Raw genomic sequence first — 57671 nt, 5'->3', positions numbered from 1 at the left:
GTTCTAAGCCGAATTACCGCGCTGCACCATCACGCTCTTATGATCCACCACGGCACTCTTATCCGCAGCGTCCGATGCCACCTAGACCACATTACCCGCAACGACCGACCCATTGGGGTTATCCGCCGGCTCAAAGTCAAAGTGGTCTCAATATCCAGTATCAGGCACCGACCACGATTTATCAAAATTCCAATAGCTATAGCTGGGTGAATGGCGATCCGAATGTGGCTCGAATTGAAAGTTCAAGATATAGCGTTATCAGTGACTGGCAGCGTCTGGGCTTACCTGCACCACCGCGTGGCAGTTACTGGATTTATGAAAATGGACGTTATGTGCTGGTGCCGAATCGTTAAGTTAAAAATCCCCCTTTATTCAAGGGGGATTTTTTATATCAAGCCAACTCATCATCTTCCGGACGAGGCGTTTTGCCTTGTGGCACTGGTTTCTCGCTGTGTTTGTCACGAATCACCGATGGGTAGGTCCATGACGCATAGCGCACCACTAATATCGCAAAGGCCATAATCAGGATCGAACCGGTAATAATCACCAGATCCATACTGGCTTTATGCGTGTGCTGAATGTCCGCAATGAGCAAGCGGGTCAGTGCGGTAATGGCAATATAAATCAGGAAGCGTACCGGCATATGATTGGTTTTAAAATAGATCCCAACCATGGCACCGAGTTCCAGATAGATGAACAGTAAAAGAATATCGTCAATGGTGGCGAACTGTTTAACGGTTAGAATGTCGACGACGGTATGACCGGCAGACCAGATCACCATACAGCCAATTACAAACAGGGCAATATAATGAAAACTTTCTACAGCAAGATTACCAAAACGGTCGAGGAGGGCTTCAAGTTTTTCAACTTTGGGATGGGGTTTCGGCATAAGATCTTCCTGATTTTTATGTGATATAAACAATACTTAGAGAATAACCTGCAAAAATTATGCACAGAATGATTGGATGAAAAATAAAGATTAAATTATTTGAACTTTTGCGCTTTTTTTAGACTAAATTGCTATATTGTATGGGTGGTACATTGAATAAATAGGAGAAAAAAGTGTTAGATAAAATTCAAACAAAAATTGACCAATTAGAAGCCGGAAAAAAATTAATCCTCGGCGTAGGCATTAAGGCTGAAGATATGCAAAAGGTGGTGGAACTCTGCGAGTCTTTAGAGTCAGAGGGGAATATCAAAATTGTGAATAAACATCTGAATCCGAAAAGCAATAATCAACCGGATTCTTTAATGATTCAGAAAGTTTAAGTTTCGAATTGTAATAAAAACGCCTGCATCAAGCAGGCGTTTTTGATTATGGCTGTTTCAGCTTAAGCTTGAGTCGTGAAGTAATCTTCAGAGAAGTTCATGATCAGGTCAGAACCTGATTTTACTTTGGTGATGCGTAGAGCCAGCTCAGGCAGAATGCGTTGCACAAAATAATTCGCCAAAGCCAGTTTGTTTTGATAGAACTCGCCTTCTTTATTTTTCGCAGCATTGGCAATACGTGCGAACATATACGAGAAGCTGAGCAGACCGACAGCGTGCAGATAGTCGACCGCGGTCGAGTTCGGGAAATCATGACTTTCTCTTGCTGCTTCCAGAATAAACTGAGTCACCGATTCGACTTCAGTCGCTGCATCCAAAGTGGCGTCTTTAATGAAGTTTAGGTCTGCATCCAGACTGTTGGCAAAGTCGCGGATTTCAGAGATATATTCAGAGATATATTCACCGCCACATTTAATGGTTTTACGACCGATTAAATCTTGTGACTGTACGCCGTTGGTGCCTTCATAGATCTGAGAAATACGCAGGTCACGGATACATTGTTCCACGCCCCATTCACGGATATAGCCATGACCACCAAACACCATTTGCGCATCTAATGTTGCCTGGAAGGCAGTATCGGTTAAATAGGCTTTTGCGATTGGCGTGAGTAGTGCCACGCGGTCATTGGCTTTTTTCACCGCTTCAGGATCAGTAGAGAATTTGGTAATGTCCAGTTGCTGACCGACATAAACTGCAAAGGCACGAGACGCTTCATTGTTGGCACGTACATTCAGCAGCATACGGCGTACATCACCATGCACCAGAATACTGTCCGCCGGTTTGTTTGGTGATTGAACGCCAGCCGCACTGCGACCCTGTAAACGGTCTGTGGCATATTGTGCAGCATTTTGATAAGCAAATTCAGAAGCACCTAAGCCCTGAATCCCCATGGACAGGCGTTCATAGTTCATCATTACGAACATCGCAGCCAGACCTTCGTTTTCTTTACCCACCAGATAGCCTTTGGCGCCGTCAAAATTCATGACACAGGTCGCAGAAGCTTTAATGCCCATTTTGTGTTCGATAGAACCTGGCCCTACAGGATTGCGTTCGCCAACAGAACCATCTTCATTGACCAGGAATTTCGGTACGATAAACAGGGAAATACCACGTGAACCCGCAGGTGCATCTGGGGTTTTGGCCAGAACCAGATGAATGATGTTTTCCGCCAGATCATGATCACCACCAGTGATGAAAATCTTGGTGCCGGTGATGCTATAGCTACCATCTTCATTGTGTTCAGCTTTGGTTTTGATAATCCCCAGATCTGTACCGGCATGTGGCTCGGTTAAGCACATGGTGCCTGACCATTCACCCGAATAAATTTTAGGTAAATAGGTTTCTTTTTGCGCTTGTGAAGCATAGCTGTTTAAGGCCATACCTGCACCGACAGACAGCAGCGGATACAGCATGAAAGACGGGTTGGTGGCAAACAGCATTTCATCAGAAAGTACCGTTAGCATTTTCGGCATTTCCTGGCCGCCCCATTCGGTATCTGCGCCCAACCCGATCCAGCCGCCTTCGGCATATTGTTTAAAGGCTTCTTTAAAGCCAGCAGGGGTAGTCACATTGCCATTTTCATATTTTGCGCCTTCTTCATCACCGCTACGGTTGAGTGGCAGGGTCACGTTTTGCGCAAATTTCGCCATTTCTTCCAGAATAGCTTCTGCTGTTGCAGCATCGAGGTGCGCTAAATTTTCATTGGCTTGCCAGAATTGTTCTGCATTAAAGACATCGTTGAGGATGAATTTCATATCGGCAAGTGGCGCGTTATAAATTGGCATGGTGTGTCACCTGTTTATTGTTTGATTAAATAAGTTTTAATCAGTCTAAAACACTCAAAATCTGAATGTTAGACGACTAAAGGTTAATTCTGTAACTCGTTATAAAGAAAAAGGACTGTCTGTTCATTGACCGTCCTTTTTCTGTGATGCGATTAGTCTGATTCTAACTTAGAATGCGAAATGTTCTGCATCCAGGTTCATCAATGGCTCTACACCTGTTGCGATCACGTCAACATGTGAACGAACGCGTGGCAGGATTTTCTTGAAGTAGAAGCGTGCAGTGGTCACTTTGGCATTGTAGAAGTCAACTTCAGTGGTGCCAGCAGCCAGTTGCTCTTGAGCAACCAGTGCCATACGTGCCCATAGGTAAGCCAGGGTGACATAACCAGAGAAGTACAGGTAATCGACCGCAGCTGCACCGACTTCTTCAGGGTTTTGCATCGCACGCATACCAATTTGCATGGTCAGGTCGCCCCATTCCTTGTTCAAGGCAGCCAATGGCTCAACGAATTCTTTCATTGCAGCATTGTCTTTGTGCGCTTCAGCAAATTTGTGGATCATCTTGGTGAAGTCTTTCAACATCGCACCTTGAGTACCCAACACTTTACGACCTAACAAGTCCAGCGCCTGAATTTCAGTGGTACCTTCGTACAAACAGGCAATACGTGTATCACGTACGATTTGCTCCATGCCATGCTCAGAAATGAAGCCATGACCACCGAAGACCTGCACACCGTGTTTCGCAGCTTCAGAACCGGTTTCAGTCAGGAATGCTTTTGCGATTGGGGTAAGTAGAGACAGGATATTGTCTGCAAATTTACGATCGGCTTCTTCTACAGCATGTTCAACCACGTCCGCATATTGCGCCAACAGGTAAACCAGTGCACGACCTGCTTCTGCATATGCTTTTTGGGTTAGCAGCATGTTACGTACAGCTGGATGCACAATGATTGGATCTGCTTCTTTTTCCGGGTTTTTAGGGCCAGACAGTGAACGCATCGCCAGACGGTCTTTGGCGTAGGCAAGTGCACCCTGGAAAGAACCTTCAGACGCTGCCAGACCTTGTACTGCCGTACCGATACGTGCGGTGTTCATGAAGGTGAACATGCAGTTCAGACCACGGTTTTCAGGGCCAATCAGGAAGCCTTTCGCGTTATCGAAGTTGATCACACAGGTTGCGTTACCGTGGATCCCCATTTTATGTTCGATTGAACCACAACGTACGCCATTGCGATCGGCAATAGAGCCATCGGCATTCAGGTTGAACTTCGGTACGATGAATAATGAAATACCTTTGGTGCCTTTCGGTGCGCCCGGTAAACGTGCCAGTACGATATGGATGATGTTTTCAGCCATGTCGTGTTCACCCGCAGAGATGAAGATTTTCTCGCCAGAAATGGCGTAGCTACCATCTGCTTGTGGCTCGGCTTTGGTACGGATAATACCCAGGTCAGAACCTGCATGCGATTCGGTCAGGCACATGGTACCCGTCCACTCACCTGAAACCAGTTTAGGCAGGTAAGCATCTTTTTGTTCAGCTGAACCGTGGTGTTCTAAAGTACGAACTGCACCGTGAGACAGGCCAGGGTACATGCCCCATGCCCAGTTCGCAGTACCGACCATTTCAGAAATGGTAATCCCTAAAGAATTTGGTAAACCTTGACCGCCATACTGTTCTTCAGCAGAAAGTGAAGGGAAGCCAAGCTCGATGTATTTTTGATACGCTTCTTTAAAGCCTGTTGGTGTAGTCACCACGCCGTCATTCCAGGTACAACCTTCACGGTCGCCCGCCTGGTTAATCGGAGAGAGTTCATTTTCACAGAAATCAGCCGCAGCTTCTAAGTACTGATCTACCAGTTCACGGCTTACGTTTTCTTGGAATGCAGGGAGATTTGCATAGTGTTGTTCAGCATTTAATAATTCATGCAACACAAATTGCATATCACGTAAAGGCGCTTTGTATTGTGGCATATCGGTTTCCTCAATACTGGTTTAACCAGCGTTATAATCTTAGATGAACTAAAAACGTATCTTCACTGACACGGTTTGGAATGATTCTAATCCTGCAACATCTTCCCCTGCGGTACAAGCTTTTCAGGGGGATTTCTTGGTGACTGTAAAGTCAAAGATTAATATGCATGACGTATTAAACATATTGAGTATAAAGGCTTTAGTCATATTTTGTATGATACGAATAGTCAACTATCCAGGGTAAATAGCACGCAATAAAAAAGCACCCGAAGGTGCTTGTCGTGAATCATTGATTCCTATGCATTAATAGGCAGATGTTTTGGGCTGGAAACGAACATGACATTGACCATTCACTGTTTGTTCACCTGCTTTGATCTGTGCAGCAGTACCATCTTTCTTGCCTTGACAGGCTTGCAGCATCGCTTGTTGTTGTGCCTGACGCTGAGCCAGACGTTGATCAAACTGTTTGGTCAATTCTGCACGTTTTGCATCAGTTAATGCTTCACCGCGCATCATGCCGCCACGGACATCGGCACGCATTGGACGATGTTCACCTTTCATGCCGCGGTGTTCACCGCGCTGGCCTTGCATGTTTTTACGATCGGCTTTAAAAACGATAGTGCAATTGCCATCAATGGTTTTATCACCGGCCTTGATTTGAACCGCTGAACCTACGGCTTTATTGTCACAGGCCTGTTGCAGCTGTTTGGCAAATTGCAGACGTTCCGCACGCTTTTCCTTAAACTGCTCGCGCTGTTCAGGCGAAAGATGATGCTGTTTTTTACCCTCATGATGATGTTTCATCATTTGGCGATGCTCATTGTTCGGTACATTACTGGTAGATTGACAGGCAGTCAAAGCACCCATAGAAAGAACACTGGCACTGATTAAGGCTATTTTTGTCATGGCTTGCATTGTATTTATTCCCGTCAAGAACCTGATTTTATGTCAGGTAAAGATTAAACAATAAAGATGAAGAAACAATGAAGAGTTTTTTGATGCCATGTTCGCTACAATAATGAATATAGAAGAAAAATTGAGATTTCTATTTTGAACATTCGCCGCATTCCCATTGCATTACGTCTATTTTTGACCGTGCTGTTGACCACGCTGGTCATTACCACGGTGAGCCTGGGTGTATTGCATCTGAATATGCAGCGTAATTTCGCCCGCTATGTCGCCGATGTCGAAATGCAGAAGCTGGATTATGTGATTGAAAATCTGGCCGATGTCTATGCAGTCTATCAGGACTGGGGCAATGCGATTCAGGCACAGATTCTCCAGATGGAAGGTGAAGCCGCGCCGGATGATTATGACCGTTTATCACGCTGGTGGCTGCGCCGTCAGTATGATATTGCCTTGCAGCAGCGTTATTTTCAGGAACAGACCCTGGCTCAGGTCGCACCAAGTATGGTGGATCCAGAGCTGCCACAACGTCAGGTCAATGAAGAAGAATTACGGGTGCTGGCGTCTAATTTGCCGTCCCAGTTTCAGCCTTTTGAAGGCTTGAAATTCCCGCTCAGTTCCAATCAGAATCTGTTTAGAACCGATCGCAAAAATGGTGAGCAGCCAGCACAGCAACTGACTGGCAAGAAACAGTTTATCCAGATGCCGGATCGTCTTGGCCTCAGTTCACGTCTCTCACTGTATGATGCCAAGCGTCGTTTTGTAGTGGGTGAGGCTTCGGATGAGCAAATTTCTTATCGCCCGATTATGGTGAATAACCAGATTGTCGGTTATTTGGGCTTAAAACCGGTTCTGGATCAGGATGATGCGCTCAGTATTAATTTCTTCAGTAACCAAAAGCGTTATTTATTTCTGGTTTATGCACTCAGTATTTTAGCGAGTCTGATTGCTTCCCTGTTATTGGCGACTTATTTCAAAAAGCCGATTCAACGTCTGCTCAATGGTACGCGTGCCTTGACTCAGGGAAATTATCAATATCAGGTCAAAGTCAACCGCAATGATGAATTGGGTGATTTGTCCAATGAATTAAATGCCTTGGCTGTGATTCTGGATCAGCATGAAACCTCACGCCGTCAATGGGTGGCAGATACCTCACATGAATTGAAAACGCCACTGGCGGTATTGCAGGCACAGATTGAAGCGATGCAGGATGGGATTCGTAAACCCACCCCTGAACATTTTGCTTCCATGCTGGCGCAGGTCACCAGCCTGAAAAAACTGACACAGGATCTGGCCGCATTGGCACAGGCCGATGCGCAGCAATTGCAATTTTACTTCTCGACGGTGAATCCGTGGGAGGTGGTACAGCAGGAACTGATCAACTTCCAGCCAAACTTTGAACAGGCTAAATTGACGGTCACCGCAAATGGCGAAGATACTGAGTTAAATCTGGATCTGGATCGTTTTAAACAGATTGTGGCCAACTTGCTGAGTAATAGTATTCGCTATACTGAAGCGGGCGGGCAGGTGCATATTCATAGCATGCAGGATGAGAAAGAATGGAGCTTATATGTCGATGACAGCCCATTTGGTTTGAGCGATGAGCAACTGGCGCGGATTGGCGAGCGTTTCTACCGTGTCGATGATTCGCGTACCCGGGCGACTGGCGGAACTGGGCTTGGTTTGGCATTATCATGTAAAATTACGCAGGCGCTGGGTGGCAGCTTAAGCTTTGCGCATTCACCACTCGGTGGTTTACGCTGCAAACTGAGTTTTCCTAAACAAATGAAACCCTAAAGGAAATATATTGATGAAACATGTCATGCTGGTTGAAGATGAAATCGAACTTGCACAATTGGTGCGAGACTATCTGGAAGCTGCTGGTTTTGAGGTCAGTATGTTTCATGATGGGCAGGAAGCATATAACAGTTTTACCCAGCGTAAACCGAGTCTGATGATTTTGGACTTGATGGTGCCGCGTATGGACGGTCTGACCATTTGCCGTAAAGTGCGTGAACAGTCAGATTTGCCGATTATTATGGTGACCGCGCGTACCGAAGAAATTGACCGTGTGTTGGGACTGAATATGGGCGCAGATGATTATCTGTGTAAACCATTTAGTCCAAAAGAGTTGGTTGCACGGGTACAGGCAGTCTTACGTCGTCTGGACCGTAAATCAGAACCGGAAAGTAATGATCTGTTCCGTATGGACAAATCCCAGCAGCGGATCTGGTATCAACAAAAGGCCTTGAACCTGACCCCGACTGAATTCCGTTTGCTGGAATTATTCCTGGAACATGTCGGACAGGTTTATTCACGTGCGCAATTGCTTGATCATATCAATCCGGACAGTTTTGATGTGGCAGACCGGGTCATTGACAGTCATATCAAAAACCTGCGCCGCAAGATTTCCGATGCTGCGGAAACTGGCAACCGTCATGAGTGGATTCAGGCGGTGTATGGGGTTGGTTACCGTTTTGAATATCCTGAAGATTGATTAAGTATTGCAATGAAAAAGCGAATCGAGTGGTTCGCTTTTTTTATACTTTGAAATTAATTTTGGCTAGACAAATTCGTGGAACATTGCTTAATCAGTGAACGTGAACCAGTGAAAATCACGAATAAACCCAATTAATGGTAATAGTATCTTAAAGTTGTATTTAAGATACTGAATTATATTAATAAAAATATATGATTGCGTATGATGTGCATTGCGTTAATTTTAGAAATATTTAATGAGAAAAGAAGATAGACATTCCCATACGGCCAATTAAAAAGACTAGTAGGATAAGAAAAAATACTCTAATAAAGCTACTTCCATAGCGCAGAGCTAACATCGTTCCCACAAGAGATCCTGTAATATTACAAACTGCAAGAACAACTCCTATCAGCCATAAAACATTTCCAGACGGAACAAAAAATAGGAGTGATGCGCTGATAGTACCTAAATTTACCAGTTTCGCTGATGCTGAAGCATTTAAGAAATCAAAAGCAAAAATCTTAACAAACAAAAAAATTAAAAAACTACCCGTTCCTGGTCCAAATATTCCGTCATAGAAACCAATCAATCCACCAAATAATATGCCTAGTAAAATCTCTTTTTTACCGCATTGTATGGTTGTATGGATCTTGCCAAAATCCTTTTTCATGAATGTATAAAGCGCGATAACAATCAATAAAATAAAGACAATATACTGCATTAACTCCTTAGGAATATAAGCAACGGACATTGCTCCAACAAAAGCAAAAATAAATGCTGAAACCATCGTTGGTAGCATCAGTATCCAAACAATTTTTATTTTTTTTACATAGGTAAAAATAGATGAAAATGTTCCAGCCAATGCAGCAACTTTATTTGTTCCGAAGACAGTTGCGAGACTATATTGTGGTAAAGCATGCAATAGGGCAGGTAATTGGACTAACCCACCTCCACCTACAGCAGCATCAATTAGACCACCACAAAAGGCAAAAAAGCCTAATGTGATTAGAATCGTCTCTAATTCCATTTTTAATCACAATACATAATTTATGAGAATGCATATTCTAGGCTTTTATAATTTTTAATAATAATTAATAAAAGTTTTCTATCTTATAAAAATGAAGTTTCCATTAAGTTTTTATCTATTTAATATAGTGGGCATTAGACGAAACACTTAAAATTATCATGCATTTAGAAAGTAATGTATTTTTAGAATGTGGATAATGGCTAGATTATCCACAGTTTTTATTCGTGATGTCAATAAATTAAGAAGAACAACTCACCATCACTTCCGGTACATCACTTGGCAATGGTGCTAAATCTTCAGCATGTTCCAGATCTGGCTGTTTCAGATAAGGCTGGCTGAGCAATTTAAACAAACGATCGACTTCGGAAAAATCATCACGCTCTGCCCGTTCAATGGCTTTCTGTGCCATGTGATTGCGCAGAATGTAATGCGGATTGGCTTGCTTCATGGCGGCATCCAGTTCTTCAATATCCTGATGTGCACGAATAGTTTCATATTGTGTCAGGAAAGCTTCAAACTGACGGCGATCCAGACAATCATCTTTAATAGCGTCATAGTCTTTATTTTGCAGGCGGATAAAACTCTGGGTGTAATCCAGTTGCTCACTTTGCAAGATTCGTAAAAATACCATCGCACAGTCAAAACTGTCTTTATGGAAACCTGGCAAGCCCATTTTCTGGTTTAAACCGTGTTTGTAATGTTCCAAGAACGTCTGCTCATAATGTTCCAGACAGCAGGCCAGATCCTGTTTCCATTGTTCTTTGTCATAATCCGCAGGGCAGAGGGGAACCAGATTGTTTAACCATTGCCACAAGTTCCAGTGCCCGATACTTGGTTGTTGCTGATAGGTATAACGCCCCTGATAATCCGAATGGTTATTGATCCAGTTCGGACGGAAGCGCTCCATAAAGCCATAAGGACCAAAGTCCAAAGTTGAACCGGTAATATTCAGGTTGTCAGTATTCATCACGCCATGCGCGAAGCCAACCAGTTGCCATTTGGCAATCATCACCGCTGTGCGCTGAATGACTTTTGTGGCAAAGGCTAATAGCGGCTGTTCGGCTTGCAGGCATTCCAGATAATGCCATTCAATACATTTCTGGGTAAATTCAGCCAATAACTCCGGCTGATATTGATTGATCCATTCAAAATGCCCGAAACGAATATGACAGTCTGAAGTACGTAACATCATTGCACCGGGTTCGAGCTTTTCGCGCTGAATACCTTGCATTGATGAAGTAAAACCTACCGCATTACTGGATGCTACACCCAAAGCATTTAATGCATGACCCGCCAGATACTCACGAATCACCGAACGCAGTACTGCACGCCCATCACCCATGCGTGAATAGGGCGTTGCACCCGCACCTTTTAAATGCAGGTCAATAGTCTGACCTTCCTGATCAAGGATCTGTGCAATTAACAGGCCGCGACCATCTCCCAATTGTCCAGCCCATTGACCAAACTGATGACCTGCGTAGACCATGGCCAAGGGTTGAAACTCAGCAAAGACTTTCTGACCACTACACATCTCGACCCATTGCGCTTTATCATCATCTGACCATTGCAGTTGTTCTGCCAAAGCTACGTTAAAATGCCCGGCTTTTGCGCCTTTCAACGGCAGCGGAACTTGATGGTGATAAAGGGCAGCAGGAAGGGTTTGATAACGAGAGTTAAAATACATGGCACTCAGTACAGGCTTGGAATACCTTGACTATAACAAAGTTGCCTGTAGAAAACTGTTGTATAAACGAGAGTTCAAGTTATCTTTCAGACATAAAAAAAGCCCCGATTGGGGCTTTTTTGTGAGCAGTTTTATTAAGATACTGCTGATTTTTTCAAATTACGAACCAGTAGATTTAAGGTTGCCCGGTGATGGGATAAACGCTGTTCAACCAGCTGGAATTCAACTTTCAGTTTGTCATCCATCTGGTGAATTTTTTCTGCCATAGAAGCCTTTTTCACCTGAATTTCTTGCTCTTTCAGTTTGGCCCAGTCATTTAAAGTTTGGGTAAAGGCATCATATTCCTGAGCAATCTTGGTTTTCACAGTAATGATGTCTTCAGAAACATCATGACCATAGACCGCAAGATCCTGTTCAGCATATTTAAACTTCATCGCCAGTTCCGCTTTTTTGATATTAAAGCTAGGAATACGACGTAAGTTTTTGGCTAAACCCAGTTTAGAGCAGGTCCAGATCAACCATTTGGTTGGATCGTATTGCCACCATTTCACGCCATTACGGTAATCGTACTGGAAAATGTGGTGGTAATTATGATAACCCTCACCCCAGGTGGCAATCGCAAGTACGAAGTTGTCACGTGCAGTGTTCTCGTCGGTATAAGGACGATTGCCCCACATGTGACACAGCGAGTTGATGAAGAAAGTCACATGATGGCTTAGGATTAAACGCACTAATCCACCCAGCAGCAAGACTCCCCAGACATCGCCGACTGCCCAGCCAATTGGAAGCAAAATAGCAGCATGAACGGCAATCACTAATGGAATATAGTATTTGTCCTGAAACATGACGACTTTGTCTTTTAACAGATCTGGCGCATTTTTATAGTTTGCCACACCTGATGGATAATCACGTAACATCCAGCCGATATGTGCATACCAGAAACCTTTGTTGATCGAGTACGGATCTTGATCCACATCATCGACATGACGATGATGAGTACGGTGACCAGATGCCCAGAACAAGATACTATTCTGTACAGCAAATGTACCCATAATCATTAAGATGATTTTTAATGGTAGAGTGGCTTCATAAGCACGATGTGCCCACAGGCGATGGTATCCTGCTGTAATGCCAAGGCTGCTTACGCCCAGTAAAACAAACATGCTGATCCAAGCGGCGGCGCTAAAATCATGGTGATACGCATATAACGGAATTGCAATCAGGGCGACAATGGGTAATAACACCAATGCAAACACCGCAATCCAGTTAATGGGGGCTTTGGGTAAGGGAGCATTCATCTCCAACAGCACTCCTAGAACCTCGGAAGGTTTAACAAAAAGCAGAAACCACTGTTGATTTTAACAGCAGCCTATCTTGTTTATATTAGCATGTGGCCTATAGCATCACTAGCATTATTGTACGGTTGTATTGTACTTGTCAGTAACAGGATAAGTAGGGCAAAAACGACCATTTTGCCAGTCTAGACGGGGCTTGATTTCCGACTAAGTGACTGAGGATTATCGGTCTTTTAGACTATTTAATTGGGCTAATATTAAGCGATTTAACTGTTCATCATTTCTACAATATTGCCAGAAAATTTGCAGAATATATCTCATAGAAAATTAATTTAACATTCAAGTCGAATCAATCTAAAAGTCAGACACGCTTTAATAGCTTGACATGAAATCGAGCTGTCTTAAATAAAACGATTTGAACTGATCAATAATCAGGCTGTTTTTTAGAGTTGCTGCAGCATCAGTTTTGGGTAATCGGTAATCAGCCCTTGAATTCCCCAATCACGCAGCTCTTTGGCTCGGCTCACATCATTGACCGTCCAGACACTGATATTCAATTCAGCAGCCTGGGTGGCCTGAATCAGGTCTTTGCTGGCCAGCTCATTCATCCAGCCAATATGACAGCAATCCAGTTCTAGCGCCTGATCAATCGCTTGATATTTTAGGTCGGTTTCGATGAGTAAACCGCGTTTTAGCCGGGAATTTTGCTGTTTGAAGGCTTGCAGGACTTTGGCATCAAAACTGGTAATGATGGCCGCCTGCTCATAGCCTTGCAGTTGCTGTGCAACGCCCAGTGCAATTTTCTCAGCCGCAGCTTCGGAATCGACACTTTTGATTTCGACTTCAATATGCTCAAAGTCTCGAATGACATTTAAGGTCTGATTTAAAAGGGGAGTGGCTTCGACTTTATTCCAGTCTGACCAGGTCACAGCATGATTATAGTGTGCAAGATCTTGACGATTGCATTCATATAAATGCTTTTGCAAACCTGTGGTTCGCACAAAATCATCATCATGCATGATGATTAAGGCATTGTCTTTGAGCTGACGCACATCAAACTCAACGGCGCGAATACCGATGTCTTGAATATATTGAAAACCGCCTAGGGTATTTTCAGGGGCTTCGCCACGTGCACCACGATGACCAATTATGCGCATAGACTGCCCATAAATTGAGAAGTTGATTTCATTGTATGCGTGCTATGTGACAAAAAGATGATAAGGCTTATTGTCGTCAGATGCACTGTAAAATCAAGATACATCTGACGCGTATTTTTAGATTTAGAATCAAGAAATAATTCTAGTTTTCGATGCTGTCATTGATATTTTTTTGCCACAGCACTTCTGAACCGCCCTCGCTGCGTTGCAAGGTGCGCGATGCTACAAATAGCCAGTCTGATAAACGGTTCAGCAGTTGTAGCGACGCTGCCTGAATATTCTGGTCGCGAGAGTGGACTGACATCACGCTACGTTCTGCCCGGCGGCAGACTGCGCGCGCCTGATGGGCAAAGCTGCAGACTAAAGTGCCAGCAGGCAGAATAAAGTCTTTGAGCATTGGCAAGGCTTCATTCATACGGTCGATATCATTTTCTAAAAAATCAATCGACACAGGTTGTACCAGATTAAAACCCGGAATACACACTTCACCACCGAGATCAAATAACCAGTGTTGAATCAGGCTTAAAGATTTGTCCCAAGTGGCTTTATCTTCAATCGTGCTTGCTGAAATCTGTGCACGTAATACACCAATCACGGCATTGAGTTCATCCACATCACCGAGCGCATCAATACGTAAATCGTCTTTGGCAACGCGAGAACCATCACCCAAACCTGTGGTGCCTGAATCGCCTGTGCGGGTATAAATCTTACTTAAACGGTGACCCATGTGATTTCCTTGATTTTTAAATGCTGTAAATAAAAAGCATCATGCCATAGGCATGACATGATGCTCAAAAGTATTTATTGAAACGCTGAACTTAGTATGTAAAGGTTACACCGGCAGAAGCGAGGCGACCGCCGTTGATATAGAAAAGATCATCTCCGTATGATGCGGTTTCAAATTTTACATCACCAATATTGTCGATATTAGTGAAAAGTTTGACAGATGGATTTACATTCCAATACGCATTCAAATCAATCGTTGCGTAACCAGCAACTTTTGAATTGTCTTTAGGTGCTGATTTGGATGATACCGATGTGCTAATGCCATAAACTGAATTTTGTAATCCAGCTGTCAAGGTTAGGCTTTGACGAGGACGACGAGCTAATTCCTTATGAATCTCTTCATTTGTAGCTTTCACATAGTTGTGTGAAAGTTTTGCAAACAGTTGATCTTGTTCCCAATGAACGTAGCTTTCGATACCCTCAAATTTTGCTTTACTCACGTTGTCAATGATGTAGCCATTTTTATCATTATAATCAATGAGGTTTTTCACTTGGTTAGTATACGCAGACAAACCAGTGGTAAATCCAAGAGGGAGCTTCTGATCAATACCGAATTCAAAAGATGCACTTTCTTCAGGTTTTAAATTTGGATTGCCATAATAGTTAACATAGAGCTCATTTAAGTTAGGTGCTCTAAATGCTGTGCCCCAATTAGTGTAAATACTTGTGTTTTTCAATATTTGATAGCGAGCTGCCACCTGACCGACGGTATGCGTGCCAAATTGGTCATTGTCTTCTACACGAATACCAATTTGAGTATTTAAACCGTGATTGCTGTATTGGTGCTGAATATAATAACCTTGTGAATCAACGTCTCCTTTATATGGAGATCCGCTAGAAATAGCATCGGCTTTGGTATTTTGGAAAGTGGTACCTAATAGGATGTTTTGGTGAGCTGGTAAAATGACTTTCGTGTATAGGTCAGCTTCTTGGGTTTTACTATTTACAAAATCTTTTGAATCTAATTGATCACTTTCATCTTTAAATTGAGATAAACGTGCATTTAATTCAAGTTGATCAGAAATTTTATATTTTGCTTTCACATTGATACTTTCATTTTTGAAATCGACAGCGTTATTTTTTAAATTTAAAAATGCATAAGAGGGAGCTGATGCAAAAACACTTGAAACATAAGTGGATTGACCTTCGTTTTGTGCATAATCCAAAGAAAGAGCGACTTGCTCATCTTCAAAACCAAATTTAGTACTAAAACCTTTTTGTTCGAAATCACCAGTTTTAATATCAGATTGCTCAGCGTTGGTCACTTGAGTTCCATCTGATTCTAGGCGTTGACCACGAATTTGGGCATAAAACCCATTTTCAGCGAGGTCAGCACCGACAATAGATTTATAAGTTTTATTTTCACCAACTTCACCTGTAACAAATACACCTGTTTTTTCAGGAGTTTTAGAAACAAGCTGTACGACCCCACCAATAGCATTCGTACCATATAAAACTGAAGCAGGACCTTTAAGTATTTCGATTTGTTTGAGGTCTGTTGTATCAATATATGCTAGAGATGCAACACCACTTGTTGCACTATTAAGTTTCACACCATCACGTAAAACAAGAGTGTGTGTTGAATTTGTGCCTCTTAGGAAAATAGATGATTGTTGACCATAGCCACCTGACTGCACCATATTTAGAGATGCTTCATTACTTAATAAGTGTGGTAATGAGGCTAAGGGAGATTGCTCAAGAATTGCAGGCTCAATAATCGAAATACGCGCGGGTACATCTTTGATATTTTGTTCACTACGAGAAGCAGTCACCACAATGGTATCCAAAGATGCTTTTGCAACTTTTTGCTCGGCAGCAAAAACAGATGAAGTGGTACCCAACGCAAGTGCGATCGCACCTACCAAGGCAGTAGGTTGAAATTGAATAGACATGAAATGCTCCATACATTCACTTCCCCGTGAATGATTGGGTGATAGAACACAACAAGCAGGTTTCCGGACTTAAATGTGCAAAGTACAGGCTTTGCTGTCTATCCACCTTCCCACATCAAGATGCAGTGGTGTAAACCGAAGCGGTTTATTTGATAGACGTTTCATTTTTACCGTTGCGGGGGCAGTGCTGGATTTACACCAGCTTCCCTAAAGCAGGAGGCTGCTTTGGCTCGTTGCAAGATGGGCGCAGTATAAAGTTTGTATGCCTTATACACAATCTACAGCAAGAATAATCCGGATGAACTTTACGCAAGCCGGAAAAATTGCATTACAATGATTTGCCCCAATCTTATAGATTGTTCAAGACATTGGTAGATCTAGAGCCAGAATAATATGCGAACCCGTGCCAAAATTTGTGGAATCACCCGAGTCGAAGATGTTCATGCTGTGGTGAACGCAGGTGCAGATGCGATAGGATTCGTATTTTATCCACCGAGTCCCCGAGCTGTTACAGCAGAGCAAGCTGCTCAACTGGTTCAAGCCATTGCACCTTATGTGCAAGTGGTTGGACTGTTTGTGAATCATTCAGCTAATGAGATTCAGGATATTCTGAAAACTGTTCCATTGGATATTTTACAATTTCATGGCGATGAAACACCTGAACAATGTCAGGCCATCGCCCAGCAGGTGGGACGCCGTTGGTATAAAGCCATTCAGGTAAAACCTGATCTTGACGTAGTTGTAGAAATTCAACGTTATCAAGATGCTGGCGCGAGTGCAGTGTTGTTAGACGCATGGCATCCTGATCTGAAAGGTGGTACGGGCCACAGCTTCGATTGGGAGACATTTCCCAAACTTGATATTCCCTTGATCTTGGCAGGCGGTTTAAATCCTGACAATATCGAACAGGCAATTCTCACCACACAGGCCTATGCCGTAGATGTGAGTGGCGGTGTCGAGTCCGCAAAAGGTATTAAAGACCAACAACTCATAGAACGCTTTATGCAAGGAGTCCATCGTGGATCAGCAAAGTACTAGCCAGAACAGTCAGGCAGTTGACTATACCCAATTCCCGGATGAACGCGGGCATTTCGGTATTCATGGCGGACGTTTTGTGTCAGAAACACTCATGGCGGCTTTAGAAGACTTGGAAAAGCTCTATTTCCGTATGAAAGATGATGCACAGTTTTTGGCAGAATTTGACCGTGACCTGGCGTTTTACGTCGGTCGTCCGAGTCCTTTATATCATGCTGAACGATGGTCGAAAGAGTTGGGTGGTGCGCAAATTTATCTGAAACGTGAAGACCTGAACCATACCGGTTCGCATAAGGTCAACAACACCATCGGTCAGGCCTTGCTTGCAAAATTGTCAGGCAAAAAACGTATTATTGCCGAAACAGGTGCCGGTCAGCATGGTGTAGCAACTGCCACAATTGCAGCACGTTTAGGTCTTGAGTGCGTGGTATTTATGGGCGCTGAAGATGTCAAACGTCAGGCCATGAACGTGTACCGTATGCGTTTGCTTGGTGCGACAGTTGTGCCTGTACAAAGTGGCTCTAAAACCTTGAAAGATGCCATGAACGAAGCCATGCGTGACTGGGTAACCAATGTCGATTCAACTTACTATGTGATTGGTACCGTGGCAGGCCCACATCCATATCCGCAGCTGGTACGTGATTTCCAGTCGATTATTGGCCGTGAAGCACGCCGTCAGATTCAGGAGCAGGCAGGCCGTCTGCCAGATGCACTGGTCGCATGTGTTGGTGGTGGATCCAATGCCATGGGCTTGTTCTACCCATTCCTGAACGATCAAGACGTGAAAATGTATGGAGTAGAAGCAGCAGGTTTGGGTATTGAAACTGGTAAGCACTCTGCGCCGTTAAATGCCGGACATGTCGGTGTACTGCATGGTAACCGGACTTACCTGATGTCGGATAAAGAAGGTCAGATCATTGAAACGCATTCAATTTCTGCCGGTCTGGATTATCCGGGTGTGGGGCCAGAACATAGCTTCCTGAAAGATATGGAACGTGTGAACTATGTACCGATCACGGACAATGAAGCCCTACAGGGTTTCCGTGATTTAACCAAGATTGAAGGCATTATTCCGGCGCTGGAAAGCGCACATGCTATGGCTTATGTGTCTAAACTTGCACCGACCATGGACAAGGATCAAATCATTATTGCGACGGTTTCAGGTCGTGGTGATAAAGACTTGATGACTGTGGCACGTATTGATGGCGTGGAAATGGTAGAGATGTAAGTTCCTTAAAGTCCTCTCCTTATAGGAGTAGGAGAGGATTTGGGAGAAGTTATTTCAAATAAAAAATCGTACCAAGTTTTCTTGGTACGATTTTTATTGGACAGATTTTGCGGGAACCTGCTTGTCTGGAGTTAAGAAAACTCACCTTGCGCGCGCTCTTTGGCCCATTCACGTAAAACAAATTTCTGCAATTTTCCGGTCGAGGTTTTTGGAATTTCGGTAATCACAACATCTTTAGGCACTTTAAAACGTGCCAGATGCTGTTTGCAGAATTCCATAATCTCTTCCGCTGTTGCAGTTTGTCCTGCTTTAAGTTCTACAAAGGCACATGGTACTTCCTGCCAGCGTGGATCCGGCTTGGCCACAACAGCTGCCGTTAAAATGGCAGGATGCTGATACAGCACTTCTTCGACTTCTAGCGAGGAAATATTTTCCCCTCCGGAAATAATCACGTCTTTAGATCGGTCGGTAATCTTGGCATAGCCATCAGGCTGACACACGGCCAGATCGCCGGTATGGAACCAGCCACCGGCAAAGGCTTCTGCGGTCGCTTCCGGATTTTTCAAATAACCTTTCATCACGATATTGCCACGGAACATGATCTCACCCATGGTCTGACCATCATGCGGAACTTCCTGCATGGTGTCAGGATCAAGCACTTTCATACCATCTTGTAGCGGATATGGCACACCCTGACGTGAATGCAATTGCGCCTGTTCCTGAATAGACAAATCACTCCAGCCGGCCTGTGATGCACAGAGCGCAGAAGGGCCGTAGGTTTCAGTCAAGCCATAGACATGTGTCACGTTAATTCCGATATTACGCATGCCTTCAATAATTGCAGCCGGCGGGGCAGCACCCGCCACCATGACTTCGACACGATGGTCAATTTTGGTCTTTTTCTCTTCAGGCGTGTTGATCAGCATTGATAGGACAATCGGTGCACCACAGAAATAATCGACTTTATGTTCAGCAATTAGTTTGAAAATCAGTTCGGCATCGACTTTACGCAGGCAGACGTTGGTTCCGCCGTTGGCCGCCATAGTCCATGCAAAGCACCAGCCATTACAGTGGAACAGTGGCAGTGTCCATAAATAGGTGGCACGCGGCATCATGCCACAAGCAATGATATTACTGGCGGCATTAATGTAGGCACCGCGGTGATGGTAGACCACACCTTTCGGATTACCCGTGGTTCCAGAGGTGTAACTTAAGCTGATGGCATCCCATTCATCTTGAGGCAAATGCCAGTCAAAATTTGCATCGCCTTGGGCAATCCAGTCTTCATATTCGATTTGACCAATACGGCTGTCTTCACCTTCAAACTCTGCATCGGCCACATCAATCACATAGATCTCTTGTGAAACCAGCGCCAGTGCTTCGGTCGCAAGCGCTGTAAATTCAGGGTCGACCAATAAGACTTTGCTTTCAGCATGTTCCAGCATAAAGGCGAGCGTCTTGGCATCCAGACGGGTATTTAAGGTATTGAGTACCGCACCTGCCATCGGCACAGCAAAGTGCGCTTCAATCATGGCAGGGACGTTAGGCAGCAGGACAGACACGGTATCATTTTTACCGATGCCTAATTTTTGGAGTTGGTTGGCAAACTGACGGCAGCGATTGTATTTCTCACGCCAGGTAATGCGGCGCTGACCATGAATAATCGCATTTTGATTCGGATAGATATAAGCTGCACGATCTAGATAGCGTAAAGGTGACAAGGCTACAAAATTTGCGGGGGTACGCGGTAATTCATCGTATGCGCTAACCATGGTAAAACTCCGTTGTATCGTTATTTTCATATCCTTTTGAAAAGATATGCACTTCTTCGAAATCTTGCATTTATGCTTTAGTCGAGTAAATTAATATAAATTTTAAGTCATTGAATATTAATTAAAATATTTAGCCCTATTTGATTTTTTTGAACCCGTGGGTTCCCATATTTGATTTTTTAGGTATTTTACTCTAATTGAGTCAGTAAAATAATATGAGCCAGAGAATAATAATGAAAATACAACAGGCGAATGCAGTCTGGCGAAACTGGTCAGGGAGTCAGCACAGCGCTCCTCAAGTTTTTCAGCCCAGAGAAATAAGCGAATTACAAGGTTTGGTGAAGTCACAGGCAAAGATTCGTGCAGTAGGTGCGGGGCATTCATTTAGTGCTTTGGCTAAAACCAATGATGTGCTGCTTCATCTCGATCATTTAAAAGGTGTGGTGGCTTTGGATGAGGCAAAAGTTCAATGTACCGTGCACGCTGGTACGCGTTTATATGATTTAGGTGAATATATTGCCCCGATCAATCAAGCTTTACCCAATCAGGGTGACATTGATCAGCAAAGTCTGGCGGGAGCGATTTCCACGGGAACGCATGGCACCGGCATCGATTTACCCTGTTTATCTGCTTTTGTGGACGGTTTTGAATTGCTGACTGCAGATGGAGAGCTGTTGCAATGTGATCATCAGCAGAATACCGAGATATTTCAAGCGGGGCGTGTGGCGTTAGGTAGTCTGGGGATATTGACCAAAATTACCCTGCAAAATCGTCCGCGCTATAAATTAAAAGAACAGATTCGGCTGTGTCCATTAAAAGAAGTATTTGCGCATATCGATCAATGGAAACATCAGCACCGGCATATTGAATTTTGGGCTTTTCTTCATTCTGATCAGGTCATGCTAAAAACCCTGGATGAAACGAATGATGAAATTCAGCCAAGGCAGGAGAACTGGCCATCTGAAGATGCGTTATTGACTTTGTGTTCTGAATTGACCCGATTTATTCCTGCATCTAATCCTTATCTGCAAAAATTATTGGGTGTTTTTGTTAAACCGAGTTGTTATGTGGATTGGTCATCCCGGATTTTTCCGACTCCGCGTCAGACCAGATTTAATGAAATGGAATATCAGCTTCCGGTCGATTCCGGCTTGCAGTGTCTGGACGAGGTTCTGCGTGTTTTACGCAAACATCGAGTGCCGATGTTCTTTCCAGTCGAGTTTCGTTATGTCAAAGCCGATGAGATATGGCTGAGTCCTTTTTATCAGCGTGATTCGGTTTCGATTTCGATTCATCAGTTTTATAAACAGGATTGCCGAGCTATTTTCGATCTGGTCGAGCCGATTTTTCAGAAGTATCAGGGACGGCCACATTGGGGAAAGTTGCACAGCATGACAGCCGCTTCGCTACGTGATCTCTATCCGAAATGGGATGATTTTATGAGATTGCGCCAGCAACTGGACCCACAGCAAAAGTGGCTGAATCCGCATTTACAGCAGTTATTTTTGTCTGAATAGCAGGAGCGAATTATGCAATCGAAGTATTTTCAGCAACTGACCCAAGATTTGCAGCAGCAGGGAACTGGTACACCGCAACTGATTCTGGATCTGGCTCAATATCAGCAGAATCTGGAGATTGTACAGGCAAAAATCCCTGCGCAGCTCAAGCCGCGTCTGGTGGTGAAGTCTCTAGCCAGTATCCCGCTACTCAAACTGGCCAGTGAAAAGCTGAATACCCGACGATTTATGGTATTTCATTTACCCCATCTTTTAGAAATGATGAGAGCATTTGAACAGGCTGATATCTTGCTGGGTAAACCGATGCCAATTCATGCGGTACAAGGTTTTTATCAAAACGTTCCTGAACAAAATAAAGCAAATGATCAAAGCAATATTCAATGGCTGGTCGATGACATAAAGCGCTTGAAGCAATATCTGCAATTCGCTCAAGAATCTAATCTTCAGTTAAATATCAATATTGAAATTGATGTCGGCTTACATCGTGGTGGGGTGAGTAGTCAGCAACAGTTAATAGCCTTACTCAAACTCATTCAGCAATATCCCGACGCTCTCAGGCTTTCAGGGTTGATGGGCTATGATGCACATGTCGCCAAATTGCCGAATATTTTGAAAAGCCCCGAAAGAAGTTATCAGCAATCGCAGCAGATTTATCAACAATATAAAAATACTATTCAGCAGCAATTCCCAGATTTATGGCGGGCAGATTTGTGTTTTAACGGCGGTGGCAGTCCGACCTTTATGCAGCATTGCCAGCAGAGTGTCTGTAATGATCTGGCTTTTGGCTCGATGCTGCTCAAACCCAGTGACTTCGATCTGGACAATTTATCCGCTTTAAAATGTGCGCTCTGGATTGCCGCACCGATTTTAAAGGTATTGTCTTATAGCCAGATTCCGGGTCTGGAAATGCTGAATCATTTGCCGCATCGGCATAAAGCACTGTTTATCTATGGTGGCTATTGGCAGGCAGATTATATTTATCCTGAAAAAAGCCAGCCGCATCTGTTGTATGGTCGCAGTAGTAATCAGGAAATGCTTCAGGTACCTAGGCAATGCGATATTCATGTCGATGATTATGTGTTTTTAAGGCCGACACAAAGTGAAGCCATCATTCCACAATTTGCCCAGCTCTATGTTTATCGTGAGAGAACATTTATTGAGTGGCAGACTTTCCGGGAATAACCACATTTTGAATTAAAAGATGAGCCTAAGTCTTTAAAGATCAGGGAAAGATTTGGGAGTAAATCTGATTTTTATTGGGGAAAAGGTTTAATCATGCGGCCAAGCCGTGTAAAATTCGAATCGATTTTATTTATCCACCGTTTTTATCTTTTGAGGTTTTCCTCGATCATAATCTCGCGGTGACATGCTCCATGGTACGGGGCATCACTCCTTAAGGATTTCTTATGCCAATTATCACTTTGCCAAATGGCGATCAAAAACAGTTTGATCAAGCCGTATCTGTGATGGACGTTGCACTCAGCATTGGTCCTGGTCTTGCAAAAAATACCGTTGCTGGTCGTGTAAACGACCGTTTAGTGGATGCGTCTGATCTCATCACTGAAGATGCAACCTTACAAATTATTACGCCTAAAGACGAAGTCGGTGTCGAAATTATTCGTCACTCTTGCGCGCATTTGGTGGGTCATGCGGTTAAGCAACTGTTCCCAGAAGCAAAGATGGTCATTGGTCCGGTCATTGAAGAAGGTTTCTACTATGACATTTGGATGCCACGTCCATTCACATTAGACGACATGGCAGCCATCGAAGAGCGTATGAAAAAGCTCATCGATCAAGACTATGATGTTGTGAAAAAAATGACCCCGCGTGACGAAGTGATTGCAGAATTCACAGCGCGTGGCGAAGAATACAAATTACGCTTGATCAACGACATGCCTGAAGAAACACAAATGGGCTTGTACTACCATCAAGATTACTTGGATATGTGCCGTGGTCCGCACGTACCAAATACCAAATTCTTAAAATCGTTCAAGCTGACTAAAATCTCTGGTGCTTACTGGCGCGGTGATGCGAAAAACGAACAGTTACAACGTATTTATGGTACAGCGTGGGCAGACAAGAAACAGCTTGCAGCTTATGTAAAACGTATTGAAGAAGCAGAAAAACGCGATCACCGTAAAATTGGTAAAGCGCTTGATTTGTTCCATATGCAAGAAGAAGCACCGGGTATGGTGTTCTGGCATCCGAACGGCTGGACCATTTACCAGGTACTTGAACAATACATGCGTAAAGTTCAGCAAGACAACGGCTATGAAGAAATCCGTACCCCGCAAGTGGTTGATTTCACGCTGTGGGAAAAATCAGGACATGCTGCCAACTATGCAGACAACATGTTCACCACGCATTCTGAAAACCGTAACTACGCGGTTAAACCAATGAACTGTCCTTGTCACGTACAAGTGTTCAACCAGGGTTTAAAATCATACCGTGATCTTCCGGTACGTCTGGCAGAATTTGGTTCATGTCACCGTAACGAGCCATCAGGTTCTTTACACGGCATTATGCGTGTACGTGGCTTTACCCAAGATGATGCGCATATCTTCTGTACCAAAGAACAGATCGGGCCTGAAGTTGCAGACTTTATCAAATTGACACTCGACGTATACAAAGATTTTGGCTTCGAAGAAGTACAAATGAAATTATCAACGCGTCCTGAAAAACGTGTCGGTGATGACAAACTTTGGGATATGGCTGAAAAATCTTTGGCGGATGCTTTAGATGCTGCGGGTCTTGAATGGGAGCTTCAGCCGGGCGAGGGTGCATTTTATGGTCCGAAGATTGAATTCTCTCTGAAAGACTGTCTGGGTCGTGTCTGGCAGTGTGGTACCATTCAGTGTGACTTTAACTTGCCAGAACGTTTAGATGCGTCTTATGTCACAGAAGATAACGACCGCGATCAGCCAGTAATGTTACATCGTGCAATTCTTGGCAGTTTTGAGCGTTTTATTGGTATACTGATTGAACACTACGCAGGCTTCATGCCACCTTGGTTGGCGCCGATGCAAGCGTGTGTGATGAATATTACCGATTCTCAGGCAGAAGCATGTGAGTCAGTTGTCGCAAAACTTAAAGAAAACGGTATTCGTGCAATTTCTGACTTGAGAAATGAGAAAATCGGCTTTAAGATTCGTGAACGTACATTAGAGCGTATTCCTTACTTACTGGTACTTGGGGACCGGGAAGTTGAAGAAGGTACAGTAAACGTCCGTACCCGCTCAGGAAAAAATTTGGGTACTATGTCAATCGATGCTTTCGTTGACCTAGTAAAAGCAGCCGTTGCCGAACGCGGCCGGTACATTGTGGAGTAACAGCGATTAAACAGCCTGACCGTAATCAACAGGGCGGTAACAAATCAAACCGTCCTGCCTTGAATGATGAAATTCGTGCGAAAGAAGTCCGTCTTGTAGACGAAAATGGTGAGCAAAAAGGGATTGTAAGCTTAGCTGAAGCCCTGCGCGCAGCAGAAAGTGTGGAACTTGATCTTGTCGAGATCGTAGCCAATGCTGAGCCACCAGTATGTAAGATCATGGACTTCAACAAGCATTTGTTTGATCTTAAGCAAAAGCAGAAAGAAGCGAAGAAAAAACAACATCAAGTCCAGGTGAAAGAAATCAAGCTACGCCCGGGTACTGATGTTGGTGATTACAACGTAAAACTACGTGCAATCATCAAGTTCCTTGAAGAAGGTAACAAGGTGAAAATCACCCTTCGTTTCCGTGGCCGTGAAATGGCGCACCAACAGTTGGGTCTGGCTCAATTGCAAAAAATTGAAGCTGACGTGGCTGAATTCGGTACTGTTGAACAGATGCCGAAAATGGAAGGCCGTCAAATGGGTATGCTGCTTGGTCCTAAAAAGAAAAAGTAAGCACTCATGAAGCGAAAAAAGCCCTGCAGATGCAGGGCTTTTTTTATGCCCTAAAATTCCAAGCAGTTTGTATGGCCTGCATAATCTGTTGAGCCTGTTGCCGGGAAAACATTGACAATTGAATCCGGAAAAATCCGAGACAGATTTGATTGATCAGATCAGGCTGGCATAATCTAAAATCTAGCGTGCCATCGCGTTGACTGATGAGATGCGCTGGAGTTCTACTCAGCCAGCGCTTGAGATGGGCTTTGAGAGAATCGTATCGCGGATTCAGAAAGCTATAGTGTACCGAGTGTCGTTTTAAGCAGAGGCTGATCCGGAAACCGGCCAAAGTATAATAAATTGCCTGAGACGTTATTTTTAGTTTGGTTCCCAGCATGAGCAGCGAAAGACCAAGAAAGCCGCCGATATAAACATAAAAGCCAGGCGACTCCTGCCATAAAAATAACAATCCTTGCAGAAAGCTGGAATTGCTACGCAGACTGCTTAAATAAAAAATGCTGAATATGCCAACAGGATAACAGAGTAGTAAATATCCAATAGCGCGCATGATCGGACTACTCTGATGAAACAGGATTTTTTCTGACGCGTTCATAGCTTATTTTTATGATCATAAAGCGTATTGTTTTAATGAGCTTAGAGAATCTGGAGTCAAAAAGAAAGGCCCTTTTGGGCCCTTCTTTTAAGTCAAATCCAGCTTATTCAACTGATTTTTCATCATTTTCGATCAGCAGTTTATTGCCAATCGGAATTTGGCGCGGCAATTTCTCTTCTGGAATGATACGTTGCAAGTCAATGATCAATAGACCATTTTCATAATCTGCCTGTTGTACTTCAATATATTCATCCAGACGCAAAGACAATTTAAATGTACGTCGTGCAATGCCTTTGTGCAAGAATTCGGTATGGTCATTGCTCTGGTTTTCAGGCTTACCTAAAATGGTCAGTAACTTATTTTCCAGACGAATGTCGAGTTCTTCCTGACGGAAACCCGCAGTTGCGACCACAATCCGATAATTATTTTCGCCATGCTTTTCGATATTATACGGGGGATAATTCGGCGCATCACTTTGCATGGCATAGTCAATAAAGTCATTCAAGCGATCAAAACCGATACTACGACGAAACAGAGGATGAAGATTTAAGTTGCTCATGATTAGAACCTTCTCGATTAAGCAAAGTTATAAAAACAAGAAAATAAGATCTGTCATGTCAGACATCGACAGTACATAAGATTGACGCAATCCTTATGCACAAATAAATATGTGTCTGCTGTAAAAATTTTCAAGATAAAAAATAAAAAAATACATGAATTTTTATTAAGATAATGATATTTATATAAAAATTTTTTTAAAATACAGACTTGTTGTTTCTGGCTGAATCCTCTATGTTGAATGCATCATGGCATAGATAAAGTGCAGGGAGTATTAAAAAAATGATCGATTTATATTATTGGGGCACCCCCAATGGCCATAAAATTAGCATTGCTTTGGAAGAAATGGGGCTGAAGTATCAAATTTTTCCGATTAATATTCTGGAAAATGACCAGTTCCAGTCTGACTTTCTGGCTATTTCTCCTAACAATAAAATTCCGGCGATGGTCGATCAGGAAGGGCCAGATGGCCAGCCGATTTCAATCTTTGAATCGGGTGCGATTTTGCAGTATTTAGGTCGTAAAACCGGCATGTTCTATCCGACAGATGAAATCAAACGTATTCAGGTAGAACAATGGCTGATGTGGCAAATGGGTGGACTAGGCCCGATGCTTGGGCAAAATCATCACTTTAGCCGTTTTGCGCCTGAGCGTATCGCCTATGCCACCGAGCGTTATGTCAATGAAAGCAAACGTCTGTATGGCGTGCTAAACAAGCAGCTGGTCGGGCAGGATTATGTGGCTGGTGAATACTCGATTGCCGATATGGCGATATTCCCGTGGTTGTTGCGACACGACTGGCAGCAGATTAACCTGGCAGATTATCCTGAAGTGGCTAAATATATCGATCGCTTGAATGCACGTCCTGCAGTTCAGAAAGCGCTTGCTATACAGGTCAGTTAAGCTGCAGCCTTTATGCTAAAATAGCCTTAAATAAATAAAGCCACCCTTAAGGTGGTTTTTTATTGGATGGATATATGAACGATTTTCTTCTGAATTTTACCAAGATTGTTGAAAGCAATACCCGAATTTACTGGAGTATTCTCTTCGGTATTGCTGCATGTTTAGTACTTTATATTGCTGAAATTGTACATATTGATCAGGTAATTGCTGCTCTCAATACCAAAGATCAGCAGATTTTGCGTGCAGCGATTGAACCCATTACCCAGCAGTATAAATGGGGACGGATCATGGCAATGGTGGCAGCAGTACTGTGGTCCAGCTGGGAATATAGCAAAGCCAAGAAAAAACTGCGTTTAAGCCGTTAATACTGGCATGAGCCTGTTTCTGCTCTTTCTATCAGCCTTCGGTGCAGCGACATTACTGCCTTTACAGTCTGAAGCTGTGCTGCTTGGTCTTTTGGTACAGGCAAGCCATAGTGTGGCACTGTTAATTGCGGTGGCCAGTCTGGGGAATATTCTGGGTTCCTGTGTCAACTGGTATCTGGGGCTCAAAATCGAGCATTATAAAAATAAAAAATGGTTTCCGGTGTCAGAAGACAAGATGCTCAAGGCACAAATGATATATCAGAAATATGGCTATTGGTCTTTGCTGCTGAGCTGGGTGCCTATTATTGGAGATCCCATTACTTTAATTGCAGGACTACTGAAAGAAAACTTTGCCCGATTTTTACTCATTGTCAGCCTGGCGAAAATTGGACGTTATCTGTTTATTTATGCGGCTTTTGCCCTGTTCTAAACCTGAAGCGATTTTTCTGATTCTGTTTTGCGCACTATTTTTAAAGTGAAATCATAAAACCATCCTGTTTAAATTCGCTTATTGGATGAAGATGCTTTTGTTTTAAACAAAGATGCTTTAGAATACTCGCTCCCTTACCTGCAGGTCGTTTTGTAATGGTGCAAACGAGCCGAACAGGTGTTCAAAAGAGGTTGTTATGCCTAAGATGAAAACTCGCCGTGGTGCAGCTAAACGCTTTAAAGCGACTGCTAACGGTTTTAAGCGTAAACAAGCGTTCAAACGCCACATTTTGACCAAAAAATCTGCTAAGCGTATTCGTCAATTGCGCGGCTGTGTAATGGTTCACGTAAGTGACGTTGCTTCAGTTCGTCGTATGTGCCCGTACATCTAAGGAGATTATAAATGGCTCGTGTAAAACGTGGTGTACAGGCTCATCGCCGTCACAAAAAAATTCTTGCTCGCGCTAAAGGTTACTATGGTGCTCGTTCACGCGTTTACCGCGTAGCGTTCCAGGCGGTAATCAAAGCTGGTCAATATGCATACCGTGACCGTCGTCAGAAGAAACGTCAATTCCGCGCTTTGTGGATTGCACGTATCAATGCTGGTGCACGTCAAAACGGTTTGTCATACAGCCGCATGATTTCTGGCTTGAAAAAAGCTCAAGTAATCATTGACCGTCGCGTTCTTGCTGACATCGCTATGCATGACGCAGTTGCGTTTGCTGCGATTGCTCAAAAAGCAAAAGATGCGTTGGCTGCATAAGTCTTTATGACTTGAAAAAAGACCGCCATTTGGCGGTCTTTTTTTGCCTGAAAAATGGGAAATAGCTAATGCGCGATTTTCGTGAAATATGGTCGCCCATCGATCAGACTAAAAAAAGTTAAGTTTGCGAATAACGACACCGATACTATTTCAGAAAAATGGGCTGAAACTAATACTGTAATCTGCTTGAATTTAACCTTTTATTCCCATCTTTACTGAGCAATAAAAAGAGCATTATCTCGAGCGCTGAGTAAAAAATAATTGCGGTTAAATTCAAATAATCGAAAAAATATCAAACCCTGGTTGAGTTGAGATTCAATTGTTTGATGAATGATCAAAACTCATCGCGAAAACCGACAGCATTATTTCAAGCTCATCTCTGCTGTCGAATATCAATATATCCACTGGATTCGGCTAAGTTTTATCCAAGAAGTTAATATTTTCTTGCTGAAATCTTAAAGACCAAAATAGTAGCCAATCAGACAGATAATCACGGTAATCACAATCAAGGTCAGTACATTTGCAGAATTAGATTTGCCCGGATCTTGAGGTTTTTCCACTTTAGATATTTTGGGCGAACGGTGTTCGGTACTCATACCCACAAATGGGTCAGGCGCAACTTTTGGGGTGAGCTGTGCAGTTTTATAGTGGTTGGCAACTTTGCTGATGAATTTGGCACTTAAATCATCAATTTTTTGTGAAAAGTGGCGTAAATTGAGCTGCTGATCTGGGCTCAGGACTTCACCATCTGACGTATAGGGATGTTGAATTTTAGTTTGAATAAACTCATTTAAGGCATCTAGCCGGTATAAAGTCTGATGCGCATAATCAGCTGAATAGTCGGTTGGAATCAGGGCCAAATGACTTTCTGTATCTGCCTGAATTGCCGGTATCGTGCCGTAGTATGGAAGATTGGTATACGCCGGTTCTATAAAATCTTGAGCTAGGCTGCTTTCAAATAACTCATAATTGGTATAAGCCTGGATATCGTCCCAGTTCGGTGTTTCCAGATCTGTGTCAATACGCTTGGCCAGTTTGGGATTCAGCTCATAACACCAGAATGTTTCATGACGTAAAGGGGATTGCTGCGATTTAGGCGCTTCGTAATCATTGTCTGCGCTATACCATTCCGGCAATTCTTTGCCAATAATCCAGGCAGTTTTGGCTTTGGCACCATGGCTGACGATAAAATGCGCCAGAGGTAGCAGCTCGACATTGGCATTCGGATTTTTTTCATCAACCAGTAAATCCGAGCGATGCAAGCTCAGTCGGCGAACCCCTTGTTTTTTCAGTCCTTCCAGCCAAATCTGAAAATGCTGGGCCAATAGGTGCTGTGACATCAGATCCCGGAAGGCAAACTGATGCTGATTAAAAATGGAATGTTGAATCCAACGATTGAAACTCAGGTCCTGAGTCAGATACTCATTGCCATAAGTGACCAAGGTCAGCTGCTGTTTCCAAATTTGATCGAGTGCCATAGTGATTTGATCTGATTGATATTGTGTTTATCTTATACTTTTTATATTTAATCATGCCAATCTAATTTTCCTTAAAACGTATCTTCATCAAAGTGTCTAAAAACTGTTAGAATGTGGGGTTTTAAAATATTTTTTAACCTGTTGCTTTGAGAGTTACTATGTCACTGGAAGCCCTGACCACTGAAGCGCTCGCTGCGATTGCAGCAGCAGAAGACCTTGCTGCACTTGATCAAGTACGAGTGCAATTTACGGGGAAAAAAAGCCAGCTCGCGGAACAATCTAAGTCGCTTGGTAAAATGGATCCTGAACAACGTAAAGTCTTCGGTGCACAAATCCATGCTGTACGCGAAGCCATTACCGCTGCATTAACATCACGTCAAGCTGAACTGCATAAAGCGGCGTTAGAACAAAAATTGGCAAGCGAAACCATTGATATTACCTTGCCCGGTCGTGGTCAACAGGTGGGCAGTATCCACCCTGTAACCCAGGTACAAGAGCGTATTTGTCAGTTCTTTACCAAAGCCGGTTTTACGGTAGCGACTGGTCCTGAAGTTGAAGATGACTATCATAACTTTGAAGCGCTGAATATTCCGGGACATCACCCGGCGCGTGCCATGCATGACACCTTTTACTTCGATGTAAATCATTTGCTACGTACGCATACGTCTGGTGTACAGATCCGCACGATGGAAACACAACAGCCACCGATCCAGATCGTGTGTCCGGGTCGTGTCTATCGTTGTGACTCGGATCAAACCCATTCGCCAATGTTCCATCAGATCGAAGGTTTGTATGTGGCTGAAAATACCAGCTTCGCAGAACTGAAAGGTTTGTTGATTAACCTGCTGAATGAATTCTTCGAAAAAGATTTGAAAGTACGCTTCCGTCCATCTTATTTCCCGTTCACTGAGCCGAGTGCTGAAGTGGATATCATGGATGAACGCGGTCGCTGGTTAGAAGTTTTGGGCTGCGGTATGGTGCATCCAAATGTGCTACAAGCTGCCGGCATTGACCCTGAGAAATACAAAGGCTTTGCTTTCGGACTGGGCGTAGAACGTTTTGCGATGTTGCGCTACGGTGTGAACGACTTACGTATGTTCTTCCAGAATGATGTGCGTTTCTTACGCCAGTTTGCTTAAAACTTTTTATTTAATCCTCTCCTAACCTCTCCTTTAAGAAAGGAGAGGGACTCCACGAAATAAATGGGGTTCTCCCCCTTAGAAAAGGGGGAGTCAGAGGGGGATTCTAGAGATTTGAATTACAGGTTTTATATCAATGAAAATTAGCGAAAATTGGCTACGCACATGGGTCAACCCAGCCATCGATAGCGACAAACTTTCTGATCAATTGACCATGTTGGGTCTTGAAGTCGATGAACTTGCACCTGCAGCAAAAGCATTTACAGGCGTAGTGGTTGGTGAAGTTCTGACAGTAGAACAACATCCAGATGCAGACCGTTTACGTGTGACCACTGTGAATATCGGTACAGCTGAGCCATTACAAATCGTCTGTGGCGCGCCAAACGTACGTGCAGGCATGAAAGCGCCTGTAGCAACCATTGGTGCAGTATTACCAGGCGATTTTAAAATCAAGAAAGGCAAGCTACGTGGTATTGAGTCTCAAGGGATGCTGTGCGGCGCTTCTGAGATTGATCTCGAAGATAAAATTGACGGTCTGTTAGAGCTACCAGACGACGCAGCTGTGGGTGTCAACATTCGTGAATATCTGGATCTTGATGACAATGTGATTGACATCAGTATCACGCCGAACCGTGGTGACTGTTTCAGCATTCGCGGGATCGCACGTGAAATTGGTGTGATTAACCAATTGCCAGTGACTGCGCCTGAAATTAAAGAAGTGACTGCAACCATTGCTGATGAAAAGCAGGTTGTAGTCAGCACTGAAGGCTGTCCACGTTACTTAGGTCGTGTGATCAAAAACGTCAATACCAAGGCAGCGACTCCTGTATGGATGGAACGCGCATTAGCACGTTCAGGTATTCGTCAGCACAGTATTCTGGTCGATATTACCAACTATGTCTTGATGGAGCTGGGTCAACCGTTACATGCATTTGATGCTGCTAAGGTGCAAGGCGCAGTCCATGTACGTCAAGCCATTGCGGACGAAAAACTTGTGCTTTTAAACGAGCAAGAAGTTGAGCTTTCTGACAACGTGATGGTGATTGCGGATGACGAAAAAGCATTGGCGATTGCCGGTATTATGGGTGGCCTGTCTTCAGCAGTCAGCGATGCAACCACTGAAATTTTCCTGGAATCTGCTTTCTTCGCGCCATTACATATTGCCGGTCGTGCCCGTAGCTTTGGTTTACATACGGATGCCTCACAACGTTATGAACGTGGTGTGGACTTTGAATTGCCATTAATTGCAATGCACCGTGCATCTCAGCTTATTTCTGAGCTGGCTGGCGGTGAATTCGGACCAATCACCGTGGCGGAAAAAGCTGAACTTTTGCCAAAACGTGATGCGATTGAATTAAACCAAGCTCAAGTCGATCAGTTATTAGGTTATAAAGTTGAAAGCGACTTTATTACTGATGCATTGACACGCCTTGGTTGCACGGTGACGGTAAAAGCAGAAGGCGAATGGTCTGTAGTTCCGCCATCACATCGTTATGATATGGCGATTTATCAGGACTTGATTGAAGAAGTTGCACGTATTCATGGCTATGACAACATTCAAATCAGTCTGCCTGTGATTGATGTGAAGTTGGCGAAATACCAGGATCAGTTTGAACTGGGTCAATTACGTCAAACGGCGGTGACTTTAGGCTATCAAGAGGCGATCAGTTTTAGCTTCGCTGACTTGAAGCTTGAAAAGCAACTTAATTCCGGTGTGAATCCATTAGCATTAGCAAATCCAATTTCAAGTGATTTGGCTGTCATGCGTTCTACCTTATTGTCTAGTCTGATCCCTTGTGTTCAGTACAATGTTAATCGTCAGCAAAGCCGTGTACGCTTCTTTGAACTGGGTTTACGTTTTGACTATCAGGAAGCCAGCAGCATTCATGATTTAAAACAGATTCCAACCTTTGCGCTGATTGCAACCGGTTCACGTCATGTTGAATCTTGGCATGCTAAACCTGCTGCAATGGACTTCTTTGACTTTAAAGGTGATGTAGAAGAAATTCTGGCTGCCGGCCGTGTCAAAGTAGAATATGTACGTTCAGAGCGTAGCTGGTTACACCCAGGTCAATCCGCAGAAATTCTCGTGAATGGTCAATCAATTGGTTACCTAGGGCGTCTACATCCTTCTCTGGAAGACGAGCTTGATCTGGCAACGACTTGGGTGGCAGAATTGGATCAAACGGCTGTTTTGCAAACTTATGTATCTAATTTTACAGAATTATCACGTTTTCCATCGGTTCGACGTGATATTGCGCTTTTAATTAGTGATAAGATTAATGTTAGCGAAATTCAGGGACTTATCGAAAAAACAGGTGGGGAGCTTTTAGACTCGACGTGGTTATTCGATGTGTACACTGGACAAGGAGTAGAAGAAGGGAAACGCTCACTGGCATTTGCACTTCTCTGGCAGCATCCAAGCCGTACACTGGAAGATGCTGAAATTAAATCAGGTATGGATAATATCCTTCAAGTGTTAGAAAACACTTACCAAGCGACATTGAGGGCTTCATGACAGCACTAACTAAAGCAGAAATGGCTGATCATTTAAGTGAGCTCACGAGTTTAAACCGTCGTGAAGCAAAACAAATGGTTGAGTTGTTTTTCGATGAGATTAGCCAAGCGCTGATCTCAGGCGAACAAGTAAAACTTTCGGGTTTTGGTAACTTCGAGTTGCGTGATAAGCGTCAACGTCCAGGCCGTAATCCTAAAACGGGTGAAGAAATTCCGATTTCTGCACGCCGTGTGGTGACCTTCCGTGCGGGACAGAAGTTCCGTCAACGTGTGGGAAATGAGCAGATCAACTGATCTGCTTTTTTTTAAATTCTGTTATTTTTCTAAATTTCAGTTTTTAAAATAAAAAAAAAGAGAGCTCAAGGCTCTCTTTTTTTGTACTGAATAATCTAAAAGATTATTGAGCAGCAGCTTCAGAAGCAGCAGTAGCGTCAGCAGCAGCGTCAACAGCAACAGCAGCAGCAGCGTCAGCTTCAGCAACAGCAGCAGTTTCAGAAGCAGCAACTTCAGAAGTAGCTTCTACAGCAGCAGCGTCAGCAGCAGCTTCAGCTTCAGAAGCAGCTTCTACAGCTTCAGATGCAGCTTGGTTAGCGTCAGCAGCAGCGTCGTCAGCTTTTTTAGCACAACCAACGAAAGCTAGAGTAGTAGCAACTGCAGCAGCAATAGCGATTTTTTTGAATAACATGGCATCACTCTCTAAAAATTGAGATTAAAAAAAACCTAAGTTAGTCTGTTAAGTGCTTTTATTGTTCCTAATTGTGTTAGGGACTAACAACGCAGGAGCAGTCTAACTGGTCTGCAAATATGCTATCACTGCGCCTTTTTAATTGCTACTAGCAAGACTCAAAAAAGTACTGAAAAATGCTAAAAAATCATAAGTTTTTAACAGAAAATAACAATGGAATGAAACATTTAGATTGGAGAAAGGCTTGTTAAGTTTTTAAAAGTTATACAATTTTTAATTTGATTATTTTATTAATCAAAAACTTAAAAATAAGTTTACATAAATGAGGCTCGATTGTTTCATTGTGTAATTTATGTCAACCTAAAAAAAGGCCACCGCTTAGGTGACCTTTCATTTGAAATTTTAATTCGAGGCTTTACGTTTCATCTGATCAAAGAAGTCATCATTGGTCTTGGTTTCTTTCATACGATCCAGTAAGAACTCCATCGCTGCCAATTCATCTTGAGTATGCAGCAGCTTACGCAGAATCCAGACTTTGCGCAGATTGTCTTCTGACATCAGGCGTTCTTCACGGCGAGTACCAGATTTCTTGATATTCATCGCAGGGAAGACACGTTTTTCAGCAATACGGCGATCCAGAGTAATTTCCTGGTTGCCTGTACCTTTGAATTCTTCGTAGATCACTTCATCCATCTTGCTGCCTGTTTCAATCAGGGCAGTAGAGATAATGGTGAGTGAACCACCTTCTTCAATATTACGTGCAGCACCGAAGAAACGTTTAGGACGTTCTAATGCATGCGCATCTACACCACCGGTCAAAACCTTGCCTGATGAAGGAATCACCGTGTTATACGCACGTGCCAGACGGGTAATCGAATCCAGTAGAATCACCACATCTTTTTTGTGCTCAACCAGACGTTTGGCTTTTTCAATCACCATTTCAGCGACTTGAACATGACGTGCAGGTGATTCATCAAAGGTCGACGCAACCACTTCACCGCGAACGGTACGTTCCATTTCGGTGACTTCTTCTGGACGTTCATCAATGAGAAGCACAATCAGAATAGCTTCTGGGTTATTACGGACAATCGATTGCGCAATACTTTGCAGCAACATGGTTTTACCGGCTTTTGGCGGTGCCACAATGATTGAACGTTGACCTTTACCAATCGGTGCCACCAAGTCGATCACACGTGTGGTTAAATCTTCAGTGGTACCATTACCGAGTTCCATCACCAGCTGTTCAGTCGGGAACAATGGGGTCAAGTTTTCGAATAAGATTTTATTACGTGAATTTTCAGGGGTGTCGTAGTTAATCTGATTAACTTTAAGTAAGGCAAAATAACGTTCGCCTTCTTTTGGTGGACGAATAGTGCCAGTAATGGTGTCGCCAGTACGTAGGTTAAAACGACGAATTTGAGAAGGACTGACATAGATATCGTCAGGGCCTGCTAAATAAGAACCTGCGGCTGAGCGTAAAAAGCCAAAACCATCTGACAAAATTTCTAGAACGCCATCACCAAAAATCTCTTCGCCATTCATTGCATGACGTTTTAAGATGGCAAAAATAATGTCTTGCTTACGGTTACGAGCCATACCTTCAAGGCCCATAAACTCGGCAATCTTGATGAGTTCGCCAATCGGTTTTTTCTTGAGTTCGGTTAAATTCATAGGTGGTCAGATAGAATCAAAGTTCTGAGGTACAGGTTAGAAAGGGAGTAACATTCGGCCGCATACAAGCATTCAAACGAAAGCAATTGAATTTGCAAAAGAACAATTCAGAGATCTGTTTGAGTGTTTCAAAGAAAAATGTGAAAAACAATTTCTATTGCCGAGCGGCATCTTATGTAATGTGTCTTGTAAGAAATTGGCAGGATTTAAGATCCTTTATCTCTTGAGTAGCAAATATAAGAGAAAATGTCGGCTTTGTCAATTTATAGCCGAAAAAAATACGCGATTGTCAGTCGCGTATTTTTTACTGAAAATGCTGGGCTTAGATATTGTCATCAATAAACGCAGTCAGTTTAGATTTTGGCGCAGCACCCACTTGAGTTGCAACAACTTCACCATTTTTGAACATCAACAAAGCCGGGATATTACGGATGTTGAAATTTACGGCAGTTTGTTCGCAAGAAGTTACGTCAACTTTCACGATTTTAACTTTGCCCTGGTATTCATCAGCAAGCACTTCTAGTACGGGTGCAATTGCTTTACATGGTGCACACCAGCCCGCCCAGAAGTCGACCAGTACAGGTACGTCTGATTGAAGAACGTCTGCTTCGAAGTTTGCGTCAGTAGTGTTTACGATGTTGCCAGACATGGAATGTGCTCCAGATTAATATTTTAAAGATAACTAATTATTAGTATTACATAGCCATCTTTAACAATGTAGGGGAATCTGTAAATTTTCAATGCTTAATGTTATTTTGTCTAATGGATGATCACGATAGTGATGATCGTGTCCTACTATTGTTCCCGATATAAAAAGAATCATGCATCAAATTGTCGCTACAAATGGCTTTTAAATTGCATGCATGTGAATTACTCTAAGCACAATTCGTTAAAGGTTTATTTCCGGAATGTCTGACTTTTTGATTGATGAAGAATTACTTGCCGCCATCGATATGGGATCAAATAGCTTTCATTTGGCCATCGCACGTGTAGATCATGGCGAAGTTAAAAAAGTGGCATCAATGTCAGAAAAAGTTCAGCTTGCCGCCGGACTCGATGAAAATAAAAATTTAACCGAAGCTGCACAGCAACGGGGTTTGGCCTGTCTGGCACGTTTTGTCGGACGTTTAGGTGCAGTTCAGCCAAATCGTTTACGGATTGTGGCGACCAATGCCTTGCGTCAAGCCAAAAATGGGCATGAATTTATTCAAAAAGCTGCAGAAATTCTACCCAAACCAATCGAAATTATTGCCGGCCGTGAAGAAGCCCGTCTGATTTATCTCGGGGTTTCGCATACCATGGCCAACAGTGGTCGTCGTCTGGTGGTTGACATCGGTGGCGGTTCGACTGAGCTGATTATTGGTGAAGAGTTCGAGCCGATTCATACTGAATCGGTGCAGATGGGCTGTGTCGCCTTTACCAAGGCTTATTTTCAGGATGGTGAGATCAGTGCCAAAGCTTTTGATAAAGCGGTTACTGCGGCGCGTAAAGAAATCTCCGGAATTGCCAATACCTATAAAGAAGCCGGCTGGGATGCGGTGGTCGGTTCCAGTGGCACGATCAAGGCCTGTCGTCAGATTTGTATCAATATGGGCTGGAGCAATGACAAAGAACAGCTCACCCGTGAAGGCCTGGAAAAACTCAAAGACAAACTGCTCAAATATAAATATGTCTCGGATATGGAATTCGAAGGTCTCAAAGAAGACCGCCGCGCGGTATTGCCGGCTGGGATTGCCATTCTCTATGCTGTGTTTGATGTGCTCGGAATTAATCATCTGGTTTATTCGGATGGTGCGCTGCGTGAAGGCGTGATGTATGACTTGCTTGGCCGTTTCAAGCATGAAGATATCCGTGATCGTTCCGTACATGCCCTGATTGGTCGTTATAATGCCGATGCCAAACAGGCCGAGCGTGTGGTCCAGACTGCACAAAAACTGTTTAATGACGTGGAACATGAACTGGGCCTGACGATAGAGGATAGCGATCTGTTACGTCGTGCTGCCTATCTGCATGAGATTGGTTTGGCGATCAGCCATAGTGGTTATCATCGTCATGGTGCCTATTTATTACAACACTCGGATATTGCCGGTTTCTCACAAGTCGACCAAAATCATTTGTCACATTTGGTCGCACACCATCGCCGCAAATTGCGCGTTGATGCCAAGCATGATGTGATGAAAGTCGGTGGATCGAAACTTTTATGGTTATGTTTGCTGCTTCGTCTGTCGATTTTGGTCAATCACAGTCGTAGTGATGAGATGCTTCCTGCCATTGAACTTAAGGTTGAAAATGCGCAACAATGGCAGCTCAGCGTGTCTGGTGATGCCAAACAATGGCCATTGCTGGTTGCTGAACTGCATGATGAACAGCAGCAATTTAAAAATTGGGAGATTGAACTCTCGATTCAATCCGAACAGTTTGTTAATTAATACCTTTATAGGGATGAAAACGGTTAACCTATGAAAAATAAAGCGACTCCATCAAAAGCATGGGCGACAGTGCAGATTGCACGTCATCCGGAACGTCCACAATTTCTGGACTATGTGGGTGAAATATTCACTGAATTTGATGCTTTACATGGTGACCGCCTATATGGTGATGATGGTGCGATGATCGGTGGTCTGGCGCGTTTTGATGGTCAACCGGTGATGATCGTCGGTCAGCATCGTGGTCGTAGTACCCGTGAAAAATTACAGCATAATTTTGGCATGAGTAACCCTGAGGGTTATCGTAAGGCGCAGCGTCTGTTAGATATGGCTGAACGTTTTAATCTGCCAGTCTTCACCTTTATTGATACCATGGGTGCTTATCCGGGAGTTGGTGCAGAAGAACGTGGTCAGGCTGAAGCCATTGCCACCAGTCTGGCGCAGCTTTCCAATTTGAAAGTACCGGTGATTGCAACTGTACTCGGTGAAGGCGGTTCAGGTGGCGCACTGGGTATTGGTGTGGCAGACCGTGTGGTGATGCTGTCTCACAGTATCTATTCAGTGATTTCACCTGAAGGCTGTGCATCGATTCTTTGGAAAACTGCCGAAAAAGCCGAACAGGCCAGTGAAGCCTTGGCGCTGACTGCAGAAAAATTGCAGAAAATGGGCATTGTAGAATATGTGGTGGATGAAGGTGAGGGCGCTCATTTAAATCCGGATCATGTCATGAACAGCTTGAAAGCAGTGTTGAAAGAAGCTTTGAATGAACTGCAACCAATGGAAGCGCAAGCACGATGCGAAGCACGTTACCAACGTTTAATGAAGTTTGGCAGCGACAATTTAGGTCTGGTTTCTTAAAACAGCTGCAGGGCTTTCCTGCAGAGACAAAATTTCTCATCGGGTGCAGTGGCGGCGTAGATTCTATGCTGCTACTGCATCTGATGTTTTTTTTATGCCCGGAAAAAGTTCGGGCGATTTATGTCGATCATCAATTACAAGTTTTCAGTGCAGATTGGGGTAAGTTCGTGGCTGATCGATGCCAGCAACTGAGTATTCCCTGCATCATCCAGCCGGTTCGGGTCGAAAATGGCAATCTGGAACAGCAAGCGCGTCATTGCCGTTATCAGGCTTATTTACAACATTTGCAAACGGATGAAATTCTGGTGTTGGCGCATCATCAACAGGATCAGGCAGAAACCTTAATGCTACGTTTATTGTCTGGTGCTGGCGTGGATGGTTTGGCGGCCATGAAACAGGTTGATGTACGTGAAAATCTCACCATTTGGCGGCCACTGCTGGATATTTCCCGTGAGCAGATTTGCCAATGGGCAAAACACTTAAATATTCAAAATATTGAAGATCCGAGCAATGCTGATACCCATTATGACCGGGCCTGGGCACGCCAGACCTTGTGGCCAGTTTTGAGTGAACGTTATCCGAAAATGCAGTCTGCGCTGGTACGCACCAGTGAACTGATGCAAGATGCCCAGGAAATTTTGCAAGAAGTATTACAACAAGATTTACAGGCGTGTGGAACCGATACGCAACTTGATTTGTCTAAACTTCTACAACTGTCAAGATCACGGCAACGCCAGTTACTCTCCGCCTGGATGAAAGGCGAAGCGCAGTATCGCCCCTCTTTAGATATGGTCGAGCGTCTGCAACGCGAGGTAATTCATGCCAAACCCGATGCGCAGGCGGCCTTACACTGGAAAGATTATTACTATGTACGCTATCAGCAGCAACTATATCGTTTGACAGAAGAGGTTTATTTGGCCGAGCAGCAACAGCTTCAAACTGGCCTAAAAACCTTGAAAATTGCGTTAAAAGATCATGTGCAGGTCTTGTCCGGAAAATATGTCATTGAATCTGCAAAGGTGGGTTTATCCACAGCATTATTGCAGCAGCCCTTATACTTGCAGCAGCGTCAGGGGGGTGAAAAGATCCATCTCTATGGTCGTGTTGGCGCCTGGCCGCTGAAAAAAGCCATTCAGGAAGCGCAAATATTTCCTTGGGTTCGGCATACTATTCAAATATTAAGCACAGATAATGTTATGCTAGGCGTGTTTACCCCTAAAGGATTTTGGTTGGCCCAATCTGCATATTGTGAAGCAGGGGGATGGCTGCCGATTTCGGTTTCTTCAACTTTAGAACTCAACAACGAGCATTAAACATGAGTGCAGCTTTAAATTGTAATATTAGTTTTATTGGTGGCGGTAATATGGCCCAAGCCTTAATTGGCGGCCTGATTTCGCGTGGTTTGCCAACAACACGTATTACAGTTTCTGATCCGGTCGAACAAGTCCGTGCCTTACTTGCGGAAAAAGAAATCAATGTGACCGATGATAATAGCGCTGCAATTCAGGATGCAGATATTGTGGTGTTTGCGGTAAAGCCTCAAGTTTTGGCACAAGTGTTACAGCCTTTAAAAGGTCTGGTCAATGATAAGCTGATTATTTCCATTGTTGCCGGTGCGGAAATAGCGACATTGGCAAGCTTATTGGGGACAGCGCGTATTGTACGGGTCATGCCGAATACGCCAGCCTTGGTACAAACCGGGGCGCATGGTCTATACGCCCATGAAGATGTAGAAAATAGTGACCGTGATTTGGCCAGTCAGGTTTTAGCCTCTACGGGCTTGACCATTTGGGTGAATTCAGAAGCGCAAATTGATGCGGTGACTGCTGTATCGGGTTCGGGGCCGGCTTACTTTTTCTATATGATGGAAAGTATGATTCGTGCGGGCAAAAATTTAGGGCTGGATGAAAAAGTGGCTACGGCGCTGACCTTGCAAACGGCTTTAGGTGCGGCACAAATGGCGATCACCAGTTCGAACACCCCAGCCGAGCTGCGTAAAAATGTGACCTCTCCAAATGGAACGACACAGGCAGCCCTTGAAGTCTTCGATCGCGCCCAGATTTCTCAAAATATTCAGGCCGCACTTGCCGCTGCACAAAAACGCAGTCAAGAACTGGCACAAGAGCTCAGTGAAAGCAGCAAATCTTCAGTTTAATTTTTAGGAACGTTCAAGTATGGGTGCAAATTCTGCGCTAATTTTTGGCATTATCATTAACGTCGCGATTTTGCTCGTATTCTTCCGATTTTTAATGCAATTGGCTGCTGTCAGCCCCTACAATCCCGTGGTTCTTTCGACTGTAAAAGCCACTAAAATTGTAGATGTGTTTGGTCGAATTTTCCCAACTTTGGCCAAAGGCCGTGTCAATACTGCCGCTTTGGCATTATTGGTGGTACTGTATTTGCTGAAAATTTTCGGCATGATGTATCTCTCTGGTGGCATGCCGAATGGTCCTGTGCATTTACTGATTTTGACCTTTGTCACCATGATGCAGGACTTGATCCGTTTCTGTCGTTATTTGATTTTCGCTACGATTATCTTAAGTTGGGTGGTGATGTTTACCCAGTCTCGTTCACCGTATATTGAAGTGGTTCAGGAGTTGGCTGAACCATTGCTGGCACCTTTCCGTAAGATTATGCCAAATATGGGGATGATTGATCTCTCTCCAATTTTTGCTATTTTAACCTTGATCATCATTGAAATGATCATGAACCAGGTGGCAATTGTATTGTTGACCGGTCTTTAATTGGATTCAAATAAAAAGGACGCTGAGGCGTCCTTTTTATTTGCGCCTCCTTTTTCTAAAGGGAGGTTGGGAAGGATTTAAATCTCCCCAAACCCCTCTTTTTCAAAGAGGGGCTTTACCTTACATCTTCCAACTCAAAATTATGGACTTCAAGAAAGGCATAGGAATAAGTAAATGAAAGTTCCTCTTCCTTTGGGATGGGGAGCATTGCTTCGTAAGGGAAGAGGGGATTAAAACTAACCTGCATCCCCTTGCCGAATATATGCCTCATCTCCTATAGGGAGGAAGGGGCTTAGAGACACATTAATGCGCCTTATCCCAGTTTTTACCTTTACCGACTTCAACCACCAACGGTACAGAAATCTGCAATACCGATTGCATGACTTCAGCCAGTTTCGGTGCCAATTCATCGGCAATAGCTTCATCGACTTCAAACACCAGTTCATCGTGGACTTGCAACAGCATTTTGGCCTGATCTTTTGGCAACATCTTGTCGACTTCAATCATTGCCATTTTAATGATATCTGCAGCCGAACCCTGTAGCGGGGCATTAATTGCAGCACGTTCTGCTGCTTTACGCACCATCATATTACGAGCATCAATATCCGGTGTATATAAACGACGACCAGAAACGGTTTCGACAAAACCTTGATCGAGTGCCACCTGACGGGTGCGTTGCATATATTCATAAATCCCCGGATAACGATGGAAATACTGTTTAATGTATTCTTGTGACTCTTGACGAGTAAAGCCCAACTGACGGGTTAGACCGAATTCAGACATGCCATAGAGCAGACCAAAATTCACGGCTTTGGCTTGGCGACGTTGATCATTTGTCACCTCTTCAAAAGCGATGCCCAAAACTTCTGCTGCAGTACGACGATGCACGTCCTGACCGTGATTAAAGGCATGTACCAAGGCTTCGTCTTGGGAAAAATGCGCCATGAGGCGTAATTCAATTTGTGAATAATCGGCAGCGAGTAGCACACGACCTTTCGGTGCTACAAAAGCTTTACGAATTTGACGGCCAATTTTCTCGCGAATAGGAATATTTTGTAAATTTGGATCTGTTGAAGATAGACGACCCGTTGCAGTCAGCGCTTGATGATAACTGGTGTGTACGCGGCCACTGTCATTATTGGCTTGTTTGCATAAACCATCGGTATAGGTGCTTTTCAGTTTAGACAGGCCACGATATTCCAAAATCAATGCGGCAATCGGATGATCCAGTTTTTCTAAAATACTTTCACTGGTGCTGTATTGGCCAGTCGAGGTTTTTTTGCCGCCTTTGAGGCCGAGCTTATCAAACAAAATTTCACCGACTTGTTTTGGTGAGCTGACATTAAAACTTTGGCCTGCTAATTCAATAATCTGGTTTTCCAGATTCTGAATGGTTTGTGCAAATTCTTCACTGAGCTGGTCAAGGAAATGCACGTCTAACTGAATGCCATTTTCTTCCATTTTCGTTAATACACGTGCCACCGGCATTTCAATGCGATGCAAAAGCTGACTTAATTCAGGATGGACTTTGAGTTTTTCATCCAAAACTTCATAAAGACGATAAGTGACATGAGCATCTTCAGCAGCATAATGTGCAGCGGTTTCCAGCGGAATCTGGTTAAAGGTTTTCTGTTTGGCTCCTTTACCGGCAACTTGTTCATAGGTCGTGGTCAGATGGCTCAAATACAGACGCGCCACATCATCCATACCATGACGGGTTGCCACAGAATTCAGCACATACGATGCCAGCATGGTATCAAAATACCAGCCTGCCAAATGAATGCCATGATTTTCCAGTACATGCGCATCGTATTTCAGATGATGACCAATTTTCTGTACGCTGTCATCTTCCAGAATCGGCTTGATCTGTGCCAAGATGACTTCACGATTGAGCTGTTCCGGTGCGCCTTCATAATCATGGGCCAAAGGAACATAGTAAGCATCGTTGGCATCAAAGGCGACCGAGAAGCCGACAATCTGCGCGATACGATAATCCAGACTGGTGGTTTCAGTATCAAAGGCAAAACGTTTTTCGCTACTTAAGCGCGCAAACAGCTTGTCCCAGTCCTGCTGGTTTAACACACTATGATAGGTTGCTTGACCTAGCTGATCATCGCCACTGGTCACAGAAGCATGATCTTCTGTGGTGTCTGGCAGAGTTGCCGGTTTGGCGGTAATGGATCTTGCCGCCTGTTTATAATTTGAATGATTCGGGTTGTTTGGGTGATCTAAGGATTGTAGCTGATTACGAAATTCCAGCTCGGTGTACAAATGACGTAAGGTCTCGACATTCGGCTCACCCAGTTTTAAATCGTCATAACCAAAGTTAAGATCCAGATCGATCACAATACTGGCCAGTTGATGGTCCAGTGCAATGCCATCCACATGCTCTTTAATATTTTGACCAACTTTGCCTTTGATCTTGTCGACATTTTCTAAAATGCCGCCAATCGAACCATATTCGGTTAGCAGTTTTGCCGCGGTTTTGGCACCGACACCCGGCACGCCCATGATGCCATCAGAAGCATCGCCCATCAGGGTCAGGTAATCAATAATCTGATTTGGCCATACGCCAAACTTTTCAAACACGCCATCGACATCCAGCGGCTTTTCTTTAAAGCTGTCTTCCAGGGTCACTTTGTCTGTGACCAATTGCGCCATATCTTTATCACCAGTCGAAATCAGCACCTGATGTCCCAAGGCTTCGGCACGTTTGGCCAATGTTCCGATAATGTCATCGGCTTCGGCACCCGGCAAGGTATGCAGGGGAATACCCAGTGCACGAATCAAGGCATGCAAATAAGGAATCTGTTCGGATAATTCCGTCGGCATGCTCGGGCGGTCACCTTTATAAATCGGTGAAAGCTCATGCCGGAACGTCGGTTCTGGCGTATCGAAAATCACCGCCATATGGGTCGGTTGGATCCGACGCATCAGTTTTTGAATAGCAGAAATCGCACCACGAATTGCATTGGTATGTAAACCGGTTGACGTGGTTAATGGTGGCAGTGCATGAAAGGCACGAAATAAAAAGTAAGAGCCATCGACCAAGACAAATGGTGGCATGTAATCAATTCCTTATTCAAAATACAGCGCTATTGTACGTGATTTTTACTGCGCTCGCTGAGGCGAGTCTGAGTTTACAGCTTAGCGAATATCGGCTGAAGATGAAATAAGCAGCACAAGCTGTTGTATGATGGAATGATTCAGGAAAGAGAAATATAAGAATGGCTGCAGGACGCAATGAGTTACGCATGATCTGGCTGATTACTCTGCTAATTGTTGGGATCAGTGCTTGGTATCTGGATTATCAGATTGTGACTTATCTGTGTGGTGTGGGTTTTCTCTTCAGTGTGATGCAATATGTCAGCGCAGTAGAAGCCCCGCTACAGCAACTGGCTGCACAGCAGCAGAGGTCTCTGGAACGCAATTCGAAAGTTCCTTTATATGTCTCTTCAATTATTGCCATTGTCGGTGGGCTGGCCGAGCTTGACTGGTTGATGGGCATCGGGATTACCGCCTGGGTGTTCTTTTTACTCCGATGGCTGCAACGTCTGGAAGGGCGCTTGATACAGTTACAGTCGCAATCTTATTCTGCCGATCCACCACCCTCGACACCACCGAACTGGTCTGATGCTGCACCTGTGACTGCTCAACCGGCTCTAAATTCTCAGTCCACGCCTAATCTCATCGATCAAGTGCAGCGCTGGATCTTTCAGGGCAATCCGGTCTTAAAAGTCGCCATTAGTATTTTAGTGATCGGGATTATTTTGTTGCTGCGTTTTGCCACCGAGCACTGGCAGCTGAGTCTGGCTGCTAAATTAGGTCTGGTTGCGCTTGCCAGTTTGTTTGTAACAGGACTGGGCTATCGGCTGATTCCTAAAAACCGCAGTTTTGCTCTGGCGCTGGAAGGATTAGGTTTAGGGAGTTTGTTTCTGACATTATTCTTTGCCTATTACAATCTGGTGATTCCAACACTACCGCTGGCAGCATGTGTATTTATCATCATTTTGGCAATGACGCTGTATTTAAGTCTGAAACAGGAAAGTATCGAACTGGCCATAATGGCTTTGCTGATTGCTTATCTGGCGCCGTTTACCTTGCCAATCCGAGATGCTTCCGCTGTTGAGCTGATCAGTTATTACTTGCTGATTAATGTCGGGGTGGCAGTGCTGAGCAGCTTCCGCCCCTGGAAAATTCTCAATCAGATTGCCTTTTTAATTACGGCGATTGTCGGTGGAATGTATAGCCTGATTCATGGTGATACTCATGAGCGTTATGCCATGACTGCGCTGATTCTGGCGCATAGTGCGCTGTTTATCTGGCTGGGTTTTCGTTTTAGCCAGTTGCTGGCACGACAGGATTTGTCCCGTTTTCAGCTAAAACCGGTACTCGACTTGGCCTTGATTTTTGCCGCACCGATTACTGCTTATATTTTTCTGTATCTGATTCACTTTAATCAGCCCGATCAAAAACTCTGGCAAGCCGGTCTAAGTCTGTTGTTCGCAGGGGTCTTTGCCACTTGTTGGACTTTATTGCGCCAAAAACAAACGATTCAGCTTATTTCACAAAGTTATCTGAGTCTGATGCTGATTTTTCTGGCACTGGTGCCACCGATCTTATTGACCGAACAATGGAGTGTGGTTGGTTGGGCTGTGGAAGGGGTACTAATTTATCTGTGGGCCTTAGAGAAAAATGTCCGGGTGGCGCATTATTTAAGTATGGGCTTATTGTTGATGGCCGGATTTAGCAGCCTGTATTATCTGGTCGAAATCAATCCCACACCGCGGATGATTTTCTGGATTTTGAGTCTGTGTTATGTGGCAGTGGTGGCGATCAGTCAGCTCAAAGAAAAATACCAGCAGCAACTGGATAGTCTGAGTATCAGTTTTTTAAGTAGTTTAAGTGTTGCAGCCAGTTTAATGCTCTTTGCTTTGCTGGAAGATGAATTTTCGAGTCAGCATGCCTATGTGTTGAGTTTATTCATCATCACACTGGGCTATGTGCTGTTGAATGAAATGATTCTGCGCAAAAATCAGCAATGGTCCTGGTTGCTACCGAAGTGGAGTGGTATCTCACCCTTGCTGGTCATTGCAGTGATTTTGACACTGGATCGCAGTCAAAATGCGGTGATTGTCTGGGATAGCGGTCTGGAGCGCGGGGTTTTTGCCCTTTCGGCGATGCTATTAGCGATTCTGTGGCTCAGACCGCTGGCTGGTTTGCAGCTATCCAAAGAATGGATGAGTTTGGGCGTTTTTAGCAGTTTGGCTTTGGCCAGTCTGTGTCTGATCCCGAGCATGCCTTATTTCAGTATGGTGATCTTACCTTTATTGTTTTGCCTGTGGTGCTATCGACAGGACCTGCAATCAGGCTGGCAGCAGCTTTGGCAAACCAAGTGTTGTTTATTGCTGATGGCCACTTGGCTGGTATGTTCACAGTTATTTAGTCAGCAAGCATTCCAGTATTACTGGTTGCCGATTCTGAATCCTTTTGACCTGATCAGTATCGCCATGTTTGCCAGTTTTATCTGGATGCTGTTGCAACAGATTAAGGTTGGCCGTGATAAGGGCATGATCGCAGTCTTGATGGTGTTGAGCCTGTTATGGCTTTCCAGTTATATGGTTTTAAGAGCTTTACATGTGTATTTACACACGCCGTTTAATGATATGGAGCTATGGGGTAATGCGACGGTGCAACTCAGCTTGACTGTACTTTGGGTATTACTGGCCTGGATCACCATGTGGACGGCAACCTTAAAAAACCTGAAGCCGATGTGGATTTTAGGCGGCAGTATTCTGGTGGTTGTGACCTTAAAATTGGTGCTCTTTGACCTGTCGCATATTGGCACCCTGACGCGAGTCATTTCCTTCTTGCTGGCAGGTGGGGTGATGCTGCTGATTGCTTATATTGCGCCGATGCCAGAGAAAACTGATTGAATCCTCTCCCTAAGCCTCTCCTTTAAAAAGAAGAGGGAATCGAAGGGTTATTTTAGATCAGGCTCTCTTTTGAGGGCCTTGTCATTGGCATATTGGTCAATATCAACATTCTCTAAGGGGCGAGATAATGGATGGTCGACAAAGCCCATTTTCGGCACTGGAATTTCAATCTGATTATCGACAAAGCCATTACGAATCCGTTCCTGCATTTCATCGCGTACTTTCAGATAATTTTCTTGCTGGCACCAGATCGCAAATAACAACTCGATGGATGATTCACGAAAGGCGGTAACGGTGACTGCAGGTTTCGGGTCAGCCAAAACTAATGGATACTTATTGGCGACATCCAGCAGCACTTCTCGTACTTTAATAATATCTTCGTGGAAATTGATCGCCAGCGTAATCGGAATACGCCGTATCGGAAATTTTGACAGGTTCTGTACCGGTGCCCGAATCAGCTGTTCATTCGGCAAACGTACATAGATATTATCCTGCGTGAGGAGTTTGACTGAAAGCAGGTCAATCGAAATCACTTCACCTTCAATGGTATGCCCACGAATCAAGGTGATTTGAATAGTATCGCCGACTTCGAAAGAACCCTCACCAATCAGGAACAGACCGCTGATCAGGTTGGATGCCGAGGTTTGTGACGCAAAACCCAAGGCTACGGTGAGAATCCCGGCAGCCCCGAGGAAGACACTCAGTTTAAAACCGGCTTCTTTCAGGCTGGCCATTACAAACAGCAGGAAAATAAAATAGAAAATCCCGCGGCGCCAGACCAGCTTCTGATGGGCATTAAAACGTACACCAATGGTCCGAATAAAGGTATTGGAAATAAAGCGCGCAATCAGGAAACCAATAAAACATAACACCACCGCGACCAAAATTTCGGTTAAACGGTCGGTATTGATATTGGTAAATACTCCCTTCAGGCTGTTGGTGACTTCGGTCGGAATATTTGAACTTGGCATCAGACGCCCTTAGAAAAATGAATCAAACATATTAAATAAAGCGCCCGCCGGATCACGCGGTGGATGCAGATAGGCGACTTCACCGGCATTTGGCGGGGTACGGTTCTCCACCCGAATACGCGGTGGGCGGTCCGAACCTTCATGCAAGACCCGGATTTGCGAGGTCCATAAGCGCCCGGTACTTTCACTGTAAAATAACGGCAGGGCAGGCACCGGGACATTCATCCGGTCAAAGCGCAATTGCTGGTTACTGGTATTGTGAAATTCAATCGGTGTAACCGCACGAAAAGCGCGTGGATGCAATTGTTTCAGTTCAGTTCTGCCATCGACTGCAGTGGCATAGCAGATTTCACCTGAGCGATGATTGGGCCCAAACCAAGTGTCTTTTGGCAAGATCACAGGGAGATCAAAAATTGGTTCGCGCTGACCCTCGACAAAACCGGCAATCCATAAGGGCGTGCTGATATAAAGCGTACCACGTTGTCCGGCAGGAATATAAATCGGATCAACCGGCTTGATCACCACCGAACGGTTTGCTAAACGTGGCATCAACTGTAATTTATTTTGGGTGGATTTGAACATATAACGTTCAATGTGCACCGGCGCTGGAAAGGCAAAGTTCGGATCATCAATCTGATGCCATTGCTGCTCATAATCATATTGCACCACAGGACGATAGTATTCCAGTCGCCATTCCTGAATGCCTCGAGTCAGACGAAACAGCAAGGAACCAAACTGCCAGGCTTTGGATTGATTTATTTCAAAAATCTGTTCTCCCCACCAGCGCATTTTCGCTGTATTCGGGATTAATTCATCTTTATCTTGCGGCAATGTTGGCACCCTTTCTTGCTAAATCTTTGAAAACATACTTCACGCTGTCATATGCTTAGAGTACACTCAATTTAAATTTTTTCATCATTATTATAATTCACGATGCAAGTACTTAAACAATTACAAATCCCATATAGCTTCGCCAAGCGCCATGGTGTGCTGTTGCGTTATGAGGGAGATCAGGCCTTTATTCTGCGTCGTGACAATACCTCGATGCTTGCATTGCAGGAAGCGCGCCGTCTGCTCGGTTATCCGGCTCATTTTCAGCTGTGCAGCGAACAGGAATTTAACCAGTTACTCAGCTCCAGTTTTGCCGGAGATAGCGGCGAATCACAACAGGTGGCTGCGGGTCTGGAAGATCATCCGGATTTACTCAGTCTGGCCGATTCCGTACCTGAAGCTGAAGATCTGATGGATCAGGAAGATGATGCGCCGATTGTACGACTGATCAATGCATTATTGTCTGAAGCGATTCGGGTCGGGGCTTCCGATATTCATATTGAATCTTTTGAGAAAAAACTGTCGGTACGTTTACGGGTCGATGGCCAGCTCCGTGAAATTGTCCAGCCGCGCCGTGAACTTGCGCCGCTTTTGGTCTCGCGGATTAAAGTCATGGCCAAACTGGATATTGCGGAAAAGCGCATTCCACAAGATGGTCGTATTTCCTTGCGTCTGGCCGGACGTGAAGTCGATGTCCGTGTATCTACTTTGCCATCCTCTCATGGTGAGCGTGTGGTGATGCGTCTGCTGGACAAGCAGGCCGGTCGTTTAAATATGACCCATTTGGGCTTGATGAATAATGACTATGATCGACTGAAAACTCTGGTGCATCGTCCACACGGCATTATTTTAGTCACTGGCCCCACCGGTTCGGGTAAAACCACCACCTTATATGCCGCACTTTCTGACCTGAATGATGGTTCCAAAAACATCCTCACCGCTGAAGATCCGATTGAATATCAACTGGAAGGTATTGGTCAGACCCAGGTGAATACCAAAGTGGATATGACCTTTGCACGTGCCTTAAAAGCCATGCTGCGCCAAGATCCTGATGTGGTGATGGTGGGTGAAATTCGTGATCTGGAGACCGCAGAAATTGCGGTGCAGGCCTCCTTGACCGGGCATTTGGTGTTGTCGACCCTGCATACCAATACCGCGATTGGTGCAGTCACGCGTTTGAAAGATATGGGCATTGAGCCGTTCCTGCTTTCAAGCTCCCTGATTGGGGTAATTGCCCAGCGTCTGGTCAGAACGTTATGTCCGCATTGCGCGACCTGGCATGAAGCAGATGCTTTTGAAAAGAAACTGTTTGAAAATATTGAACATCCACAGGATTTAAGACTGCCGCAACCACAGGGTTGTGAGCGCTGTGGCAATACTGGTTTTAGCGGGCGTACTGCGATTTATGAAATTGTGCCCGTCGATGATCATATGCGCCGTCTGGTTCATGGCAATGCGGCCGAATACGAAATAGAAAGTTATGCACGGCAGCAATCCGGTTCGATTCGGGATGATGGTCTGCGCAAAGTTTTGGCAGGGAAAACTACCATTGAAGAAGTATTACGGGTCACCAATGAAGCAGCAGAATAATTTTTTAATCTGCTGCTTTTAATGACTTATCCTCAGGATATCTGGATATTTACCAGAGGCTGACGATTTTTTTCATCAGTTGGGCCCGAAAAGGTGCAGTCGGATTGCCCGGATTCCGCTGAGTTTCATTTTCATAGAAGGTCTGCCAGGCCTGCGCCATTTCTAAAGTAACCCCATCCTGTTTCATTTTTTCAACATCGGCTGTGGTGACACGCTGGAAACGGACTTCGGCATCTTTGGGGCCAGCACCCCAACCAATGATACCTTTACCAAATTCAGGCAGAATCATATTGTTGGGTGTTGCAGGAATGGGCAGACGTTCAATCCCGGCATTAACTACAGATTTTACTTGGGGGCGAACTTTTTCTGAAATTTGCAGCTCTGCAAAAGAGGCAGTCGCAATGCTGAACAGGAGAGAACTAGAGATAAATAATTTAAACATAAGGTGATTTAAAATAAATTATTGCAAATAAGAATCATTATATATAAGTATTAAGATTTTTGCTTTTGTTTTGAAAATAGAATTGGCCTTTAAGGGAAGATGCAGCGATTAAAATTTTATAATAGCGCTCTAGCTATCCTGAAGCATTTTTTCAGGATAGCGGTTGAATCGAAAAATTAAGTAATGACGTTTAAGTTCACATCAATATTATTGCGGGTTGCATTTGAATACGGACAGACAATATGCGCGGCATCTACCAGTTTTTGCGCTTCTTGCTGATCCATACCTTCAAGATGGATATTTAAAGTCACCTCAATACCAAACCCGGTCGGAATTGGACCAATTCCTACATCACCCTCGATATAAGCATCTTTACTCATATTCAGTTTGTCACGATTGGCAACAAATTTCATCGCACCCAAGAAACATGCCGAATAACCTGCGGCAAAGAGCTGTTCAGGGTTGGTTCCACCACCAGGTCCCCCCATTTCTTTGGGCACGGCCAATTGTACATCTAAAATCTGATCGTCAGAGGTGGCGCGGCCATCACGACCACCTGTGGCTTTGGCATGTGCGGTATAGACGGCTTTTTCTAATGACATGAGCTTAATCCCTATTTATTGTTCATGGAGCTTCTATGCTCGGCGATTTTGCCTGAAGAATAAGCAGGGATTTTGTTAATTTATGCAAGTATCCGGGCAGGTTTCTTAAGAAAGTTGTAGCAGTTTACGATGTTGCATTAAAGGCATGGATTCACGGATTTTTTGCTGTTCACTTAAATCAAAGTCCACCGTAATCAAATGGGAGCCATCAGCATGGATCATATTCAACAGTTGGCCGCGGCTATTGGTGGCAGCTGCATGCCCCCAAGTCTGACGTTTTTCACCATGCCAGCCTTGTTGAGCAGCGCCAAGTACCGAACACTGGCTATCCATGGCACGGGTTTGCAGCAATAACTGCCAGTGCATTTCACCGGTGGTATAGGTAAATGCAGAAGGCGCAGTCAGCAGGTTTGCACCCTTAGCACGTAAGCTTAAAGCCAGTTCTGGAAAGCGCAGGTCATAACAGACCATCAAGCCGATATTGCCAAAAGGAGTTTTCGCGACGACCACCTCTGTACCAGGTTCAAAGAATTTGGACTCCTGATAACCACCAACGGCATCGCCGACTTGCACATCAAACAAATGAATTTTGTCATAACGCGCTTCAGTTCGTTCAGGACTGATACACAGACTGACAGTACGCACCCGGCCATCTTGAATGATTGAGCCATCCGGACGATAAGGGCAGGGCAAAGTCCCGGCCACAATCCAGGTTTGATATTGATGGGCAAGTTGTTCCAGACGTTGTTGAATGACTTCAAATTGTGCAGCAGTTTCGCGTTGTTTGCCTGCTGCGAAACAGACGAAATTTTCCGGGAAAACAATTAACTCAGCACCATTGGCCTTACTTTGTTGAATTAAAGACTCAATCTCCACAAAATTGGCGTCAATTTCATTTTGAGAATTCATTTGTGCAACAGAAAGTAAAGTCATGCGGTCCTCTTATATAGTCGTTATACCTTTTGCTCGGAGATTTTATCTAAATTGTCTTGCTCTTTCTGTAACTGTTTGACTAAAGGTTCAAACATATTCTGGTTGCTTTGATTTAGCTTCATCAAGGTTTTATGCGCATCCAGAACGGTATTTAGCATATTTTGATGCGTGACATGTTCTTCCATCAGCGCACGGGTGCAGACATTCGGATCGCCACAATAATTCAGAATCACAAACACCTGGCTCAGTCCCATACTGTTGGCCAAAGTAGTAATGTCGGAATTAGTGGAAAGCATAACAGCTTGGATATTATGTACTTGCTTGAGTTTCAGTCCTAACTTGGCCAAAACACCCAGTACGGTACTGTCAATAAAACTGGTTTCGGTGAGATCAACGATAGCGCCAACTACGTTGTCCTGCTGTTCAATTTTGTTCAGTAATTTGTCTAGACTAATACAAGATTGGGCACGCACTTCGCCGATAAGCTTAAAAATATGCGTTCCATTCAGACTTGCATATTCAACATGACCTGTTGACATATAAATGCCATTTGCAGAGAAGGATATTAAATTATCCCATAGGGTGTATTGATACTCAAGTAGCTGAAAGTGGTAATCAAATTAAGTGCTTATAAAGTCTGTAAATATACTGCTAATTTACGCGGATAAAGCTTAAAAAGGCGATATCGTCGGCCACATGTTCTGGAGCCTGAAATGACTCATTCTGCAAGTGATGTAATAATTGCGAAAATTGCTCATTTAATCCACCATCAAAGGGTTCCAGTGCACCATCTGAACAGATGATAAAACGGGCATTAGGGCTTAATACCCATTCGTTTTCTTCAACCTCAAGCTCTTCGGTCAGACCTAAAGGGAAGCTGCTGGTAGAGAAAATCTTAGGCTCTTGATTGGGTTCAAATATAATCGGTGGGGGATAATGTCCGGCACTGGACCATTTTAATACATGGGTTTCCAGATTTAAAATCCCGGCAATCATGGTGATGTGCTTTTCAATATTTTCCTGCATTAGCATGCCGTTAAGCTTTTTAATCAGCTCGCGCGGCGTTTTGGAGCGACCGTGAAAAGCAGCCATCCAGGACGTGAGTAAACTACTGGTGACGCCATGTCCAGATACATCGGCCAAATAGAAAATCACTTCTTTGTCGCTAATTTTCCAGTAATCATACCAATCTCCTGAAAGATAGGCTGAAGGCTGAAAATAAGTTTCGACCTCATAATTGGTCAGTTTAATCGGGTTGGGTAACAATCTTTTTTGTAGTTCTGCCGCAGAAGGCAGATCACGGCTATCCTGGTTACGTTTATATTGCGCATCAATTTTTTGCAGCGCCAGGTCAGGATTTTCAGGAAGTTTATTCCAGATCCAGCCTGCCAGCGCCCCTTGCTCCCAAGCCTGAGCCAACGCTGTGCCTTCATGCTCTAAGGCCAGCACAATGGTAGGCAGATTCCACTTATATTTCAGATAGTCATGTACATCTGCAATTGCGATAATCGTAGAATCATACAGCTCATGATCATCCAGATAGATCATCTGAATATGCGGAAGCGTATCAAGTACCTGATCTAAATAGGGAATATCACGAGTCGGTTGAATGAAATACATAAAAAAGTGATTCGATCTCAGGGTTGGTTATACGATGTACTATAACAAGCAAGGTATTGCTAGCGAACAGATTTCACTAGCAATCATACATCAAGCATGAACTTAAAGATCTTCTTCTGAAGATTCAATATTGTTCTCATCAAAAGGTATATCTTCAGAACTATCTTCTTCGAAGTCATCTTCTAGGAATAGGGTATCTTGTTCTGTACCTTTCTTTTCAGCAATCGCGTAATTGGTGCGTTGCAAGTAAATATCCCGAATCTGGGCATAACGATCACCGGTCAGCACCCCTTCAACATCCAGTATTTCCGAGCGGTTATCAATGGCACGCCAGAACTGGTCGGTCCAGTAAAGCCCATCTTCATCTTCGAGAAGATATTTTTGTGGGCGGGTTTGACTATCTACAGCAGTACCAATCACCCCACGCACTGAACTTGGGCCTAAAAATGGCAACATAATATAAGGACCAGACGCAACACCATAATAACCCAAAGTAGTTCCAAATCTCTCGTCTTCATGACTTAAACCAAGGCGACGTGCCGGATCAGCCAAACCTAAGGTCGTTAAAGTATTAATGGTAAAACGTCCCAAGGATTTTGCTGCGCGGGTCGGACGGCCCTGAATCAGCTGATTGACTACATTCCAGGGTTCACCCAGGTTATTACGGAAATTGGTGTAGCTACCGCGGACATCCTGTGGAACTTTCTCAACATACTGAACAGCTATAGGACGTACCACAGTACGGTCAATCGCATCATTAAACTGATAAATCTTTCTATTTAACGGTTGGAAAGGATCTTTGACTTCTTCAGCCTGTGCTGCACTGGCATCGACTTTTAGCTGTGTCTGTAATTGTTGTGCCTTGGCCGATATTTTGGTTCTGAGTGGCGTTTTCAAAGATTCATTTTCCACATCCGTGTTGACCTCTGCGAAAACATGTACGCTTGATACTAGAGAAAATAAGCATATAGATAAGTAAATAGAACGATGCATAAGGAAACCCGAGGCCTTGTCTGAGTAAGGAGCACTACTTATTAGTATAAAAATAATAAACGTTATATTCACGAATAGACATCATTTAAGCAAATTTGTATAAAAAATGAATGAAAATACACAAAAAGAGTAAAAAATGTACATGCAAAATAATTTTCTTGAAAAAGGTGTTGCAAGCGCTCTGAAATCCTGTAGAATGCACATCCATCGGCAGTGATGAAGATTAAAACTTCTGATAAAACAGTAACTTAGCACGAAGTGTTAAGATTAGGTTTTGTTGGATAAGTTTAAATTAATTTGAATTACGGATTGACACTTTAGAAATTCAGTGTAATATAGCCGACCTAGCTTGCTGGTGACGAATCAGCAAGAAGATCATTAAGAGCTTATGAAGAACAACTTGTGTGGATTTTTACTGGTTGATCGATCGAAATTATTTTCATTGATTGATGGTAGAAATTACTCGAAGTTTATTTGAGAAATATTTGTCAGAAAATTGATGAGCCAAGATTGGTACCCTTTAAAGGTACTACTGATTTTAAACTGAAGAGTTTGATCATGGCTCAGATTGAACGCTGGCGGCAGGCTTAACACATGCAAGTCGAGCGGGGAAAGTTGCTTCGGTAACTGACCTAGCGGCGGACGGGTGAGTAATGCTTAGGAATCTGCCTATTAGTGGGGGACAACATCTCGAAAGGGATGCTAATACCGCATACGTCCTACGGGAGAAAGCAGGGGATCTTCGGACCTTGCGCTAATAGATGAGCCTAAGTCGGATTAGCTAGTTGGTGGGGTAAAGGCCTACCAAGGCGACGATCTGTAGCGGGTCTGAGAGGATGATCCGCCACACTGGGACTGAGACACGGCCCAGACT

At 44.0% G+C, this 57671-nt stretch carries 51 protein-coding genes, 1 rRNA gene and 1 riboswitch (1 of these 53 running past the window's edge); of the genes, 26 read left to right on the top strand and 26 right to left on the bottom strand.

Annotated features, from left to right (window positions below; all coding sequences use genetic code 11):
• Positions 1-353, top strand: the 3' portion of a protein-coding gene (locus FTV48_RS06120) for an RcnB family protein (RefSeq protein WP_005095740.1). It extends 103 nt beyond the left edge of the window; only the last 353 of its 456 coding nucleotides appear in the window; its start codon lies off the left edge, out of view; it ends in the stop codon at positions 351-353.
• Between the two features lie 38 nt (positions 354-391).
• Here FTV48_RS06120 and FTV48_RS06115 read toward each other — a convergent pair whose 3' ends face one another.
• Positions 392-889 (bottom strand): phosphate-starvation-inducible protein PsiE, encoded by a 498-nt coding sequence (locus FTV48_RS06115; protein ID WP_005172599.1) that lies wholly within the window; start codon positions 887-889, stop codon positions 392-394.
• 173 nt (positions 890-1062) lie between these two features.
• Here FTV48_RS06115 and FTV48_RS06110 point away from each other — a divergent pair, with 173 nt between their 5' ends.
• A complete protein-coding gene (locus tag FTV48_RS06110) occupies positions 1063-1269 on the top strand; it encodes a hypothetical protein (RefSeq protein ID WP_005095746.1) in 207 nt (68 codons plus the stop codon).
• Between the two features lie 62 nt (positions 1270-1331).
• Here FTV48_RS06110 and FTV48_RS06105 read toward each other — a convergent pair whose 3' ends face one another.
• The 3 genes from FTV48_RS06105 to FTV48_RS06095 all read right to left on the bottom strand — a co-directional run bounded on the left by FTV48_RS06105 (position 1332) and on the right by FTV48_RS06095 (position 5999).
• A complete protein-coding gene (locus FTV48_RS06105) occupies positions 1332-3113 on the bottom strand; it encodes an acyl-CoA dehydrogenase C-terminal domain-containing protein (RefSeq protein WP_005095749.1) in 1782 nt (593 codons plus the stop codon).
• Positions 3114-3281: 168 nt separating this feature from the next.
• The gene (locus FTV48_RS06100; protein ID WP_005095752.1) at positions 3282-5084 is read right to left on the bottom strand and encodes an acyl-CoA dehydrogenase C-terminal domain-containing protein; all 1803 of its coding nucleotides are present in this window, start codon (positions 5082-5084) and stop codon (positions 3282-3284) included.
• Positions 5085-5387: 303 nt separating this feature from the next.
• Positions 5388-5999, bottom strand: coding sequence for a hypothetical protein (locus tag FTV48_RS06095; protein WP_179999695.1), 612 nt, complete (start codon positions 5997-5999; stop codon positions 5388-5390).
• Positions 6000-6134: 135 nt separating this feature from the next.
• On the opposite strand from FTV48_RS06095, the gene baeS reads away from it, so the two are divergent.
• Both baeS and FTV48_RS06085 read left to right on the top strand, forming a co-directional pair.
• Positions 6135-7787, top strand: coding sequence for a sensor histidine kinase efflux regulator BaeS (gene baeS / locus FTV48_RS06090; RefSeq protein ID WP_179999693.1), 1653 nt, complete (start codon positions 6135-6137; stop codon positions 7785-7787).
• Between the two features lie 13 nt (positions 7788-7800).
• Positions 7801-8487 carry a response regulator gene (locus FTV48_RS06085; RefSeq protein ID WP_004278304.1) on the top strand — a complete coding sequence of 229 codons (687 nt, stop codon included), beginning with the start codon at positions 7801-7803 and terminating at the stop codon, positions 8485-8487.
• A gap of 235 nt (positions 8488-8722) precedes the next feature.
• On the opposite strand, the gene FTV48_RS06080 is transcribed toward FTV48_RS06085, so the two are convergent.
• From FTV48_RS06080 to FTV48_RS06055, 6 genes are all read right to left on the bottom strand, one after another.
• Complete coding sequence (locus FTV48_RS06080; RefSeq protein WP_179999692.1) at positions 8723-9496, bottom strand: TSUP family transporter; 774 nt, start codon at positions 9494-9496, stop codon at positions 8723-8725.
• A 238-nt stretch (positions 9497-9734) separates the two neighbouring features.
• Positions 9735-11180: a YdiU family protein gene (locus FTV48_RS06075; protein ID WP_179999690.1), complete on the bottom strand. Its 1446-nt coding sequence runs from the start codon at positions 11178-11180 to the stop codon at positions 9735-9737.
• Positions 11181-11314: 134 nt separating this feature from the next.
• Complete coding sequence (locus FTV48_RS06070; protein ID WP_005095770.1) at positions 11315-12478, bottom strand: acyl-CoA desaturase; 1164 nt, start codon at positions 12476-12478, stop codon at positions 11315-11317.
• A 440-nt stretch (positions 12479-12918) separates the two neighbouring features.
• A complete protein-coding gene (locus tag FTV48_RS06065; protein ID WP_005095772.1) occupies positions 12919-13632 on the bottom strand; it encodes a glycerophosphodiester phosphodiesterase in 714 nt (237 codons plus the stop codon).
• A gap of 142 nt (positions 13633-13774) precedes the next feature.
• Entirely contained in the window at positions 13775-14359 is a 585-nt protein-coding gene (locus FTV48_RS06060) for a cob(I)yrinic acid a,c-diamide adenosyltransferase (RefSeq protein ID WP_005172582.1), read from the bottom strand.
• 91 nt (positions 14360-14450) lie between these two features.
• Positions 14451-16310, bottom strand: coding sequence for a TonB-dependent siderophore receptor (locus tag FTV48_RS06055; RefSeq protein ID WP_179999689.1), 1860 nt, complete (start codon positions 16308-16310; stop codon positions 14451-14453).
• 36 nt (positions 16311-16346) lie between these two features.
• Positions 16347-16559, bottom strand: a riboswitch (cobalamin riboswitch).
• Between the two features lie 144 nt (positions 16560-16703).
• Between FTV48_RS06055 and FTV48_RS06050 the strand changes: the two genes are divergently transcribed.
• Positions 16704-17348, top strand: a complete 645-nt coding sequence (locus FTV48_RS06050) for a phosphoribosylanthranilate isomerase (RefSeq protein ID WP_179999687.1) — start codon at positions 16704-16706, stop codon at positions 17346-17348.
• Positions 17329-18573: a tryptophan synthase subunit beta gene (trpB, locus tag FTV48_RS06045; RefSeq protein WP_179999685.1), complete on the top strand. Its 1245-nt coding sequence runs from the start codon at positions 17329-17331 to the stop codon at positions 18571-18573. Before FTV48_RS06050 ends, trpB begins: the two co-directional genes overlap by 20 nt.
• A gap of 131 nt (positions 18574-18704) precedes the next feature.
• Here the strand turns inward: trpB and FTV48_RS06040 are convergent, their stop codons facing one another.
• Positions 18705-20345: an acyl-CoA synthetase gene (locus tag FTV48_RS06040; protein WP_179999683.1), complete on the bottom strand. Its 1641-nt coding sequence runs from the start codon at positions 20343-20345 to the stop codon at positions 18705-18707.
• 233 nt (positions 20346-20578) lie between these two features.
• Here FTV48_RS06040 and FTV48_RS06035 point away from each other — a divergent pair, with 233 nt between their 5' ends.
• The 4 genes from FTV48_RS06035 to infC all read left to right on the top strand — a co-directional run bounded on the left by FTV48_RS06035 (position 20579) and on the right by infC (position 25748).
• Positions 20579-21862 (top strand): D-arabinono-1,4-lactone oxidase, encoded by a 1284-nt coding sequence (locus tag FTV48_RS06035; RefSeq protein WP_179999682.1) that lies wholly within the window; start codon positions 20579-20581, stop codon positions 21860-21862.
• Between the two features lie 12 nt (positions 21863-21874).
• Complete coding sequence (locus FTV48_RS06030; RefSeq protein WP_179999680.1) at positions 21875-23044, top strand: alanine racemase; 1170 nt, start codon at positions 21875-21877, stop codon at positions 23042-23044.
• A gap of 224 nt (positions 23045-23268) precedes the next feature.
• Positions 23269-25191, top strand: coding sequence for a threonine--tRNA ligase (thrS, locus tag FTV48_RS06025; RefSeq protein WP_179999679.1), 1923 nt, complete (start codon positions 23269-23271; stop codon positions 25189-25191).
• 59 nt (positions 25192-25250) lie between these two features.
• Positions 25251-25748: a translation initiation factor IF-3 gene (gene infC / locus FTV48_RS06020; protein WP_004647518.1), complete on the top strand. Its 498-nt coding sequence runs from the start codon at positions 25251-25253 to the stop codon at positions 25746-25748.
• Between the two features lie 43 nt (positions 25749-25791).
• Here infC and FTV48_RS06015 read toward each other — a convergent pair whose 3' ends face one another.
• Both FTV48_RS06015 and FTV48_RS06010 read right to left on the bottom strand, forming a co-directional pair.
• On the bottom strand, positions 25792-26343 hold the full coding sequence (locus FTV48_RS06015; protein WP_074384065.1) for a hypothetical protein: 552 nt from the start codon (positions 26341-26343) through the stop codon (positions 25792-25794).
• A 103-nt stretch (positions 26344-26446) separates the two neighbouring features.
• The gene (locus tag FTV48_RS06010; RefSeq protein ID WP_005095791.1) at positions 26447-26902 is read right to left on the bottom strand and encodes an Hsp20 family protein; all 456 of its coding nucleotides are present in this window, start codon (positions 26900-26902) and stop codon (positions 26447-26449) included.
• A gap of 281 nt (positions 26903-27183) precedes the next feature.
• Here FTV48_RS06010 and FTV48_RS06005 point away from each other — a divergent pair, with 281 nt between their 5' ends.
• From FTV48_RS06005 to rplT, 5 genes are all read left to right on the top strand, one after another.
• Positions 27184-27804, top strand: a complete 621-nt coding sequence (locus FTV48_RS06005) for a glutathione binding-like protein (protein ID WP_100355717.1) — start codon at positions 27184-27186, stop codon at positions 27802-27804.
• A gap of 74 nt (positions 27805-27878) precedes the next feature.
• Positions 27879-28169: a hypothetical protein gene (locus FTV48_RS06000; protein ID WP_100329202.1), complete on the top strand. Its 291-nt coding sequence runs from the start codon at positions 27879-27881 to the stop codon at positions 28167-28169.
• A gap of 7 nt (positions 28170-28176) precedes the next feature.
• Positions 28177-28599 (top strand): YqaA family protein, encoded by a 423-nt coding sequence (locus FTV48_RS05995; protein WP_005095796.1) that lies wholly within the window; start codon positions 28177-28179, stop codon positions 28597-28599.
• A 196-nt stretch (positions 28600-28795) separates the two neighbouring features.
• Positions 28796-28990 (top strand): 50S ribosomal protein L35, encoded by a 195-nt coding sequence (rpmI, locus tag FTV48_RS05990; RefSeq protein ID WP_004278281.1) that lies wholly within the window; start codon positions 28796-28798, stop codon positions 28988-28990.
• Between the two features lie 11 nt (positions 28991-29001).
• On the top strand, positions 29002-29361 hold the full coding sequence (rplT, locus tag FTV48_RS05985; protein ID WP_005095799.1) for a 50S ribosomal protein L20: 360 nt from the start codon (positions 29002-29004) through the stop codon (positions 29359-29361).
• A gap of 455 nt (positions 29362-29816) precedes the next feature.
• Here rplT and FTV48_RS05980 read toward each other — a convergent pair whose 3' ends face one another.
• The gene (locus FTV48_RS05980) at positions 29817-30839 is read right to left on the bottom strand and encodes a hypothetical protein (RefSeq protein ID WP_179999677.1); all 1023 of its coding nucleotides are present in this window, start codon (positions 30837-30839) and stop codon (positions 29817-29819) included.
• A gap of 158 nt (positions 30840-30997) precedes the next feature.
• Here FTV48_RS05980 and pheS point away from each other — a divergent pair, with 158 nt between their 5' ends.
• The 3 genes from pheS to FTV48_RS05965 all read left to right on the top strand — a co-directional run bounded on the left by pheS (position 30998) and on the right by FTV48_RS05965 (position 34789).
• Positions 30998-31978, top strand: coding sequence for a phenylalanine--tRNA ligase subunit alpha (pheS, locus tag FTV48_RS05975; protein ID WP_005095803.1), 981 nt, complete (start codon positions 30998-31000; stop codon positions 31976-31978).
• Between the two features lie 136 nt (positions 31979-32114).
• Complete coding sequence (pheT, locus tag FTV48_RS05970) at positions 32115-34496, top strand: phenylalanine--tRNA ligase subunit beta (protein ID WP_005095805.1); 2382 nt, start codon at positions 32115-32117, stop codon at positions 34494-34496.
• A complete protein-coding gene (locus FTV48_RS05965) occupies positions 34493-34789 on the top strand; it encodes an integration host factor subunit alpha (protein WP_004783565.1) in 297 nt (98 codons plus the stop codon). The genes pheT and FTV48_RS05965 overlap by 4 nt, the downstream gene beginning before the upstream one ends.
• 103 nt (positions 34790-34892) lie before the next feature.
• Here FTV48_RS05965 and FTV48_RS05960 read toward each other — a convergent pair whose 3' ends face one another.
• The 3 genes from FTV48_RS05960 to trxA all read right to left on the bottom strand — a co-directional run bounded on the left by FTV48_RS05960 (position 34893) and on the right by trxA (position 37500).
• Positions 34893-35180 carry a hypothetical protein gene (locus FTV48_RS05960; RefSeq protein WP_004647530.1) on the bottom strand — a complete coding sequence of 96 codons (288 nt, stop codon included), beginning with the start codon at positions 35178-35180 and terminating at the stop codon, positions 34893-34895.
• A gap of 402 nt (positions 35181-35582) precedes the next feature.
• Positions 35583-36851, bottom strand: a complete 1269-nt coding sequence (rho, locus tag FTV48_RS05955) for a transcription termination factor Rho (protein WP_005095808.1) — start codon at positions 36849-36851, stop codon at positions 35583-35585.
• Positions 36852-37173: 322 nt separating this feature from the next.
• A complete protein-coding gene (trxA, locus tag FTV48_RS05950; RefSeq protein WP_004278266.1) occupies positions 37174-37500 on the bottom strand; it encodes a thioredoxin in 327 nt (108 codons plus the stop codon).
• Positions 37501-37759: 259 nt separating this feature from the next.
• On the opposite strand from trxA, the gene ppx reads away from it, so the two are divergent.
• The 5 genes from ppx to FTV48_RS05925 are packed head-to-tail and all read left to right on the top strand — an operon-like array spanning position 37760 to position 42879.
• On the top strand, positions 37760-39280 hold the full coding sequence (gene ppx / locus FTV48_RS05945) for an exopolyphosphatase (RefSeq protein WP_179999675.1): 1521 nt from the start codon (positions 37760-37762) through the stop codon (positions 39278-39280).
• 30 nt (positions 39281-39310) lie between these two features.
• Entirely contained in the window at positions 39311-40135 is an 825-nt protein-coding gene (locus tag FTV48_RS05940; RefSeq protein ID WP_005095813.1) for an acetyl-CoA carboxylase carboxyltransferase subunit alpha, read from the top strand.
• A complete protein-coding gene (gene tilS / locus FTV48_RS05935) occupies positions 40072-41448 on the top strand; it encodes a tRNA lysidine(34) synthetase TilS (RefSeq protein ID WP_100534577.1) in 1377 nt (458 codons plus the stop codon). Before FTV48_RS05940 ends, tilS begins: the two co-directional genes overlap by 64 nt.
• Before the next feature lie 2 nt (positions 41449-41450).
• Positions 41451-42290 carry a pyrroline-5-carboxylate reductase gene (proC, locus tag FTV48_RS05930; protein ID WP_005095818.1) on the top strand — a complete coding sequence of 280 codons (840 nt, stop codon included), beginning with the start codon at positions 41451-41453 and terminating at the stop codon, positions 42288-42290.
• Between the two features lie 19 nt (positions 42291-42309).
• A complete protein-coding gene (locus FTV48_RS05925) occupies positions 42310-42879 on the top strand; it encodes a YggT family protein (protein ID WP_005095820.1) in 570 nt (189 codons plus the stop codon).
• Between the two features lie 303 nt (positions 42880-43182).
• On the opposite strand, the gene polA is transcribed toward FTV48_RS05925, so the two are convergent.
• Positions 43183-45945, bottom strand: coding sequence for a DNA polymerase I (polA, locus tag FTV48_RS05920; RefSeq protein WP_179999674.1), 2763 nt, complete (start codon positions 45943-45945; stop codon positions 43183-43185).
• Positions 45946-46106: 161 nt separating this feature from the next.
• On the opposite strand from polA, the gene FTV48_RS05915 reads away from it, so the two are divergent.
• Positions 46107-48815 carry a DUF2339 domain-containing protein gene (locus FTV48_RS05915; RefSeq protein WP_179999672.1) on the top strand — a complete coding sequence of 903 codons (2709 nt, stop codon included), beginning with the start codon at positions 46107-46109 and terminating at the stop codon, positions 48813-48815.
• A gap of 47 nt (positions 48816-48862) precedes the next feature.
• On the opposite strand, the gene FTV48_RS05910 is transcribed toward FTV48_RS05915, so the two are convergent.
• Complete coding sequence (locus FTV48_RS05910; RefSeq protein ID WP_005095828.1) at positions 48863-49786, bottom strand: mechanosensitive ion channel family protein; 924 nt, start codon at positions 49784-49786, stop codon at positions 48863-48865.
• A 9-nt stretch (positions 49787-49795) separates the two neighbouring features.
• The gene (locus tag FTV48_RS05905; RefSeq protein ID WP_167381259.1) at positions 49796-50575 is read right to left on the bottom strand and encodes a hypothetical protein; all 780 of its coding nucleotides are present in this window, start codon (positions 50573-50575) and stop codon (positions 49796-49798) included.
• A gap of 144 nt (positions 50576-50719) precedes the next feature.
• On the opposite strand from FTV48_RS05905, the gene gspE reads away from it, so the two are divergent.
• Positions 50720-52207, top strand: a complete 1488-nt coding sequence (gene gspE / locus FTV48_RS05900; RefSeq protein WP_005172539.1) for a type II secretion system ATPase GspE — start codon at positions 50720-50722, stop codon at positions 52205-52207.
• Positions 52208-52256: 49 nt separating this feature from the next.
• Here gspE and FTV48_RS05895 read toward each other — a convergent pair whose 3' ends face one another.
• The 6 genes from FTV48_RS05895 to FTV48_RS05870 form a co-directional block, all read right to left on the bottom strand.
• Positions 52257-52649 carry a DUF4951 domain-containing protein gene (locus tag FTV48_RS05895; RefSeq protein ID WP_100355709.1) on the bottom strand — a complete coding sequence of 131 codons (393 nt, stop codon included), beginning with the start codon at positions 52647-52649 and terminating at the stop codon, positions 52257-52259.
• 176 nt (positions 52650-52825) lie between these two features.
• Entirely contained in the window at positions 52826-53251 is a 426-nt protein-coding gene (locus FTV48_RS05890) for an organic hydroperoxide resistance protein (RefSeq protein ID WP_005095836.1), read from the bottom strand.
• Positions 53252-53356: 105 nt separating this feature from the next.
• Entirely contained in the window at positions 53357-54184 is an 828-nt protein-coding gene (locus tag FTV48_RS05885) for a carbon-nitrogen hydrolase family protein (RefSeq protein WP_179999671.1), read from the bottom strand.
• Between the two features lie 20 nt (positions 54185-54204).
• The gene (gene gigB / locus FTV48_RS05880) at positions 54205-54723 is read right to left on the bottom strand and encodes an anti-anti-sigma factor GigB (protein ID WP_004647542.1); all 519 of its coding nucleotides are present in this window, start codon (positions 54721-54723) and stop codon (positions 54205-54207) included.
• A gap of 112 nt (positions 54724-54835) precedes the next feature.
• On the bottom strand, positions 54836-55804 hold the full coding sequence (gigA, locus tag FTV48_RS05875; RefSeq protein WP_005095839.1) for an RsbU family protein phosphatase GigA: 969 nt from the start codon (positions 55802-55804) through the stop codon (positions 54836-54838).
• Between the two features lie 102 nt (positions 55805-55906).
• Positions 55907-56797, bottom strand: a complete 891-nt coding sequence (locus FTV48_RS05870) for a VacJ family lipoprotein (protein ID WP_074384079.1) — start codon at positions 56795-56797, stop codon at positions 55907-55909.
• Positions 56798-57337: 540 nt separating this feature from the next.
• Here FTV48_RS05870 and FTV48_RS05865 point away from each other — a divergent pair.
• Positions 57338-57671 (top strand): 16S ribosomal RNA (locus FTV48_RS05865); the annotation flags it as partial.

Origin of the sequence: Acinetobacter sp. YH18001 (assembly GCF_013416975.1) — a bacterium.
In the GTDB taxonomy this organism is placed as follows: domain Bacteria; phylum Pseudomonadota; class Gammaproteobacteria; order Pseudomonadales; family Moraxellaceae; genus Acinetobacter; species Acinetobacter pseudolwoffii.
This window is presented reverse-complemented; position numbering and strand designations above follow the sequence as displayed.

What these genes read in the sequence shown, in the direction of transcription:
- FTV48_RS06105 (WP_005095749.1), bottom strand. Translation starts at nt 3,113, where the DNA reads ATGCCAATTTATAACGCGCCACTTGCCGATATGAAATTCATCCTCAAC.
- proC (WP_005095818.1), top strand. Translation starts at nt 41,451, where the DNA reads ATGAGTGCAGCTTTAAATTGTAATATTAGTTTTATTGGTGGCGGTAAT.
- trxA (WP_004278266.1), bottom strand. Translation starts at nt 37,500, where the DNA reads ATGTCTGGCAACATCGTAAACACTACTGACGCAAACTTCGAAGCAGAC.
- FTV48_RS06115 (WP_005172599.1), bottom strand. Translation starts at nt 889, where the DNA reads ATGCCGAAACCCCATCCCAAAGTTGAAAAACTTGAAGCCCTCCTCGAC.
- FTV48_RS06065 (WP_005095772.1), bottom strand. Translation starts at nt 13,632, where the DNA reads ATGCGCATAATTGGTCATCGTGGTGCACGTGGCGAAGCCCCTGAAAAT.
- FTV48_RS05870 (WP_074384079.1), bottom strand. Translation starts at nt 56,797, where the DNA reads ATGCATCGTTCTATTTACTTATCTATATGCTTATTTTCTCTAGTATCA.
- rplT (WP_005095799.1), top strand. Translation starts at nt 29,002, where the DNA reads ATGGCTCGTGTAAAACGTGGTGTACAGGCTCATCGCCGTCACAAAAAA.
- FTV48_RS06035 (WP_179999682.1), top strand. Translation starts at nt 20,579, where the DNA reads ATGAAAATACAACAGGCGAATGCAGTCTGGCGAAACTGGTCAGGGAGT.
- ppx (WP_179999675.1), top strand. Translation starts at nt 37,760, where the DNA reads ATGTCTGACTTTTTGATTGATGAAGAATTACTTGCCGCCATCGATATG.
- thrS (WP_179999679.1), top strand. Translation starts at nt 23,269, where the DNA reads ATGCCAATTATCACTTTGCCAAATGGCGATCAAAAACAGTTTGATCAA.
- FTV48_RS05910 (WP_005095828.1), bottom strand. Translation starts at nt 49,786, where the DNA reads ATGCCAAGTTCAAATATTCCGACCGAAGTCACCAACAGCCTGAAGGGA.
- FTV48_RS06075 (WP_179999690.1), bottom strand. Translation starts at nt 11,180, where the DNA reads ATGTATTTTAACTCTCGTTATCAAACCCTTCCTGCTGCCCTTTATCAC.
- pheT (WP_005095805.1), top strand. Translation starts at nt 32,115, where the DNA reads ATGAAAATTAGCGAAAATTGGCTACGCACATGGGTCAACCCAGCCATC.
- FTV48_RS05960 (WP_004647530.1), bottom strand. Translation starts at nt 35,180, where the DNA reads ATGTTATTCAAAAAAATCGCTATTGCTGCTGCAGTTGCTACTACTCTA.
- FTV48_RS06000 (WP_100329202.1), top strand. Translation starts at nt 27,879, where the DNA reads ATGAACGATTTTCTTCTGAATTTTACCAAGATTGTTGAAAGCAATACC.
- gigA (WP_005095839.1), bottom strand. Translation starts at nt 55,804, where the DNA reads ATGTATTTCATTCAACCGACTCGTGATATTCCCTATTTAGATCAGGTA.
- tilS (WP_100534577.1), top strand. Translation starts at nt 40,072, where the DNA reads ATGCGAAGCACGTTACCAACGTTTAATGAAGTTTGGCAGCGACAATTT.
- FTV48_RS05885 (WP_179999671.1), bottom strand. Translation starts at nt 54,184, where the DNA reads ATGACTTTACTTTCTGTTGCACAAATGAATTCTCAAAATGAAATTGAC.
- FTV48_RS05905 (WP_167381259.1), bottom strand. Translation starts at nt 50,575, where the DNA reads ATGCGCTGGTGGGGAGAACAGATTTTTGAAATAAATCAATCCAAAGCC.
- FTV48_RS05925 (WP_005095820.1), top strand. Translation starts at nt 42,310, where the DNA reads ATGGGTGCAAATTCTGCGCTAATTTTTGGCATTATCATTAACGTCGCG.
- FTV48_RS05995 (WP_005095796.1), top strand. Translation starts at nt 28,177, where the DNA reads ATGAGCCTGTTTCTGCTCTTTCTATCAGCCTTCGGTGCAGCGACATTA.
- rpmI (WP_004278281.1), top strand. Translation starts at nt 28,796, where the DNA reads ATGCCTAAGATGAAAACTCGCCGTGGTGCAGCTAAACGCTTTAAAGCG.
- FTV48_RS06030 (WP_179999680.1), top strand. Translation starts at nt 21,875, where the DNA reads ATGCAATCGAAGTATTTTCAGCAACTGACCCAAGATTTGCAGCAGCAG.
- FTV48_RS05965 (WP_004783565.1), top strand. Translation starts at nt 34,493, where the DNA reads ATGACAGCACTAACTAAAGCAGAAATGGCTGATCATTTAAGTGAGCTC.
- FTV48_RS06055 (WP_179999689.1), bottom strand. Translation starts at nt 16,310, where the DNA reads ATGTCTATTCAATTTCAACCTACTGCCTTGGTAGGTGCGATCGCACTT.
- FTV48_RS06005 (WP_100355717.1), top strand. Translation starts at nt 27,184, where the DNA reads ATGATCGATTTATATTATTGGGGCACCCCCAATGGCCATAAAATTAGC.
- FTV48_RS06070 (WP_005095770.1), bottom strand. Translation starts at nt 12,478, where the DNA reads ATGAATGCTCCCTTACCCAAAGCCCCCATTAACTGGATTGCGGTGTTT.
- FTV48_RS06095 (WP_179999695.1), bottom strand. Translation starts at nt 5,999, where the DNA reads ATGCAAGCCATGACAAAAATAGCCTTAATCAGTGCCAGTGTTCTTTCT.
- FTV48_RS05890 (WP_005095836.1), bottom strand. Translation starts at nt 53,251, where the DNA reads ATGTCATTAGAAAAAGCCGTCTATACCGCACATGCCAAAGCCACAGGT.
- FTV48_RS06080 (WP_179999692.1), bottom strand. Translation starts at nt 9,496, where the DNA reads ATGGAATTAGAGACGATTCTAATCACATTAGGCTTTTTTGCCTTTTGT.
- FTV48_RS06050 (WP_179999687.1), top strand. Translation starts at nt 16,704, where the DNA reads ATGCGAACCCGTGCCAAAATTTGTGGAATCACCCGAGTCGAAGATGTT.
- FTV48_RS06010 (WP_005095791.1), bottom strand. Translation starts at nt 26,902, where the DNA reads ATGAGCAACTTAAATCTTCATCCTCTGTTTCGTCGTAGTATCGGTTTT.
- FTV48_RS05980 (WP_179999677.1), bottom strand. Translation starts at nt 30,839, where the DNA reads ATGGCACTCGATCAAATTTGGAAACAGCAGCTGACCTTGGTCACTTAT.
- FTV48_RS05940 (WP_005095813.1), top strand. Translation starts at nt 39,311, where the DNA reads ATGAAAAATAAAGCGACTCCATCAAAAGCATGGGCGACAGTGCAGATT.
- FTV48_RS06060 (WP_005172582.1), bottom strand. Translation starts at nt 14,359, where the DNA reads ATGGGTCACCGTTTAAGTAAGATTTATACCCGCACAGGCGATTCAGGC.
- FTV48_RS05915 (WP_179999672.1), top strand. Translation starts at nt 46,107, where the DNA reads ATGGCTGCAGGACGCAATGAGTTACGCATGATCTGGCTGATTACTCTG.
- rho (WP_005095808.1), bottom strand. Translation starts at nt 36,851, where the DNA reads ATGAATTTAACCGAACTCAAGAAAAAACCGATTGGCGAACTCATCAAG.
- FTV48_RS05895 (WP_100355709.1), bottom strand. Translation starts at nt 52,649, where the DNA reads ATGTTTAAATTATTTATCTCTAGTTCTCTCCTGTTCAGCATTGCGACT.
- pheS (WP_005095803.1), top strand. Translation starts at nt 30,998, where the DNA reads ATGTCACTGGAAGCCCTGACCACTGAAGCGCTCGCTGCGATTGCAGCA.
- FTV48_RS06040 (WP_179999683.1), bottom strand. Translation starts at nt 20,345, where the DNA reads ATGGTTAGCGCATACGATGAATTACCGCGTACCCCCGCAAATTTTGTA.
- FTV48_RS06100 (WP_005095752.1), bottom strand. Translation starts at nt 5,084, where the DNA reads ATGCCACAATACAAAGCGCCTTTACGTGATATGCAATTTGTGTTGCAT.
- FTV48_RS06015 (WP_074384065.1), bottom strand. Translation starts at nt 26,343, where the DNA reads ATGAACGCGTCAGAAAAAATCCTGTTTCATCAGAGTAGTCCGATCATG.
- gigB (WP_004647542.1), bottom strand. Translation starts at nt 54,723, where the DNA reads ATGTCAACAGGTCATGTTGAATATGCAAGTCTGAATGGAACGCATATT.
- FTV48_RS06085 (WP_004278304.1), top strand. Translation starts at nt 7,801, where the DNA reads ATGAAACATGTCATGCTGGTTGAAGATGAAATCGAACTTGCACAATTG.
- gspE (WP_005172539.1), top strand. Translation starts at nt 50,720, where the DNA reads ATGCAAGTACTTAAACAATTACAAATCCCATATAGCTTCGCCAAGCGC.
- polA (WP_179999674.1), bottom strand. Translation starts at nt 45,945, where the DNA reads ATGCCACCATTTGTCTTGGTCGATGGCTCTTACTTTTTATTTCGTGCC.